This window comes from Viridibacillus sp. KH_047, from assembly GCF_057838945.1.
Genome location: NZ_CM174479.1, coordinates 2,825,905 through 2,883,575 on the forward strand (window position 1 = coordinate 2,825,905; position 57,671 = coordinate 2,883,575).

The window sequence follows — 57,671 nt, forward strand, 5'->3', positions numbered from 1 at the left end:
AACCTAGTAAGTTCTTCTAACAATATCTCTTTGTTTATTTTTGGAATAAGTAGTATTAATTTATCCAAACTCCAGCGGGCAATGCATAAATTTGGATGAATCGTTTGAGAGCTTATAATCCACTCGACATCCTTCACCCCGAAGTGTTTAACCGTTTGTACAATCGCAATTCGTTCATACATTTCTATATCAAAATTCAATATCTTGGCCCTAGTAATTAACGTTTCTTTAGTCATTTGAGTGTTCAATAAATCTAATAGAAAAAACTCTAATGCTCTCGCATCCTGTTCCTTCTCTTGCTTGGCTAAAAACTCTGTAATAAACATTTCTGCAATTCGTTGGACAAGTTTACCGTACTTTTCAATTTCTACTGGTTGCCCAGTTACACCAATAACACCAATGGGGGTTCCTGAAATAGTAATTGGCATTACCATACCTTCTCTTACGCCACTTAAAGACTTCGTTAATTCTTTAGTCATATGTAAGACTTGTCTTTTTTGCATAGCAATATAAGCACCTTCATGAAAAGTATTTATTCTAGTAGGATCTGAACTTGCAATTATAAAGCCGTTATGATCAATAACTACAACATCTTTATCTATTAAATTTTTGAGTTCTTTTACAATTTGACTACCTATAATCTCCAAATCAAACAATACTTTCACTCCATTCAATTACTCTATTTCACTTTAGAGACTTCAGTTATATGACTAAGACGTCACTTCAAATCCGCTAAAATGCAAATATTAGCAAACAAAACTGCTAGGCAACTTACGGCGAATGTATATTAAAGAAAGGGATTAAAGTGAAAAAGAATCACAATAATACCCTTCTGTAATATACAGAATATTCAATTTTATGTTATTGTTAGAATATCATAATAAATAGATGAATGAAGCAAAGTATAAAAAACTAGTAAAATAAATTCAAAACGCTTAAATAATATAAATAAAATAGATTCTCTATTAAAGCTGGTCCATATCGCCTAGCGATTCTACAACCTCGCCTTGATGCATCACTACTAAACAGTCTGCTATGTAATTGACTATTTGAACGAGCAACTTAAAGCTATATCAATTTTAAATCTTTTTATTTTTTACTTTTACGAATCAATTATTGTCATAGACCTTTCAGCATAAAAAAAGACCTTCTTATGTTGAAGGCCTCCTTTAACCAGAAAATTACTTTGATGCAAGCTGTAATTTTTCTGTGTTTTTTATGAATTCATTGTAGGTATTATTAATTCGAATAATTGTTTCTGAAGTATTAACGGCTTTGTTTGTTAGAAGTGCTTTTTTGTTAGCTTCATTTAGCTTATTATACGTAACATCGTATTGTGAGCCTGGACCACTGTTTTTCCAAGCCATAAACTGGATCGTTCTTCCTACTGATTCAAAAGTATTGTTTTTAAATGTTGGGTTGATTGCGCCACTAGCTAAAATCCCACGTGTACTAGCATTTCCATTTGCTACATTCCGGATTAGATTTTTTTCAATAACAGCATTCGTCCAATTCATGACACGAATAGCATCTAAGCGTGTTTTGTCAATTTGATTATTACGAATGATCACTTTATCATGATACATTTTACCTGAATATTTATGGGTACCAATAGCTCGATCAAGATTCTTAAATTTATTGTTTTCAATTGTTATATTTTGATTTGGTGTTTTATCATACTTGCTCCATTTTTGACTCCACCCGGCTGTTGTTTTATCCGGTGTATCAATATTAATGGCTTCTTTGTTCTTGTTTGCTGATGCTTTCGAATTTGTAAACGTATTATTTCGTATCACAACATTCTTAGAAGCATCTAGCTCGATAAAATGTCCAGAATACATATTCTTAAATTGGATATTTTCCACTTTTACATTTTGGTTATGCCCCATGATTAAGGCGATGCTATCTTTCTCGTATTTCATATCAATTGTTACTTTACCTTCGCCTATAAAGGAAATATTCTTTTCACCATTATATTTTCCATATACACCCGATTTATTGGCTTTTGATGGTTTTATGAATTGAAAAATTGATTTTGAAGATTTAAATTTACTTGTACCCGTTTTCTGACCTTTGACAATACTTACACCATCATTCATTTTGATAGTTACATTCGATGGAACGTATAGCGTATTACTAATTGTGTAAGTTCCTTTTTTTAATACGAGTGTTCCGCCACCTTTTTTCTCCAGTTTCTCTAAATAGGAACGTAGAACATAATAATGCTTGGTATTACTGTTATATGTAGTGTATTTCAACATCGTTTTATCCACCGGTACTGTATTTGGTGAAATTGTATAAACACTTTTTGTGGCAGCTTCTACAGAATTAGGTATACCCCCTACCCATACACTTAATATCAAAACAGTAGCAGCCAATAATGCGCCCATTCTCTTGAATTGCATAATCATGTTGTAAAATTCTCCTTCTCAAAAAACGATAATAATATTTTAGGATATTATGGACAGACAGATTTTCATAAACTTATTAACTAAATCTCGTTTCACCCTATCACAATACCTAATACTTATTAACTATACATTGTTTTTTAAACGAACTCTACATAGAATGTTACAACTTAATGTAGAATATTATATTCACATTAAGTTATTAGGTACATCTAATGCTGTTTCACAACTATGAGAGGAAATTGATAAAAAACTGAAATTTTTCTCATTAAAATTCAATATTACTAAAAAAATGAAAGAAAAATGAAATCTCCCAAAAGAAATTCTTTGTTAAAATAAAAAGCATTAACACAAAAAAGTGTTGATACATGGAGAAAATGTAATCTTCAAGATATAGTGGGGGAAAAGATGAGATTAGAAAAAAAATTAATAAAAAAGATATATTATGAAACATTCCTAATGGAGAATGAAACACATCCACCTCTTCAAGTACTTGGAGAAGCTTTTTTAAACGAACAAAAAAATGAGATTTCCGATGGATCTTATATTCGTTTTGCACAAGGTGAATTTTATTATCACCATCAAGATTTTGAATCAGCTATTTTTAAGTGGGAGAAAGTCAGTAATGAATTAGCACCCTGGGCACAAAAAAATATTGCGGATGCTTACTTCGAACTTAACCATTTATCAGCTGCTGAAAATGTTTATACAGCCATTTCTACTGATAACAAAATACTTATGACTGAAATTATTTTGCAATTACAGTCTCTTTACATTGAGCAAAATAAACTTGATTCAGCTTTCGCTGTTATTAAAGAAGCGGTTTCTTTAAATCCCGATTATCCAAACGTCACAACAATTGCACGTTCCTTTTATGAGGAACAGCAAGATTTTGACAGTGCAGTAGAGCTTGCTGTGAATGAGTTAATTCGAACAGAATCTTTACCCTGGTTTGAGGTACTAAAAGAATATATCGATAATGGATTTACTAAAAATATTTCACCAGACTATTTTTATCAAGTATTAGTTACATTAAATAATGTAGATCAAGCACAATTCACGCAATTTGTTTCATCACTTTGGCACAGCTATAAAAATGAACAAAATTACTTATTATGGCTTCAAACAATAAATGAATTTTTCTTACAGATCGAAATACATTCGTCCGATATATGGGACATAATTTCTTCTCATTACGAGGAAACGTACTTTGAATTAATCCAAGGTCAATATATGTTAAATCAATTACACGATATCATTCCTAATCTTTTAACAAATTGGTTAAAAGTAGTCAATCCGTCTCATTCGGTATTTCCATCATCAGCAGTATTGGCATGGGATGAAATTTTTCCTTCCAAAATAGATTCAGCACATCTAAAACATGCGGAAAACCTACTGTCATATTCTATTAATCATGTGAATGGCTTAGAGTATAGTTTACATCTGTTTGAATCTATTACAAAGTGGGCACAAAAACACGATTTAGAAATGAGTAATCGATTTAGATGGTTAGTTGGGGAGCTTGTAGATTTAAGAACAAATCGCATTTTAGTAACAGGAACTTCCGGAAACGGAAAAGCTTCATTTATTAACTCTATACTAGGAGAAAATATATTAGAAAACTCAACCTCAAATGTAGTTGTCTTTAAAAATGACGCTCATACAGAAATTAATGCTATAACAGATTCAACAATTACAACAACTGAGGATTTCTCTGATTACCAAACCATGATGTCTCTACAACGCCAAACATATGTAGATAGAGCATGTGTTGAATTTAAATTACCATGCAAATTTTTAAATAAAAATAAACTTACATTCGTTGTTACTCCTAGCTTTAATAGGAACAACGACAATCGAGATGAGACATTCGAATATTTAAATTCTGTAGACGAATTATTATTCGTATTGAATGCGGATTCACCTTTTACTGACAAAGAACGTGATATTCTATTAAGTATTCAAGAACATACACCAAATCTACAAATTCATTTCTTATTAAATAAAATCGATAACATTTACAGTGAAGCTGAAATAAAAAGGGTTTTACATGATACACAAATGAGAATAAACGCATATTTCCCTAATGCGAGCATTTTCCCTTACTCTTCGTTATATACAAATCGTCAACAACTAAACGATTTAACTGAGTTTATTCATTTTAACTTTAACCATAAAAATATCGATACAGAACGAACTAAAAAGCTATTGTATTTCATTCGAAAAACAATTAAATATCTTTTGGATAAACGCGTGGAGATGGAAAATAACATAGTGGACTCTATTAAGTGGAATGAAGATATGTTAGTTAAACTAAATGGTTTTATTAATAACCTTACTGCTCTTGAGAAGGAAAAAATTCATTTAATAACAGAATCATATCGTACAATGAAATACGAAATTGCTAATGATCTTACAGAACATATTCCGAAAATATTGCAGAGTTGTTCTGATTTAATTAGTGAAGAGAGCGATTTTGGACAAATTGAAATTGAACTAAATACAGCGATGAACGAAAGAGTTCAAAAATATCTAGAACAAACTGTGTTACCTAATCTGGCTCGCTCTATGCAAAATTGGATTGCAATTTCTAATAACGAGTTCCTTCAAAGTCAATCGTACTTAGAAGAAATCAGTGAAGGACTTAATTCTTTATTTGGAGAAAATCGAATACAGTTAGAATGTGACTTTAAAGTGCTTGATGACTGGCACAGAGATACTGATAGAATGACAACTAGAATACAAATGGAAGAAGTAAATATCTTGCGCAGATTTACTCCAGCACAATTTTTACTGAAAAGTGCAGGTAAGTTATTTGGAGTTCTTCCTAAAAATAATGCGATGCTATATAACAAATATAAACAGTATTTAGAAAATGAAGATTATACCGATGTAACAACTTCTATTATAAACAAATTTTTCTTGCAATTTGAGCTATTTGAAAACGCACAAGAGCGGGATATTAATATGTTCTTTAGAAATCCATATAGCGCGTTGGAACAAGCTGTAGAAAACATTCATATAGAAACACAAGAAAAACAAGATACACTGCATGAAATGAAATCAAATCCTGAAGTTTATCATGATTCTATAACACTCTTTGAATTGAGATTACGTCAATGTGAAGTAATCTTAAATATAGGTGAAGATAATTCCTATACGGATTTAACTTTAGAAACAAACAAAGATTAAAAGTAAAGTAACTCCAAAATAGTCGTTTTGGAGTTATTTTTTGTTTGCTTCACTTTTTTAGGTACTCCAACTAGATGGTAAATCCATTGACCACCGCAAGACTTTATCAATTCCCTCTTTTTTTATGAGGTAATCAGTTTAAAATCTGCAATAGCTTGTTTATCTGGAGGACTAATCCTCGGAGGTAATGAATCCAGTTTAAAGAATTTCAATTCCCAAACTTCCGATAGATCTTCTTATAATTCACCACTATATTCATCACAAATGTATGTACTAGTAACATTATAAACCTCGTCACCATGCGGATATTTATAGTAAAAATCTTCTCCTGAATATACATTAAGTAATTGAAGTTCTTTTGCAATTAATCCTGTTTCCTCTGCTAATTCACGTCTTGCTACATCTTCTAATTTTTCTCCTAATTCTAATGACCCACCAGGTAATCCCCAACATTGCTTATCTGTTCTTAGTTGAAGTAATAGTTGTTCCCCTTTATTTACCACCAGCACACTAGCCCCTACCATTAAAAGGAGTTTTAATTCCACCATTCAGATACGTATCGTACTTAAATTAGTTTATAAACCAGTGCAGCAACTTAGCTAATCAATAAATGGGGATATTTCGCAAGCGTTTCGGAGAAACGGATTCTTTTTTCATTTATTTCATGCAAAAATAATAAGCCACTTTGGCCGGTAAATCAGCTCTGGTGGCTTATTTTCAAAAATCCATGAAGAGTTTAGGTGAATAAAAGAAATTATCAAATTATCAAGTACAGATTACATCGCTGTAGATATAAACTCTTTATATCTTTTATTCACTTCACTAATTCTTTCATGTGAGCCTTTGCACACAATTTCTCCATCTTCAATGAATAATATATTGTCACCCGGTTTTACTTCTTCTAAATTATGAGTTACTTTAATTACTGTCTTATCTTTTGTAAGTGCCTTTATTGACTCTAAGACTAAATTTCTAGATTCTATATCTAGATTAGATGTAGGTTCGTCTAACAAAATTATATCTGGGTTTTTCAAGAATAACCTAGCTATATTTAATCTTTGTTTTTCACCTCCTGATAATTTATCACCACTCTCCCCTATGTTCGTATCAAGTTTATCTTTTTGCTTATCAACAAATTCTTCTAAATTTGCATATCTTAAAGCCTCTCTTATACTAGCTTTATCAATATGCTCTTCATCAAGACCATACAGCAAATTATCTAAAATAGTACCACTAATTAAGGAGGAACCTTGACTTACTATACCGATGTTTTTTCGAAGTTCATAAGTGTCCAATTCGTTGATTCTGATATTGTCTATTGTTATTTCACCACTTACTGGAAAATAGAACTTCTCCAATAGGTTGATTAAAGTTGTTTTTCCTGAGCCTGACGGACCAACAATAGTTAAAGAATCCCCGCGTTTTATATTGAAAGTGATATTACTTAGAATCGGTTTATCTTTGTACCCAAAGTTGACTTGATTAAAGGATAATTCGTTTTGTAATTCATATTTAGTATTACCATTATGTTCAATTTCATTATTATTCATTATATTATTCAAGCTCTTAATAGCACCATTTGCTTTATGGTACTCTCCAATAAACCCACTAATTGAACTCATAGGGGTCATCATTTGAAATGCATAAATAACGAACGCAATTAATGTACTTATAGATAAAGTCCCTACTGATATTCTATAAGCCCCATACCCTACCACTATTAATAAACCTAGAATAAGTAAAAAGTTCACTAAAGGTGCTACCATGGCGAAAATTTTACTTTCATATAAGTTTGCATTATACAGCCTGTCAATACACTTATACATTAATGATTTTTCATGCTTTTCTGCCGTAGAAGCTTTAACCATTTTTATATTTTTAAAAGTCTCTTGAGTTTTTGAAATAAAAACAGAAATTTCCTTTTGTTGTATATCTCCTGTTTTTTCCATTTTTCTCATGAGAGGAAATATGATACCAAATATAAATGGAGAAATTATTAGTATAACAATCGTTAATTTCCAATCCAAGATAATTGTTAATGTTAATCCACCAAGTATCATAATAACACCCGTAACTAATTTAGGGATGTGATACGTTATTAGATCCTTTATAATTTCTGTATCATTAACAATTCTACTGGATAATTCTCCACTATGGTAATCATCAAAAAAATCAACTTTAAAATGGATTAGCTTATTATATACATTTTTTTGTAAATCACGGATTATCATGTTACCAAATTTAGATATTATGTACTGATGTACGGATTCAATTATGGACTTTATTATTAGGAATAAGACCAAACCTCCAACCATCCATAGACTTACCTTATTGACTGAAAATTTATCGATAATATCTTTCACTAAAAGTGGAAATACTAGGGCGGCTGCTGTAAATAGAATTGATACAATTATTATTGTACTTAGAAGTAATTTTTTCCTTTTATCGTTAATTGCTAGAAGGAGCACTTTATATGCGTTCATTTATATTCACCTCATTAAATTAAGACAATAAAGTTTGACTGATCAAACTCTATTGTCTTTGTACAGAAATAATTATTTAATAGTCTTAACAAAGGAACCAGCTTGCATTGCTACTTGTTTTACATTGAATACTTCTAGATGATTTCGCTTTCAGTTGAACATCTTTAGAAATAGATTCTTTTTGTAAAGATAGCACCTTGTTCATCTAATACACCTCCGGTTTGTTCAAATTTAATGTTTTAATGCTTAGCAAAAGAACCAGCTTGCATTGCTACTTGTTTTACATTGAATACTTCCAGATGATTTCGCTTTCAGTTGAACATCTTTAGAAATAGATTCTTTTTGTAAAGATAGTACCTTGTTCATCTAATACACCTCCGATTTATCCAAATTTAATGTTTTAATGCTTAGCAAAAGAACCAGCTTGCATTGCTACTTGTTTTACATTGAATACTTCCAGATGATTTCGCTTTCAGTTGAACATCTTTAGAAATAGATTCTTTTTGTAAAGATAGTACCTTGTTCATCTAATACACCTCCGATTTATCCAAATTTAATGTTTTAATGCTTAGCAAAAGAACCAGCTTGCATTGCTACTTGTTTTACATTGAATACTTCCAGATGATTTCGCTTTCAGTTGAACATCTTTAGAAATAGATTCTTTTTGTAAAGATAGTACCTTGTTCATCTAATACACCTCCGATTTATCCAAATTTAATGTTTTAATGCTTAGCAAAAGAACCAGCTAGTATTACTTGATGGGGAACAACCAAGACTTACGCTTGATTTTACTGGGTCCGGTTTACCTACTTTATTCATTTTCTGTAATGCTAGAACAGATTTCATTTTTATCACCTCCCTTCTATATAAGGTCATTTCCTTACGATCCTCACGTATATTAATAGTTTCAAAAGCAAATCTGATGCTTTTCTTTGGACTATAGTACTCTCAAATTTCAGTATCCTTACGGTTAAAAGGTCACCTTACACATGAGAGGGCAATTCTGTCGTACTTTGTAAACTTTCTTCTTTAAAGCTTGAGGAACTAAATACTTTTTCTAAATTGAGTATAGGAATCCACGAGTGATTTTTACTTTCTAAAATATCATTTACTGTTAACAATAAACCTGAAGAACCAGACATGATATCACCAGAAAGTCTAAAACAAGAATCACCAGGAACAAATATACAATCATCATCCTCGAATAAGTGCAAATTTAGCGTGAATAATGCCGAGCTAACTAAACTATTTTTTTTGGTATATAACTCTAATAGATTTGCAACAGCTAAAATACCCGTAGTTCCTTGGAATAATCCAGCATTGTAAAAGCATTTGCTTTTTGATATTTTACTAATACCATCAATTTCTTTATTCCATTTCTTCATTTTTGCATTTAGCTCTAACTCAACAATAGGTAAAGACAAACCACTGCTTCCACCAGCAAGATACGGTAATATCCTAAACTCATCATCAATTTGATACAAGCCTGTGTCATCGAACATTCCTAGTTTTAGGTCCTTTTCCAATGCCTGTTCCGATAATAATAGCCATTTATTATCTCTTGTTTTTTTATACAGTGCAGTAAAATACAAAGAAACCCCAGCCCAACTGGTCATGATTCCTTTATCAACAACATCGTAATCAAAAGTAATAATTGGTGCATCAGAATTTAATTTATCTATTAATAATTCTCCGATATAGAGACAAATATCTAAGTATTTAGGATCGTCTACTTCGTAACTAAATCCCAAATGTGCGAATCCGATACCACTTAAACCTGTCGCAAAAGAAATATCTTCAATGTGTTTAAAATCAATAAACGAGTCGAATATAGTCTTTGCTTTCTCATGATAACCAAGCTCCCATAAAACTGATGCTATGCCCATTTTACCGGTGAATAAACCATTTTCTAAATGAAGGAGTTTATTGATATCTTGATTTTCAATCCAATCCTTTACTATTTGATTTATCCCTCCGGTTCTATGTAATGCCATGGCAATACCAAAACCACCAGTTAACACATTTATCATTCCTGTTTCCATTTCATATTGCCGAATATCTCCAGGCAAAAGTCTATCTTCATTTTTAATGTCTTTTAAAATTGAATTGCGTAGTTTTAATTTCATTACTGATAGGTCAAATTCTTGTTTCATGTGTCCATTTGTAGTCAGTAACTCTTCCATAGGACGTGATTGGTGAATTTTACACAATGATTCAATACGTTCAATTATTGTATTTGCCTTTTCTCCATATACAACTTGAACCCAATTACTATGAATAGTGTCCATATTCCAAGAAATATCTTGAACACAGCCAATTGGTACAAATAGCTGTTTAGCTATCCTTAGTAATGCAAACCAATCACTTTGTTCTTTATTCATTTCTTGATTTCCTATGAAACCGGGGGTCATTAATCCAGAAAGAGACTCCTCTGTTGAACCTGCTGTTTCAAAATCAATTAATCTCACTTGCTCTTCTTTGGTGATTATGACATTTGCAGGTTGTAAGTCGCCCATACCAATATTATTTCTGTGGATTTCGTCTATAGCTTCAATTAGTTGATTAATGATATTTACACATGATTCCGTATAAGACTCATTTTTAAAATCAGAACTAAAAGGATAGTTCCTAACTAGCCATTCAGATAACGAATCACCTTCGATATACTCTTCTTCTATAAAATAGTGTTCCCAAGCACGGAAAGAACTTATTTTTTTTACTGGGTATTTTGCCTTTTCTAATTTATCAAGTATCTCACTTTCATTAACAATCCTAGAAAATGCATCACGCCCTTGAGCGTCTACTGCAGTATGAGGCCTTCCTTCTTTTAGAATGACTTTCATATTACTACTTTTATTTTCACTGATATAAACGCCACCTCCATTACTAAAATGCAAAGCCTCATTTATATCAAAATTATCCAGAGGAGATGAAGTATCGAACTGATCCAATGCTTCATCCATTTTTCTAATTTCTAGTGGCTCTTCTACAAAATCAGGTAGGTAATAATAAGGAACCCTTTTATCTTCAATAAGTTCGCCTTCTAAATTTTCTATAGCTTCAACTTTTTCACCATCTATATATAGAGACCTGGACATGAAGGCACCATATCTAAAATATATATTGGAGTTATACCATCTTTTATCATTTAATATATAAGGGCCAGGTTTTAAATGAGCCAAATTAGTCTCTAATAAACTCAATAAGTCGATGAATTGATCAGTATTTTCAGGATATATAGTTATAAACTTCCCTGAAGAACCTCTATCTCCATATTTAGAATCCTTCAGCATTAGCTCCCTATTACCTTTAACATATTTAAACGATATGTTTCTTTCTATCATTAACTTGGAAACAATATCTAAAGTTTTTTGCGATTCTTCTCTATCCGTACTAACATGAATTTTCCATCCTTGATTAGGGAGTTTTGCACTTTTTGCCATTATGTTTGTCCAATGCTCACCATCAATTAATACATAATTATCAAGTGGATAGTCTATATTTAATAACCCTTGATTAACTTCACTAGCAATACTATAGTAAAGGTTTTTATTTATGTACTTTATATATCTATTATCCATTAGAACACCCCCATATAAGCACAAATTAACTAAGTTGATTTGTGCTTATGTATTTTAATTATTATTTAGGACTAACACAGAAGAAAAGGCTTATACTACTTTGTGTTTTACAATTAACGCTAACATTTGAACCAATTGGCTCATTGCCACTCGTATATGTTTTTAAACTTTGCAAAGATAAAACAGCAGATCTAGACATAGATAACACCTCCTTTCTATTTTATAAATAATTATATTTTATAAATAATTATATTTTCTAAGTCACTACCTTTTTTATTTGCATGTAGATATAAATTTTCTATATGTTCTCCCCAATAGGGTCCCCAAATTATATCTTTAACACTATTAAACGATAAACTAGTGTTTGAAAATTGAAAATATTCACGATCCATTTCCAGTATCCAAGGGCTCCCCGAACTACCCACTCCCAATTTACCTTTTAAACCTAACAATGATGAATTGTTAATATGATCTTCAAAAGTTATGCTTCTGATTATTTCGACTTTTTTCCTTCCTAGGAATTTTTTACCAATTGAAAGTACTATTGTATTCTGTTTTTTTGATAAGTTATTAAATAAAGGTTTGATTATATTGTCCATTTCTAAAGGTGGTTCCCTTAAGGTCAAAAAAGCAGTATCATAATCTACTATCCCATTATTAACCCACTCATTACTAATGTAGATTTCTTCAATTTCATATTCTTTATTATCATCAGTTATAAAGGTTACTTCATTTGCAAATAATTGCTTATACCAATCAAAGACACAATGTGCAGCAGTACAAACTAATGGATAGTTCAAACCCTCAATTAATGAAGCGTTGCTTATAAACTTGGTTTTATTTTGTTTTATTTTCAATAATCCTGTATTCATTGTTGTTTTTTTATTTATTTCCTTCATAGGTAATTTAATCATTATTCCTCATTCCTTAGATTGATAATTGGTATAAATAAACAATACTACCAAAAAACGAACGCTTCAATATTTTGTTTGTAAAGTAATGTTTTATGTATAATATAACGCTATGCATAGTACTATGTTTGGCAATTATGGCCGAAAATGCTTGAAAGGATAAGAATCGATTATTATTATAAAGATTGACACTTAAAAAGGGGCAGTTAATAAAACCCCATAATAAAAGTTCCAAAGAAAAACGTACTGTTTTTCTTTGGAACTTTTATTGTTTTTCTATATTTTCAGTAAATTGCGGGCCATTGTTGTTTCCCTTGGGCCATTAAAGAGTCAAAAAATCATAATTTTACACTTCAAATGGTAAATCTAGTAGGGGTATTGTTGTAAAATCACCTATAATAGTAATTGTTAATAGGAAAATAATGAATAATAAGAATTTTTTCATAGGATAAAACTCTCCTTTATAAATAATAGAATAGGGTGAAAAGATGAAAAATAATCAATTTGGGAAAGAGATTACTCGACTAAGAAAACTTTTAAATCTAACACAAAAAGAATTATGTGAGAGCATATGTACACAACCAACGATAAGTATGATTGAAAAAGGAGAAATAATCCCTGGCGTAGAAATACTTGATGCTCTTTCTTCAAAATTAAAAGTACAAACCACATACTTAATTGATATATTAATTACAGACGATTATGCATATACTCATAAGTTCATGTATGAAATTGAAGAACTCACATTAAAGCAAAAGTTTAATACTGTTTATGAAGTTACACGTAATGAGTTAAAAAAATCTCCCGGAGATCCTTGGTTTCAGATCTTTTTAAAATGGCAATATTATCTAAGTTCTTTTCATGTTAAAAAAATGGATCTTAATGAAGCTATAGCAAGTATAAAGACGCTTTTAACTACTGTTCCATCAAAAATACTAAATGTAAATTACCTAATCGATCGGATACATAACACGATAGCCTTTTTATACTCTACGAAAGATGACCATACTAATGCTTTGTTTTATTACAATAAAATAAACATAAATAGCACTTTACCGGATTCACCTAGATTAGATCCAAAGATTTATCATTTAAGAGTTATTTATAATAAAACAAAAACTCTTTATGATATGAGGAACTATCAAGAAGCTATACTTTCTTGTAAAAACGGTATAGATAAATCTATTGAACATGAAAATATGTCGCTTATAGGAAATTTTTATTATTACCTTGGACAGTGCTACGAACAACAAAATATAGAGATAGAACAAGTGAAAATTTGCTATAAAAATGCACTATTCTTTTTTAAATTATTAAATAGACACTTATATACACAAATAATTCGATCTGAAAAATCTTACTTTTTGACTTAGAAGAATATACCCAAATTATATTTTATATATAAAATTATACACTTTTACCATTTTATTGTAACAAGATATAAGTATTCTAATATTTTTCTATAATATGAAAAACAAAAAGGCCGTCCTAAAATGGATGGCCTTTTTTATTAAATTTTTTCATTTCATCTATCCTCATTCTGATCTTACCAAATTAACCAGTTCTAATTACTTATAGATCTTTTATGACTCAATACCCCATTTTGAAAGTTTGAAAGGCTTTGTTGTGGCAATCTCGCAAGAATATTAACCATTCTATAGCCTTGACCTAGTCGGTCACAATCATTAATACTAAAGGCTGCCCTCAAAACCCAGGAAACCAGTTTGGATTTTTGGGACAGCCTTTTTTAGCTTCAATCTTATAAAGCTCAATGAATTACTCTGTTACTTTTCTTAATGTTGTCGTCCAAATGCTTTAGTATCAATATGTTTCTTATCAAGGAAGTCTTCTATTTTTTTCTGTTCTCTTCCATTCACCACATCACGCTTACCAATTATTGATCCAATGTTTACTTTTGGAAGAACTTCATTATTTACTTCATCTAGCATTTCACCTACTCCATAAAGAGTCTCATTTACAGCTGTAATGTACTGGCTAATTCTTTCAGATTCTTCTTGATAACCTTCAGGCAATGTATTATTTAAAATATAGTCAGAAAAATTCTTATCATTTTCTTTTGTAAGCTTGTTAATTTTGTCGAATTTCTCTAATTCACTTTTATTAAATTCCTTATCTTCATATATAATCTCTTGAAATGGTTCACTAGCATTAGATAATTCTTCATAGCTATCTAGATATGTTTTTATGCTTAGTTTTATTTCATCTTCGGCTATTATACTATCTTGTTTTTCAGAGGTGAAAATGATACTAGGAATCACTACGTCCTGAGTAGTAAGAAGAATTTCATCTTCTGTAACGTCAATATATTTTTCCTGCGAACACGCGCTTAGTATCAAAAGAATTAGAAAGCTGTAAAAAATCCTTCTCATAATAAATGCTCTCCCCTTGCAATTGAAGTGTTCCATCTCAAGTATTTAATAAATAGTCTAACAAAAGATTTCCCTATATAATATCCTAGGAATGCTAAAAAAGAGCCTATAATAAACCCTTTTACGGACTCGAAAACTTCTCCAAATCCAATTGTACTAAATCCATTAACAAATCCCATTACAATTAAAATCAGTGGTGATAGAATCATGATAGGTACACCAATGATATAAGCTAATATAAATGGTGAGAGTATTAGTAGCACAAATAAACTCATAATAATAATAATAGAATTCATTACACCTAATCCCATAATTGACAACAGAGCTGTAAACATACTTCTAATGCTCTTATTCTCTTCAACCTTCTTAATAGAATAAACAGCGTTTAATTCTTTAGCAATCTCTACAGGATTCCCCAATTCTTTAGAGATTTCCTCTTCACTTTTATTTTCATGTTTTCCCTCAGCAAAGTGCATAATATATTCATCTATTATTTCTTTTTTTTCTTTTTCAGACATAAACTTCAAACTATTTTTGAGTAATTTCAAAAAATTATTCTTGTTCAAGTTTATCATTCTCCTCGATAAAGCGATTAATAATTAGGAAAAACTCTTTCCATTCAAACTTCAACGTTTCAAGTTTATCCATTCCATCCTTTGTAATTTTGTAGTATTTTCTAAATGGTCCTTCTGTTGATTCTTGATGATAAGTAGTTAAATGTTTTTCTTTTACCAATCTTCCTAATATAGGATAAACAGTGCCTTCAGATATGGTAATTTTACTAGATATTTTTTTTACTAGTGAATAGCCGTATTCATCCTCTTTGTTTATTATCAATAAGACTATTAAATCAAGTACACCTTTTTTAAACTGAGCGTTCATAATTTATCACCAACATTTGAATGACTTAAGTTAGTATAGATGTATGGACACATTAAAGTTAAGTCCCTATCCTAGAAATTAAGAAAGGACGTGTCCGTAATGAAACAAAAACGTTACAACAAAGAATTCAAAGAAACATTCGTAGAACTTTATCGCACCGGTACACCCATCAATCAACTTGCCAGTGAATATGGTGTCACTGAAGTAACTATCTATAAATGATTTAAAGTACATTCACCAATTGAAGTTGAAGAATCACTTACACCAGCTGATATATCAGCCACACAGAAAGAAAACTTACGCTTAAAACAAGAGGTAGAATTTTTAAAATAGCTATGACCATATTCGCGAAAAAGTGACGGATCAAGAAATTATCGAAAATATTAATGAAGAGAAGGCACACTATCCTGTTCAATTGATGTGTCGCGTTTTAAAGTTGCCTAAAAGTACGTATTACCAGTTTGCTCATGAAAAACTGAAAATTCGCACTTTTTAACTTATAAGAATACACCCAACTTTTATAAGTTATATATAAAACTATACACCTTTTACATTTTATTGTAACGAAATATAAGGATTCTAATATTTTTCTACAATATAAAAAACTAGGTGAATTAACTCTTCATTTATTCAAGACATACGATTAACTAAACCGGTTTTATATGAATGTGCTGTGGTGACGTGGACGCATCTTATGTAATACTTCCTACTTGGATTTGCTTAGGTAAAATTCCAAAAAACAGCCTAGTCTCAAAAATCTTTTTCATTCTATCTATCCCCTTTTCTTGGTGTACTGAAGACTGAATCATCTTCCAATCTTGTCCAAAAGCTGTCACCAAGTACACCAACTATTCATTCAACCAAAATAGTTCTCCTTACATTAGCTCTGAAATCATTTTAAGCGTACATGGATAGGTAAACTAAAAGTTGTTTGCTTTTGAGAGCTTTTCACAAGCAACAATTTTTACGTTTTTCAAGAACTATAGCCATAAGTCACTTTATTTTATCGATTTAATAGCTTTTCTATTAATCTCAGAATTACATTCATTAGTTTCACAGTTTCAGTAGTATCTTTTATCTTTATCTCTAAATGTTGATTTTTATGTAATAGTTTGTTGTTTTCCATTTTAAGTTGTAAAATCTCACTCTCTAAATCTTTTATTATTAGTTGTAACTTATCATTTTTTTGGCCATCAATAACTTGCAATAGAACTCTATTTTCAAGACTTAATTCCTGTTCCAATAGTTTCTCCTCGTCTTTTAGATACATTTTCAAAAATAAGGAGGTATTTATATTGGTACCGATTATTTTATCCATCGTTTTGCTTATCACTCTTATCTTTTCAATTTCTATTATGATTCGAAAAAGAAAAAATGCAGGTATAACTGGGATTAAAAGTGCACTAACTCCAATTTTTCTTTATCTTATAGCGATCACTAACCTTTTTGCTTACTGGTTTGATTTTATGGGGTTATTGAATTGGTCTATTACAGTTGTCCTGTTGATTTTTGGTGCTTATTTCACAAAATTCATGCCAATATCTAAAATGTAAGTTATTAGAAAACCGAGAGTTAATAGAAGAAGAAATATAGAATAAAAACTTATAATGAACTACAGCCCAACTGTTATGTTCTTCTTAACAATTGGGCTGTAGTATTTTTATTATTAAACATCACATTATTTTTACTTTTTACATGAATACCATTTAACCGCATTTTCATAAAGAATTCGATTAGCGTTTTTTGTATCAAATTTCTCAAGTATTACATGAATATCTTTAATATCAAATGGACGTTTTGCACGAGTTGAAGGTAAATCAGTTCCGAACATCAACGCTTCATGATTTACTTCATGAATAGCTTTCAACGCTTTGACCACATCTAACTCAACTCTTCCAAAACCAGTCGCTTTTACGTGTACACCACTTTCTACAAGGTCGAGTAAAATCGGTAACCCTTCCTCTGATAAACCTAAGTGATCTATTGAAATCGCTGGTAATTTACGAATAACTTCTTTAATCTCAATCAAATCTTTAGCATCAATATATAATTCACTGTGCCATCCGACTAAATCATATACGCGTCTTGCAAAATAATCTAGCTGAGATAAGTCCTCAGAACCACCACGTTTGACGTTAAAGCGAAGAGCTCTGACACCATGGTCATTTAATTGAAGGATATTTTGATCCGTTGTATTAAATGGCAACTGTGTTACTCCATAAAAAGAAGGACCCATCTCCTTAAGAGCTTTGATTAAATAACCTTGATCATATCCTTGAAATGAACCTGAAACAATGGCACCACCAATAATTTCGAATTCCTTTGTCACATGTTGATAGTCTTCAACTAAGAATGATGGTGGTATATATCCTTGATTTTCTTGAATTGGAAATCCAAAATCGATAATGTGCAAATGTGCATCAAATATTTTCATTCCCTCTCCCCCTTTATTATTATTGTAAAGAAGGAGAGGAATAAATTAAATTTATAAAAAACTAATGTTACTCATCGGTTTTTCTTATGACACTTGAATAATTTGTAATTAGTTAACCAAGATCATATTCATTATTATTCAAAGATTTATTTTCAATGACATTCTTTATTTTAGAAATAAAATCATCAAGCTGAACTTCCAATGAATTCTCCTGACCATATTGTCTTAAGTTAACAGATTGATTTTCCAGCTCATTATCCCCGACAATAAGAATAAATGGAATTTTCTTCATTTGAGCTTCACGTATTTTATATCCTAATTTCTCTTCTCGTATATCAAGTTGAACTCTAATTCCCTCTTGTTTTAAGCGTCTAATAACTTCTTCAGCATACTCTTTATGAATTGAGTTTGATACGGGAATCACTTGAACTTGAATAGGTGATAGCCAAATGGGGAATGCACCACCAAAGTGTTCAATCAATATTCCAAGGAAACGATCAATTGATCCAAAAACCGCACGGTGTATCACGACAGGTCTTACCTTTTGATTTTGTTCATCAATATATGTTAAGTCAAACTTCTCTGGTAGTTGGAAATCAAGTTGAACTGTTGCACATTGATGGCTACGTTTAATTGCATCTTTTATATGAATATCAATCTTAGGTCCATAAAATGCACCGTCTCCCTCATTAATTCTGTATGGATAGCCAAGGTTTTTTAATACTCTTTCAAGAGATGCTTCTGCCTGTTCCCATAACTGCACACTTCCCATAAAATCTTCTGGACGTGTGGATAATTCAATGTCATATTCAAAACCAAAAGTTTTGTATACACGGTCAATTAAACGTAAGGCTAGTAAAATTTCATTTTCAATTTGATCTGTTCTGACAAAGATATGTGCATCATCTTGGCAGAATGTGCGAACACGTAATAAACCATTTAATGCTCCACTAAATTCATGTCGATGCACTTGACCAAATTCAGCCATTCGAATCGGAAGCTCTCGATATGACCGACGTTTATCTTTGAAAATTAGCATATGACCTGGACAATTCATTGGTTTCAATGCAAATTCTTGATCATCTACTTCTGTGAAATACATATTTTCTTTGTAATGATCCCAATGTCCGGATTGCTCCCACAATCTTTTATTCATCATAAATGGTGTACGTACTTCTTGATAATCATATTGATGCTGAAGCTTACGTAAAAACACTTCTAATTCATTTCGAATAATTTGCCCATTAGCAAGGTAAAATGGCATACCTGGTGCTTCTTCTGAGAACATAAATAACTCTAATTCATTCCCTAGTTTACGATGATTTCTTTTTTGCGCTTCCTCTACAAAATGAAAATATTCTTCCATCTCTTCTTTTGTAGCAAAAGCCACACCATATATACGTTGTATTACTTTATTGTTACTATCCCCTCTCCAATATGCCCCTGAAATATGTGTTAATTTAAATGCTTTTATAAATCGAGTTGCTGGTAAATGCGGACCTCGACACAAATCCACAAAATCTCCTTGGCGATATACTGTTACCATTTCATCTTGAGGAATGTCTTCTAATAGCTCTAGCTTTAATGGATCTTTTTGAAAAAGTTCTTTCGCCTCTTCACGTGACAATTCAACACGTACAATCTCTATATTTTCAGCTATTATTTTAGACATTTCTTTCTCTATTATCGCTAAATCCTGGACAGTAATTGTATTTTCCATGTCAACATCATAATAGAAACCATTGTCGATCACTGGCCCTACCCCTAAGTTCACATCACCATATAATCGTCTTATTGCTTGAGCCAATACATGAGCTGAAGTATGTCTCATAATCTCTATACCAGCTGTAGACTCTAAATCATATAACTCCACTTCTGCATCATGTGTAATATTACGATTCAAATCATATCGTATGCCATTGACTTCTCCCGCCACCGACTTCTTTTTCAGACTAGAACTAATAGAACTCGCGATTTCACCTAATGAAATGCCCAGCTTATACTGCTTTTCATTTCCATCTGGAAACTTAATCAAAACTTCCTTTTGACTCATGACACTTCACTCCTATTTTTTTATAAAATAAAAACACGCACACATCCCTGTATAAAGGGACGAGTGCGTGTCATGTACCCGTGGTTCCACCCAAATTTCAATCTCATAACTCAATGAGCTACCTATTGATGGCTTTGTGTAAGCTTTATCGTTGCTTCTACGGTATTGATTACTCGTATTTCACCAATACTGCTCCAAGGTGGTAAATAATTCAGCCGCATTAGGAAGTTTTCAACCTTGCCTTCCCTCTCTGTAAAGCGGTTAGAATTACTCGTGTCCTTATCATTGCATTCTATATTTATTTAAAAAACAAAAAACACACTCATCCCTCATGAAGGGACGAGTGTGTATAATACCCGTGGTTCCACCCAAATTTCCATCTCATAACTAATATGTTACCTATTGATGGCTTTGTGTAAGCTTTATCGTTGCTTCTACGGTACTGATTACTCGTATTTCACCAATACTGCTCCAAGGTGGTAAATAATTCAGCCGCATTAGGAAGTTTTCAGCCTTGCCTTCCCTCTCTGTAAACCGTTATGAACTACTCATATCCTTGTCATTGCATTCATTATTCTGATTTTTACCACTATATAGGATTATTTTCCATTAGTCAATAAAAAGTTTTTTCAAGATTTTAGCATAAAAATCAATTGGTTACTCAATCAAATAGTGGTAGTTCTGCTAAGAAAATAATATCCTTGCGTTTATCAGCACGCCTAATGCTGCTAGAATATCCTACAAAAAATCCACTTTTCTACCTTTTTCTATAAAAATTTCCAGCAAAAAAGGTATTCAGTAAGCATTCCACTTACTAAATACCTGCCCAGACGTACGACGAATTTCTATATGCTCCCTCATGGTAATCCATGCTACGCCAGTTACATTCATTCATCTATATTATGGATATTAACCGTATTTTTCATTATCACTAATCATTCAATCCATTATTCTCTAAGTAACCCTCTTTACTACCATACACTTTGACAATATGCTCCTCTCCCCAATTACAAAGTGAAGTCAGTATAGGTTCTAAACTCTTACCGTAATCGCTTAGCTCATATTCTACTTTTGGTGGTAGTTCATGATATAGAATACGGTTAATGACACCATCATTTTCTAATTCACGTAATTGCTGAGTTAACATTTTTTGCGAAATATTTGGCATCAGTCGTTTCAATTCGCTTGTACGTTTTTTTCCATGAGTGAGATGACATAAAATTACACATTTCCATTTTCCTCCGATAACTTCCAGTGTTGCTTCTACCGATATATTGTATTTTTTCTTCGTTTCCATCATTTATAACCTCTTTCTATTTATGAGAACGTTCGTTTGTAGATACTAAAAGGTTCCTATATAACAAAAAAGTACGTACTTCCCTTTCTGTTTTACATGCTCCATAATAACATTTGTTCCGGAACATTTGGCAAGTAATTGCACACTGATTAAAAGAAGGAGATTCTATGAAAGAACCGAAACAAAATAATACAAAGGCTCTGCTTGCACTGGCAGTGACTGCTTTTGCCATTGGGACAACTGAATTTATAAGCATTGGTTTACTACCAATGATTGCGGCCGATTTACAAACTTCACTTCAAGTAACGGGTTTGACCGTGTCTATTTATGCGATTGGTGTAATGATCGGGGCGCCTGTACTGACATCTCTACTAGCCCATATTCCTCGAAAGAAACTATTACTAGGGATTATGCTGATTTTCATCATTGGCAATAGTATAGCTATGTTCTCTACAACTATCGGCATATTACTTGTAGCGAGACTAGTTTCTGCTTTAGCTCATGGTGTATTTATGTCAATTGGCTCTACAATTGCTGCTAGTCTTGTACCAGCAAATCGTCGAGCGAGTGCGATAGCGATTATGTTCACTGGATTAACTGTCGCTACAATAACAGGTGTACCTTTCGGGACATTAATTGGACAACAATTCGGATGGCGCATGGCATTTGCATTTATAGTCGTGATTGGAATTCTAGCTTTAATTGCCAATATTGTTTTAGTACCTTCTTCTATCCAAAAAGGTACCAAAACAGGGTTTGCTGAACAGCTTAAGTTAGTAAAAAACGGACGATTGTTGCTAGTGTTCATCATTACTGCATTAGGTTATGGTGGTACATTTGTCGTCTTTACGTATCTATCACCTTTATTGCAAGAAGTGAGTGGTTTTTCGGCAAAAACAGTAACTCTAATTATCTTATTCTATGGCGTTACAGTTGCCATTGGTAATACTATTGGTGGTAAACTAGCAAATAACAATCCAATTCGTGCATTATTTTATATGTTCGTGATTCAAGCGATTGTGTTATTTGTTCTTTACTTCACCGTACCATTCAAAGTAGCTGGTCTAATTACGATTTTATTCATGGGGCTCTTTGCATTTATGAATGTCCCAGGGCTTCAAACTTATGTCGTGATATTAGCTGAACGTTTTGTCCCTAGCGCTGTAGATGTCGCTTCTGCTATTAACATTGCTGCTTTCAATGCTGGAATTGCGATTGGGTCATATGCTGGAGGCGTTATCGCCAAGTCAATGGGATTAATCCATACAACCTGGATTGCAGGAATTATGGTTACAGGAGCTGTTCTATTAGCAGCAATCTGTGTCAAACAAGAAAAAAATGAGGAGAGTGTTCAAAATGAACTTACAAACAACAACATTAAATAATGGGATCAAAATGCCCGTCTTAGGCTACGGTGTTTTCCGTGTAGAAAATGGGGCGGAACTTGCAAAAGCTGTTAAAACTGCAATAAAAAAAGGCTACCGTAGTATTGATACTGCACAAATTTATGGCAATGAAGAAATGGTAGGACAAGGTATTAAAGAGGCAATTGCTGAGGGTTTAGTTACTCGTGAGGAATTATTTATCACATCAAAAGTTTGGAATGCCGGCTTAAATTATGAAGCTGCACTTGCCGCATACGATGACAGTTTATCAAAAATGGGATTAGATTATTTAGATTTATACTTAATCCACTGGCCTGGTCATGATCAATATTTGGATGCATATAAAGCACTTGAAACGATCTATAAAGAGGGTCGAGTTCGTTCAATCGGCGTAAGTAACTTCCAAGTTCACCACTTAGAAAATTTACTTAAAGAAACAGAAATCAAACCAGTTATCAATCAAATTGAATTCCACCCACGCCTTACACAGGAAGAGGTGCGTAACTATTGTGCGGAGCATGACATCCAAGTTGAAGCATGGTCTCCACTAATGAACGGCGAACTGTTAAAAGATGAAACTCTACAAAGTATTGCTGCTAAACATAACAAAACAGCTGCTCAAATCGTCTTAAAATGGGATTTACTACATCAAGTTGTAACAATTCCAAAAACAATGACTGAGTCACGCATGGAAGAAAATATTAATGTCTTTGACTTTGAACTAACTACTGAAGAAATGACTCAAATTGATGCATTAAATGAGAACTTCCGCTGTGGTCCAAACCCAGATGAATTTAATTTTTAATATAGGTTAATCATATAAAACCCCAGACGAGTATTTATGCTCATCTGGGGTTATTTTATTTAAAAACAATATGGCTATTGATTTTATTATTATTTATTACTAATCAATTTATTTTACAAGATTATTTTCTTCCACTATTCCCTATTCAATCTAACTAGAAATCCCCCTATATACTAGTACTGAAATTTGACTCTTAATGATGCACTAATTGTAATTTGCCCTTGTTCAATTGGGGTAGAGACATTCTGCTCAGTCATGGCAACAGTTTTATATAGTGCATGGCCCGCATTACTCTCTTCTACAATCTCTATCGGTTGTGGAAGCATTGGTAATCTCATGTTCTCGGCTATTGTATTTGCTTTCATTTGGGCATCATGGAGAGCTATACTAAGCGCTTGTTGATAATAAAATTCTCCATTTTCAATTTTAAATTGAATTCCTGAAACGCGATTTGCTCCGTTTTTTACTGCTGTATCAATTACAGTACCCACTTGACTTGTATCTTTTACTTTAACAGTAAGGGCATTAGTCACTTCATAACCTCTAAAAACCTGTTTACCTTCGACGTAATCATAGTTTGGCACAATATTATAGGCAGCAGTTTGAATATTCTCTCTTGGAATATTGAGTGACAAAATAGATTGTATTACACGATTCATGATAATCGCATTTTCCTGTTGCGCTTTGCTTACATCTTTTCCTTCTGTGATTACTTCTAATTGAAGTTCCACATAACTTGGTTGAACGGCAACTTTCCCGTTACCCGTGACTGTTATAACGCGAAATGAGTTACATGATAGTTGATGAGCATTTTGATTAAACACAGAATTCCACCTTCCGTATAGTGCATATTATTAATCTTATGCATTGTACATTGAAAACTTGTTAATCGATTTCAAATAGATAACTTGAAGTAAGTTCTATGATAATTTTTAATATGACAGTAAAAGGTAGACATAAATAACAGTCACTTCACTCAAGAAATCTTAATTCTAACCACTTAAGAAGTAGACAAAAGACCATTTGAATAGTCCCTATCAAATAGTCAATTAGAATTCATCATATTCTATACTAAATCTCTCAACATTATGATTTTCTAGTTTAAAGAATGTATCTTGAGATACTTCTAATTTTAAAGCTTGGTTTTTCACTAAATCGTTGTATACTCCTCTTAATATTCTACCTGTTAACCCATGTGATACAGCGATAACTTTCTCACGACCTTCTACACTATTTAGCCAATCTGTTACTCGTTCCTCAACAGAAGCATAACTTTCTCCATTAGGTGAATTAAAATACCAATTATAGGGATCTGTATGCTTTAGAAGATCTGGCCATTCTTCTTCAATTTCTTTCATTGTTAACCCAGCCCAAGAACCTACAGATACTTCACTTAAGCGATCATCCATCTCTACTTTTGATACATCTAATCCTAATGTATTACAGATAATCTCAGTACTTTGCATAGCTCTTCCTAATGGACTTGAAATAATTGCCCACTCTTCTGGGTCTTGAATATACATCTTTAACAATCTAGCAATACTTTTCACTTGTGCAATTCCATCATCTGTTAATGGTGAATCCAGTTCTCCTTGATACCTGCCTTGCGAATTAAAGACCGTTTCTCCATGTCGGAGTAATTAAATCGTTTGATTCAATGTATGACCACCCCTTAGCATTAATAATTGTCATTTTAATTAATATACTACTAGATAGTTCTATTATTTGGAAGAACCCTTCTCTTTTCAGTATTCCATAAACATACTTCTCTATAAATTTTGACTATTTTTAAATCAGTTTGCTAATGAATTTAACAACTTAAATTGAAATTAACCTTATTAACTGAGTCCAACCTATTGACAATATATTAGACAATTCGTATTATTTAGCAAACTAATGGGATCACTGTTTTTATATAGCATTTCATATTTTTTAATATGAAACTGGTAATTCAATGGTTAGTAACTAGAAACGAGTTGAAGTGCTTAATGAAAAAGGTTCACTATAGCTGGATTATTCTAGCGGTTACATTCTTCTCTATTATTGTTGCAGGCATCATTAGGTCCTCATCAGGCGTTTTTATTGATCCTTTTGAGCTTGAGTTTGGCTGGAGTCGTCCTGCTATTTCCTTTGCCTTTGCAGTGAGCTTATTTTTATATGGCTTCTCGGGGCCTTTTATGGCAGCGTTTGTAGAGGTTTTTGGTTTAAAACGAATGATGCTTTATTCAATGCTAACATTGTCTACTGGTCTTGCATTGACATTCGTTATGCAAACACAATGGCAATTAATACTGATTTGGGGCGTTATGATCGGGGTTGGTTCTGGATTATTCTTAACCGTATTAAGTACACAAATTGCGAATCGCTGGTTTGTAAAGCAGCGAGGTCTCGCAGTTGGGATTTTAACGGCAAGTACAGCAACTGGGCAATTAATATTATTGCCAGTATTAGCTACAATAATCGATCAATATTCTTGGCGTTATGCAACCGGACTTATCTTCATTCTTAGTCTATTAATCTTATTATTAATCCTTCTTTTTATGAAGGACTTTCCTCAAGACAAGGGGCTTCTACCATATGGGCAGGAGTATAATGATCAATCTGCTGAACAACCTATTCTTCAGCAAAATCCATTTAAATTAGCACTAGGTACGCTTATGGAAGGCTTGAGACTAAAAGAATTTTGGCTTCTTGCAGGAAGTTTCTTCATCTGTGGTTTATCTACAAGCGGCCTAATCGGAACTCATTTCATCTCCTATTGCATAGGTTTTGGAATTCCTGTTATAACAGCAGCTGCCATGCTCTCATTTATGGGGGTATTTGACTTAGTGGGAACAACATTATCAGGCTGGTTATCTGATCGAATTGATAATCGTTGGTTGCTATTTTGGTATTACGCGCTGCGAGGAATATCCTTACTGTTTTTACCGTTTGCATTAGCTCAAGGTTCTTATGTATGGCTAGTCATTTTTTCTATTTTCTATGGTTTAGATTGGATTGCCACTGTCCCACCTACTATTGGACTGGCAAGAAGGGAATTTGGGCTTAAGAAAAGCACCTTGATGTACGGCTGGATCATGGCTGCTCATCAGGTTGGAGCTGGAGTTGCAGCGTTTGGTGGTGGAGTTATTTTCAAAGTATTTGGCTCCTATCAATGGGCTTTCATTTTAGCTGGCAGCATGTGTGTATTAGCTAGTTTATTTGTCATCATGTTGAAAAAACATCAACCGAAGTTAGAAGTTAATTAATTTGTCTTTTTTCTTATTTCTTATTTAACATAAAAAAAGCAGTTACCTTTCATCATTTACAAATGATAGAGGTAACTGCTTTTTTTATTTTAATATCTTATCCACGGTGGAACATCCCTATAACTTCTTTTGTCTCTGTTATGTTCACAAACGCATTTGGATCGACTTCATTAATCATTTCTTTAACTTCTGATAATTGATAACGAGTGATAACGGTAATAAGAACTTTTCTACCTTCACCAGTATAAGCTCCCTCACCATCCATAATTGTCACTCCGCGATATAGATTCGAGAGTAACTTCTCCTTCACTTCGTCACCTTTACCGGTAATGATCATGAGAGTGAGTTTAATGTGATTCGTATGAATCGTATCAATAACTTTCCCCATCGCATAGATTGTTACAAGCGTATATAAAGCTGCATCCCAGCTAAATACAAAGCCTGAAATTATTACAACGATTGCGTTCATCGCCGAAATCATTGCTCCAAGTGGAAAATCTCTTTTCTTATTTAGAAGCATCGCAATAATATCAAAGCCACCTGATGACCCTGATGCTTTGAAAATTATTCCAATACCAATACCCGTTATAACTCCACCAAACAGTGATGCTAGGAGTGGCTCATGTGTTACTTGATAAACTGGAATCACATACAAACTGACTGAAAGTACTAGTACGGAAAGAATCGTATATCCAATAAACCGTTTGCCTAATTTCATTATACCTATAATAAGTAAAGGAAGATTTAATAAAAAGTTTAACAGACCTGTATTTAAAGGCGTTACAATACCAAGCATGATTGCAATACCACTTAATCCACTGCTAAGAATTTCATGAGGAATTAACAAAAAGTTATATGCAAAGCCAACTAAAATAGAACCAATTGTAATGATAAAAACATTGCGCATAGCTACTCTCCCTATCGAATAATCCTGTGCTACCATTTTTTTATTCATTATAAAAAAATCACACAACATTTCAAACTAGCGCTTCCGAATATTAACTCGGTGACCAAATCATAAGCGCAATTGAATAATATTATAGTTGAGTTTTAACGAATAAAAAATTTAATAGTTTTTTCTGAAAAATAAGAATAACTACAATCCTGCAGTAACAACACGAATTGTTCGCAATTATAGATATATGAACAATTCATGAACAGCCATCATTACTCTTCTACACTTGTTTGATCGGCAACTTTATAAATTCTTTCTAACATTGGTGGATGCGTATATCGGAACCATTTTACAAGCATTGGCGGATTTACTTCACTTAATCCAGATTTCGTGAGTTTTTGAAACGCCGTCACGGCTGCTTCTTTATCCCCCGTTAACTCTATTGCATACTGATCAGCTCTTGATTCCTGATATCTAGAAAAATAATTTGAGAGCGGACTTGATGCGAATAATAAAACCGATGTAATCAGTAAAAACAATGGAAGCGAACTAATATCATTTATTTTCTTTATTTTTAACACCTTTCCATATCTTCTAATAATCCAAGTCATGATCCTCGACGTGAGCCAAAGTCCAATAAGCGTCATGAAGATATAACCAACCATGCCAAAATAAATATGTTTCTCTACATAATGTCCCATCTCATGTGCCATTATGAATAAAATTTCTTTATCTGTTAAACGATTTAATGTAGTATCCCATAGCACAATCCTCGAATTACTACCAACCCCAGTAACATAAGCATTTAAAGCATTTGTCTTTTCCGCCATGTTCACTTCAAATACATGCTCAGCTGGAATATTTGCCTGTTCGGCTAACGACAAAATCTTTGTCTCTAATTCTTTATTTTTCAACGGGTAAAAATCATTATATAACGGGGCAATTACTACCGGTTGGATAAACATGATAAAAATAGAAAAAGGGATTGTTAATAGCCAGGCATATAGCCACCATCTCTTGGTACTTTTTTTTATGAGCCAATAAAGAACCAATACAACTATTACCGTCATGCCAAAGTTAACCCAAAAGTCTATCACACCATCCCTCATCCAAGAAGAAAAGCTTTGGTTACTAATTCCATACTTTTTACTTAAGGAAAAGCTATAATAGTCCATTGGAAATAATACAATATACGTAAGAATTGATAACAAAAATAGATAGATTACATTTTTTACGATTGTCCATTTAGAAAGTGCTGCTGACCATTTTTCTAACATAAAAGATAGCCCTACAAGCAATATTAAGAAGTAGACGAGCCATTCAAACGGGGTCGCTACAAAAAAGAGGAAATTCCTAATTTTCGAGTACTCTCCACTTAATAGCAATTCATGTTCAGACATAAATTCCGCTGGATCAGCGACAGTCCCCTTTAAAGCGGCTGGTATAGTGCCGCCACCACTATGAAAAATATAAAAATACATCGCTAAAGCATACACACCAAATAACAATAGAGCTGATATTCCCCACTTTTTTGCTATGTCGTTCACTCCCTTGTTCAGTTCGTCCTACAATAAGTGTAATCTAAAATGACAAAGATAGAACAGATTTCTATGTTAAAGCTTTATTAACTTTAGCTAAACCGAGATACAAATAAAATTTGGCAGTAAACTTTGTCCTTTTGAAAAAATTTATAAGGATATTCTTCCCCAATTTGAACAAATTCATAATTTCTTTATTTGTTTATGTATACGAAAATTCAAATTAATAATTAGTTAACGCATTAGCATTATGTTGTGTTTTATAAACCAACATAATGCCAATACATAACACTTTATATTAGAACTACTCTCTTCATTACAATCCTTCCAAAAGAGCGTTTATAACATACTTATGACTAAAAACAGAGCGATTAATGTTTTACTATCAATCGCGTTGTTTTTTTATGAACTTTTTATTTTTTAAATATTAAAATTATTTTGATTTATATTAATATTAGAGGTTATTATTAAGTTACAAATTAGAATATAGGGAGAGGTGTTGCTGAATGACAGTTAATTACGTCTTTTTATTACATCATCAACAGACTATTAAGGAAGATCTTTTAAATCTCGTACAAGCAGAGTCACCCAGTCATGAAAAGAACCTCGTTGATAAAACAGGTAATCTGATTAAGGCAATTATCCAAAAACGTCTTGATAAAGATTACATCTGCACAGAATATATTAATAACCAATATGGAAATCACCTCCTGTTCCAGAAAGAACATTCTCCAAAACCTCGAATTTTATTTCTTTGTCACTTTGACACGGTTTGGCCAAAAGGTGAATTACCAATTCATCTTGAAGGTGAATTGTTTTATGGGCCAGGAGTGTTTGATATGAAAGCAGGATTATTGTCATCTATTTGGGCGATTTCTTCATTAGAAAACACTTTAGAAGCGTTACCGATATCTCCTGTATTTTTACTTTCTTCAGATGAAGAAATCGGTAGTTTATCTTCGAGAGATTTGATTGAAGAGGTGGCAAAAACATGTGAAGCGGTTTTTGTTATGGAGCCCCCTGAAGCCGAAACGAGTAACCTAAAAACAGCTAGAAAAGGCATGGGAATGTATCAATTAGAAGTACAAGGAATAAGTACACACGCAGGAAATAACCATGAAGATGGTGTCAACGCTATATTAGAGATATCTTACCTAGTACAACAACTTCAAGAGCTAACAGATTATGCTAAAGGGACAACTGTGAACGTAGGTGTTATTCGTGGTGGAACAACTATTAATGTAGTGCCAGAATACGCTTCCATTGACGTAGACTTTCGAATTTCCACATTATTTGAAGCGGAAAGAATTATGCAAGCAATCGAACAACTCACTCCAAAAAACCCACTTGCTAAACTAAGTATAACTGGTGAGTTGAACCGTCCACCACTTGAGAGAAACGAAGCCAATCAACAATTATTTAAACTTGCGCAAGAAGCAGGAAGAAAACTGAACATTGTGGTTAATGAATCTAGTGTAGGAGGAGCAAGTGATGGGAACTTCACTTCTGCTTTAGGTATTCCAACTATTGATGGACTAGGTATTCCAGGAGACGGTGCCCATGCTAGAAATGAGCATATTCAATTCGATATGTTTGCAAAACGTTGTGCTCTAGTTGCAGAACTATGTATTGCCTTTGGAGAAAAATTTGTAAATGACTATAATATTATTAACAATAAAGAAGAACCTATAACAAAATAACAAAAACGCAAAATTTATTAATGAGAAATGATAGGTATCGAGCTATGAAAAAATTCATAGACTGATACCTTTTTTGTTCCTCTAACTAAAAGTGAAACTTTGCATTAACATATACGTATTACTAGTATTCAAAGAAAGAGGCGGTTAAACGAGTGGATGATTCAAAGGAATGGTTAATAGAAGAATTGAAAAAGGTAGAAGCTTGGGAAAAAGATCAAAATGATTTATGGTTTTTCGAGAAAATTGGGCGGTTACCATTTAAGATTATTGATAAATGGACACCTAAGTTCATTCAAGATAAAATTGGAATTCTACTGGACGAGCTTGGACAATACGTTCAAACAGGTGGAAACTACCTTAGTTCAGTATCTAAAATCCCTTCGTATTATCCTAAACTAGAGATACAAACGATTGAGGATGTAAAAACGCTTCCTATCTCTAAAATGGATCAGGCAGTAGACGGGCTGACTAAAAACAGAAAAAACTTAGCCACCCTGCAAGGAGCTGGAACCGGTATTGGAGGTATTTTCACATTATCGATTGATATCCCTCTCCTTTTAGGTTTACAGTTAAAAACTATACAGGACATTGCAATTTGCTATGGCTATGATCCAAATGATAAAAAAGAACGTTTATTTATTGTAAAATGTCTTCAATTTATCTCCTCTGACATTGTTGGTAAGGAAGCAATCCTTTCCCAATTATCCATGTTTGATAACCAAGATGAATCAGCAAAACGAGAGGTTCTATCAGAAATGCAAGGTTGGCGTGAAGTCGTGTATTCTTACCGAGATCAATTTGGTTGGAAGAAGCTGTTTCAAATGATTCCGATTGCCGGTCTCATATTCGGTGCATTCATTAATCGTTCAGCAGTGCATGATATAGCGGAAGCGAGCAAAATGCTATATAGAAAGAGAAGGATACTTGAAGAGTTGGAGTATGACTAAATCATCATTGAAAAAACATAAGACCTTACCCATCAATAGGTAAGGTCTAGCATACAATTATTTACACTCTTTTTAAAATTCTTGGTTACTTTTTAAAACAGTATTATTAATTATAAGAACATGCCTGCTATGGCAGCGCTTAATAATGAAGCCAACATTCCTGCGGCGACAGCTCTAAATCCTAAGCGTGCAACATCATCGCGACGACTCGGTGCCATAGAACCTAAACCACCTAACAACATCGCCATCGAACTTAAGTTTGCAAATCCACATAATGCAAAGCTTATTACAATTACTGTTTTCGGAGACAATGATGCAATTTCAGGTGCAAAAGCAGAATATGCAACGAATTCGTTTAACACTAGTTTTTGCCCTATAAAAGATCCTGCTTGTACTGCTTCTGACCAAGGAACACCTATAATAAATGCAAGTGGTGAAAAAACGAATCCTAAAATCCCCTCAAGTGTTAACTCCTTAAATCCAAAAATACTTCCTAATCCACCTAGTAGTCCATTAAGAAGTGCGATTATTGCGATAAAAGCAAGTAACATTGCACCGACGTTTAACGCCAATTTTAATCCATCACTAGCACCTCGAGCAGCTGCATCAACTACGTTGACAGATGAATCATCTTTTTCCATTGTAAAGTTTTCTTCATTCACAACTTCCGTTTCGGGAATCATGATTTTCGCTAAAATTAATCCTGCTGGTGCAGCCATAAAGCTGGCAGCAACCAAATATTCTAGTGGAACCCCTAATAATGCATATCCTACTAAAACTGCCCCTGAAACCGAAGCAAGTCCACCGGTCATAATAGCAAAAAGCTCTGATTTTGTCATATTCGCTATAAACGGTCGGATAACAAGAGGTGCCTCCGTCTGCCCTACAAAAATATTAGCAGCAGCCGAAACAGATTCTGCCCTACTAGTTCCCAAAAGCCTTGAAAGAGCTCCACCGAGAATTCGGATAAAGAACTGCATAATGCCTAAATAATATAAAACGGAAATTAGAGACGAGAAGAAAATGATAACAGTCAATACTTGAAAAGCAAAGACAAAACCGAAATTTTCTGTATCTGCTGCAGGACCAAATACGAAGGAAATTCCTTCACTTGCATAAGAAATTAAATTTTGTATACCATTTGAAAAAGCTAGGAGACCTTCACGCCCTGTTTCCCATTTTAAAACAATAAAAGCAAACAAAATTTGGATTACTAATCCTCCTAAAACCGTTCGCAAATTGATTGATTTTTTTGAACTTGACAATAAAAAAGCTATACCAAGAATAGCAATTATACCGCAAATTCCCCATAATACGTTCATATTAGACACCTTCTTTGTATGTAGTAGAAAACAATCCCTTTATAAAATCCCTTAATTAGACATCTTACAACAGACAACCATTATCAATCATATCAAATAATACAAAGGATTTAATGTGTAACATCATCCTACGTTTCCAAAATTTATAAATACCTAAAACCATCTGTCTATCAGGAACTGACTTGAATAGTAATTCCCTAAATCAAAAAAATTATCACATTCTATTTTTTAATATTTGCTCTTTATCTAATTCAATTAAAAAAGTTCTAATGCCAAACTTAGCACTAGAACTTTTCCTAAATCAATATTGAAATTTATACTTAAATGTTTTACTGAGTTTGACCGAGCTACTAATAACTAAGAAAAATAATTTATATAATTATCAATATAAAATTAATTACATTGAGATTGATAAATTCGTTCAATTGTTTCTAACCACGTGTTTAGAATGATTGGAAATACCGCTTCATCAATATCAAATTTTTCATGATGATGACCAGCAGCTAATGTTGTACCAAAAATAGCATATGTTGCAACTCCACCTTGTTGCTGAACTTGATCCATCATATAAGTTGCATCCTCTGAACCACCTGCAAACTTACTTCGCAACAAAACCTCCTCTACACCATCAATACCTTTAGCTGCAAGGCCAACTAAATCAATTAATTCTTCGGAAGATGCACACGTTTTAGCTTCGCCAACTATTTCGTAAGAAAGCTCAGTTCCATACATTTTAGAGGCACCTTCTAAAACTGATAGTGCTTGCTCATGTACATAAGTATGAACCGAGTTATTTTCACCACGTGTTTCTAATTTTAATGAGGCATGAGCTGGTACAATATTACGACCATCTCCTGATATACAAGTTCCAACATTGATACGTGATGCACCATCACTATGTTGTGTAATTGTATGAAGACCCAGTATTGCCGAAGCTGCAGCAAGTAAAGCATTTTTCCCCTTTTCAGGTTCAGCCCCCGCATGTGCAGCTTTCCCAGTAAATTTTGCATCTATTTTAGTTGTAGCTAAAAAACCATCTGCACCAGCTATTACTGTACCCAATGGTACATTTATTCCTACATGCATACTTAAAAAATAATCCACATCATCTACAACTCCAGCAGCCACCATCGACTTTGCTCCGCGTACACCTTCTTCAGCTGGTTGAAAAATGATTTTAATAGTACCTTTAATTTGATCCATATTATTTGCAAGGGCTTTTGCTAAGCCTAAACCAATTGCGCTATGAGCATCATGTCCACAAGCATGCATTTTCCCTGCATATTTTGAGCGAAAATCAAATTGTTTCGGAAGATGTGTAATTTCATCATTTTCCAGTATATCTAACGCATCCATATCAAATCGGAAAGCAATCGTTGGACCTGCTTTCTTTCCTTTAAGTGTACCAACAACCCCTGTATATCCCCCAACCATCTTTTCCATATATCCTAAGTAACCGCCATTACTTTTGGCAGTTTCATAGTAACCTGCTAACTCGTCATCAGAAGGTACACCCATTCTTTCTTCTGATACAACCTCTTTGCCTACCTGTACTTGAAATCCTAATATACTCAATTCATGTGCGATTATTGAAGCTGTTCGAAATTCCGTCCAGCCTGTCTCAGGGTACTGATGGAAATCCCTTCTCCACGCAACCATTTGCTCGATTAAATTGGAAGTAGTTGTAAATATTTTCATCATCCACACTCCTTAGACTAATAGTTAGATATATGTCCTACTAAAACAAAAATAGTTAAATTAGGAAAAGAACAAGAAAGCTTACCTGCAACACAACTTGCTCATATTTGTGCTACAAAGACTTAAAATTGACTTCCTGTACCTTTAGAAACTTTTGCATAAATTGAACAATTTCAGTATTCATTTTAATATGATTTTCAATTTTTTCCGTTTGGTGACCTTCATCCTCAAAAATAATAAGTTCTACTTGCTTTCCTTGCTCTATTAAATCTGCCGTAAGCTGTTCGGCTTCACTAACAGGAACTCGGGTATCGTTTCTGCCGTGGAAAATAAGTAATGGTACTTTTATTTTTTCGGAATGATTTAATGGTGCGATTTCTTCAAAGAAATCAACATCATCTTTTAATGAACCATATTCATATTCACGTAATTTTCTGCGCCAATCCCCTGTATTTTCTAAGAATGATTTGAAATGGGATATCCCTACAATATCGACTCCTGCCGCCCATATATCAGCATAATGTGTTAGGGCAGCTAAAACCATAAATCCACCATAGCTACGTCCCATAATACCGATTCGTTCGGAGTCCACACCATGATTATTTACTAAATCATTTGCTAGCCATTTTAAATCGGCTACTGGATCCATACGCTTTCGTACATCATCCAATTTCACATATTTTCGTCCGTATCCCATACTTCCTCGCACATTCGGTGCTGCTACTGCAAAGCCATTAGCTGCTAGGTACTGAATCACAGGGTTATACTCAGCACGTATTTGATACTCAGGTCCACCGTGAACATACACTACTACCGGCTGAGCTTCTTCTTTTTTACCATATAAAAAGTAAGGTACTTCCAAACCATCAAAAGAAGAGAATGTACAAAGCTCAGGTTGCTGCCACAAGTGTTGTACTTCCTTAGCCTCGCCAATGAATGTGACACGTTCTATTTGGTTGTCATTCAAAGATACTCTCCAAATATCACCAGGAAGTATTGGGCTTTTTAGTCCAAAGTAAAGTTCATTATCATTTAGCCAAGTTAGAGATTCCACTACTCCGCTTGGAACGCCTTCTATATAATGATGCTTTTGTTTTGTTAAATCATAAATTCCAAGAAGTGAGACTCCACCTTCGTTTGTAGTAAACGCTAGGATAGAATTATTTGGGGATAATTTAATTTCTTCAATATCCCATTTGTCGAATGTTAGAAGTTCCTGCAATTGAGAAGATTCCTTAAAATTAAATTGGTGAATGCCTAAAGTATCTTGACCAACATCAGTCAGGATGAATCCACTCTCCCCATTATTACTCTGCTGAAGCGATTGATATCTAGCTAAAGGATTTCCTTCAAAGAGTTTACAAAGCTCTTTCTTTTTTAAGTTTAGTATGTAATAAGATTGATCAATATTTGTTTCAGGCATGCTAATGATTAAATGCTCTCCATCCTTTGTCCAAGCAATAGGAGTACAATTACCATCTACCTGATAAACGACTTCCTCTGTTTTGGTCTCCATATCCAGGATAAATACATCAAAGTAACCTGGATGACGACGATTACTTGTGAAAGCAATTTTACTTTCGTCAGGAGACCAACCACCAAATTGGTGGAAATGTTCTTTTGATACTACAAGTTCCTCTGCGTACAGGTCTTTTTCTCTCAATAAGTGAAATTGCTGTTTTTCATTTCCTTTTTCGTCTATACCAACAATCATTTGCTTTCCTGACGGAGAATGGTATGCCGCTAAAACTCTGTCTGGTAGGTCTGAGTATTGTTGAATTTCTGCTGTTGTCACATCCCACTTCCAAACTTGTGGAATACCAGTTTCTTTAGAAATAAAGGTAATAGCTTGCTGATTTGTGAGCACTTGAGGCTGGAATCCTCCACGGACATTTAAGTACTCAGATAAAATTTGATCCGAATTTATCATTATTTTCAGTCTCCTTTTTATAGATAGATTCTATATTTATGTATTTCAGCTAATAGTAAATAATTAATCCAATAATGCTTACAAAAATTGAAGACGCAGCTAAACTAGCAACCGAGAAAAACAATACTTGGGCTATTTTTTGTTTAAATTGATTTAAATTTGCATCATTTGCAAGCTGCTGATTTGCACGTTCTAGTGATCTAGACTTGTTCATAGGAATTATAAAATGCCCTAGTGATCGAAATCCCCTAGTAAACATATTAAAGAATCTAGTTTGCCAAATATTAATACAAGCTGATATTATTGCAGCCGCTAAACCGAAAAGAAATGTGTAGTTAATCCATTCAGTTAGTGTCCAATTTGAGAGCAACATGATTCCTCCCCAAAGCATGGACAGAACACTTGTAAGTATAAAAAATCTTTTCATCCTATCACCTCGTATTAATTTGAATCTGTTTTAGTTATAAGAAAAAAAGATAAAGCCCCTTACAATTCCATGTCTTCTTAGAAAAGCTTACGCTCTCTTCGGTAAACTGCTGGCGAAGGGACTCTATCAATTTACAACTCACAATTTATGAATAAACCGTTTTATTTCGTTTTTTCTGCCCATTTAAATTGAGGGTAACGATTCACATAATAGGCGATGTTTTCAAAGTCAGGATTTGTTAAGTAATTATATTTATAGAAATTTACAGGCATAAACGGCATATCCGTCATCAAAATTTTCTCCGCTTGATGCAAAAGTTCATAGCGTTTATTTACATCTTGTTCCACTTTGGATTTAGCAATAATAGAATCAAATTCTTTATTTACCCATCCTGTACGGTTGTTAGGGCTGTCACCTAGGTAATAATCAAGATTTACAACTGGATCAACGAAAATTCCAATCCATCCCATACGAGCCATTTGGAAATTCCCTTGTTTTGTTGTTTCCAAATAAGTACCCCACTCTTGGTTACTTAGTTTAAGTTTTACACCTAAGTTTTGATCAATCATTTCTTGTACTGCTTCTGCAATTTTTTTATGATTTTCAGCTGTGTTATAAAGTAAAGTTACTTCTGGGAGCTTACTCCAGCCTTCTTCAGCCATACCTTCTGCTAACAGCTTTTTAGCTTCCTTAGTATTTTCTTCAAAGTAATCTCCACCAACTTTACGGAAATCTCCTTCTGGTGTTTCTGCACCTTCAGGAACCATTGCAAACGCTGGTGTTTCTCCACCTAATGTTACATTTTCAGTCAAAGCTTTACGGTCGATTGACATTGCGAAAGCTTTACGAACTTTTTCATTTGTAAATGGTTCTTTTTTAACATTAAACATATACATATACGTTCCGTAGTAAGGTACTTCACTATACTCTTCATTATCTTTTTCAGTTGCAAGTACATCACTTGGTAATGTACTGATTAAATCCAATTCACCTGTTTTGAACATTTGATAATAAGTTGTAGCTTCATTTACTATTTTGAAAGTAACTTTGTCTAATTTAACTACATCTTTATCGTAGTATTCATTGTTCTTTTCAATCACTACATTACTTTCGTGCTTCCAATCAGTCATCTTAAATGGACCATTACTAATGTATGTTTTTGCATCTGCAGCCCAATTATCATTACTTTCAACTAGCTTTTGTTGAACTGGATAGAATGTCCATAATGTAAGTAAGCTATCAAAGTAACCTAATGGAGCATTCAATTGAACTTCAAGTGTTTTATCATCAACAGCAGTTATCCCAACATTCTCCACTTTACCTTTACCTTTGTTGTATTCTTCTGCACCTTTAATATAGTAAAGGTAAAATGAAAACGCACTACCAGTTTCGGGATTTAAAACCCTTTTCCAAGCATATTCGAAGTCACCTGCAGTAACTTGAGAACCATCTGACCATTTTGCGTCATCACGGAGAGTAAACGTATAAGTCTTTCCATCATCAGATGTCTTCACATCTTTAGCAGCTCCTAAAACTGGCTTTCCATCCTTATCACGAGTATATAGACCTTCAAGAATATGATCTAGTACCCAACCAGAAGTCGTATCTGTTGCCTTAGCAGGGTCAATTGCTGGAGGTTCACTCATCGCATTTACAACAATCTCTTGTTTAATGTTACCCTTTTCTGTTTTATCCCCTTTGGATGATTCATCTTCTCCTCCACCATAACATCCTGCTAAAGCAGAGCCTGCTACTAGTACTAAAAGTAATGACAATAACCATTTTTTCATTTTATTTCCCCCTTCTTTCTATTCATATTAATATAAGTGACAAGCCGTCCAATGCTCTTTCTCTACTTCTTTCCACTGAGGCTCTTGCAATGCGCATACCTCCATTGCATGTGGGCATCTTGTTCGGAATCGACAACCACTAGGTGGATTAGTCGGGCTTGGTGGATCACCTGCAAGGACAATTCGCTCTCTTTTTGCATCTCGTGGATTTGTTTTCGGTATAGCTGATAATAATGCCTGTGTATATGGGTGTAATGGGTTTGTGAACATATCGTCACTATTACTTAATTCCATCATCTTACCTAAGTACATGACACCGATTCGATCACTAATATGTTTAACCATGCCTAGGTCATGAGCAATAAATAGATATGTCAAATCTTCAGATATCTTCAAATCTTCCAATAGATTAATAACTTGTGCCTGAATAGAGACATCGAGTGCTGAAATAGGCTCATCCGCTACGATAAATTTTGGTTCTACTGCCAATGCGCGTGCTATGCCAATTCGTTGTCTTTGCCCACCGCTAAATTCATGAGGATAGCGTTTCGCATGTTGCGGACTCAAACCAACACGCTCTAATAATTCATAAATTCGATTTGTACGATCTTTTCCAGTAAAAAGCTTATAGGCATCGATTCCTTCAGCAATAATGTCGCCCACTCGCATTCTAGGGTTTAGAGATGCATGTGGATCTTGGAAAATAATCTGCATTTCTTTATTCACATTTCTTTTCATTTCTTTATTTAATTGTTTAATATTTTGACCGTTATAAATGATATCCCCATCTGATGCTGCCTGGAGTCCAACAAGTGTTTTCCCTAAAGTAGACTTACCACTCCCACTCTCTCCAACAAGACCAAATGTTTCACCTTTTCGGATGTAGAATGAGATATCATCAACTGATTTAACAGTAACATCTGATTTAATTTTAAAATATTTTTTCAAAGACTGAATTTCTACTAAATTCTTAGTCAATACTCTCACTCCCAACTGTAACTGTTTTATCCTTTTCTAGAGCAAAAGGCATTTCCACTTTGGGTGCTCGAGAATCATTTAGCCAGCATCGTGCAGAATGCGATTCATCAATTTGGTAGTCTCCTGGCATTTCTTCTAAACAGATATCCATTGCATACTTGCATCGTGGTGCAAATGGACATCCCTTAGGCGGAGAAAAAAGATCAGGTGGAGAACCTTCAATTGGTATTAATTGTTTCTTTTCTGTTCCTTCTAAGTTCGGAATCGAGTTCAACAATCCCCAAGTATACGGGTGTTTCGGGTTTTCGAATAAATCGAAAACAGTTGCACTCTCAACCATGATTCCTCCATACATTACCATTACACGCTGAGCAGTTTCTGCCACAACACCTAAATCATGAGTAATGAGAATAATCGCTGTTTGAGTATCCTTTTGCAATTTCTTCATTAACTCTAAAACTTGTGCTTGAATAGTTACATCAAGAGCTGTTGTTGGTTCATCCGCTATAAGTAATTCTGGATTACAAGCAAGTGCAATTGCAATCATTACACGTTGTCTCATGCCTCCACTAAACTCATGTGGGAATTGGTTGTAACGCTCCTCTGGATTTGGAATCCCTACTTGCTTAATCATTTCTATCGCTTTCTTTTTGGCTTCTTGTTTAGATAATTTTTGATGAGTAATGAGTCCTTCAGCTATTTGCTTACCAACAATCATTGTTGGATTCAATGATGTCATTGGATCTTGAAATATCATGCCGATTTTAGAACCTTTTACTTTTCTCATTTCTCTTTTAGATGCTCTTAGTAGTTCTTTTCCTTGGAATTTAATACTGCCGCCTTTAATAATGCCTGGAGGTGTTGGAATTAGTCCCATAATAGATTGGACAGTGACACTTTTTCCACTACCACTTTCACCAACAATGGCAACTACTTCCCCTTTATCAACATGGAAAGAGACGTCTCTTACTGCCTTTACTTCCCCGCCGTATGTTTTAAAATTGATTTCTAAATTATTAACTTCTAGTAAATGATTCATAGTTTTGTACCTCCTACTTACGAGCTCTTGGATCGAGTGCATCTTGTATTCCATCACCAAAGGCGTTAAATGCAAACATCGTCAGTGCGATCATGAATCCAGGGAAAAACAATCTCCACCAATGTCCACTTAATATAACCCCAAGCGAATCATTAGCCATTGTTCCCCAGCTAGCAAAAGGAGCTTGTACGCCAAGTCCTAAGAAGCTTAAAAAGGCCTCTGCGAAAATAGCTGTAGGAATCGTAAATGTTAAATTAATAATGATAATCCCCATTGTATTTGGTAATAAATGACGCATAATAATTTTGATATGAGAAGTACCTAGTTTTTCAGCAGCTAAAACATACTCCTGAGATTTTAGTAGTAAAATTTGTCCTCTTATAATTCTCGCCATTCCTACCCAACCAGTAATAGATAAAGCTATTATTATTGTAGTTATACCTGGCTCCATAATAACCATTAATAGAATTACTACTAGTAAATAAGGAATTCCGTATAGAATTTCTACAATTCTCATTAGCAGACTGTCAACGCGATCTCCTAATTTACCTCTTCCTGCCATGTATCCAGATACACCACCGACTACTACGCCTAAAACTAAATCTACAATCGCTGCTATAAAACCAATAGTTAAAGATACACGTGCACCTTGCCATGTACGACTCCACATATCACGACCTAAGTTATCTGTTCCAAACCAATGCTCTCCTGATGGCGCTTTGTTGACATTCGTTAGATTTTGTTGGGAGCCACTATATGGAACCATCGATGGTCCAAAAAGTGCTAAAAAGATAATTACGACTAAAAGAAAAAGTCCTATTATAGCTAATTTATTTTTAAGAATACTAAGGAGAGTTTCCTTAAAAACTCCTAAACTAGGACGTTGAATTTCATCTGTCTGCAGCTTACTTGGATCTACTGGACGAAACATAGAATCGTTCAATACTTTTACCATCTGCTAATCCCCCTTGCTAGTCAGCTTAATTCTTGGATCAATAAAACGGTAAGAAATATCGATTAAAAATAAAGTGACAACTAAGATTGTACTGAAGAATACGGTTGTCCCCATGATGACAGGATAATCACGATTAAATATACTATCCACGAAGTATTTACCTATACCTGGGACTGCGAATATTTTTTCGATAACAAATGTACCTGTAATTAGCGAAACAAATAGTGGACCAATGAAGGATACAACCGGTAAAATCGCATTTCGAACTCCGTGATTTAGCACAATTTTAAAGGTAGATAATCCTTTAGCATCCGCCGTTTTAATATAGTTTTGATTCATAACCTCCACCATGCTAGAACGCATATATCTAGCAACAACCGCTAACGGTGTAGTTGCAAGTGCTAAAGTAGGGAGGACAGAATGTTGCCATGTTCCCCAAGAAGCTACAGGAAGAATTCCAAATTTCACTGCAAAAATATTGATAAGCAATGGAGATAATATAAAACTAGGAACCGATATACCGATAATGGCAAAGATCATCGCGGCATTATCGAGTAATCTATTATGATTTAATGCTGCGACGATACCTAGTAAGAGCCCGAAGATGAGCGCAACAATTATCGCTTGAATTCCGAGCGTAGCAGAGGCTGGGAATCCTGATGCTATAATGTCATTTACGGTACGCGATTCGGATTTAATGGATGGTCCTAAATCCAACATAACTAAATTTTTTAAATACAGGACATATTGCACTGGTACCGGTTCGTCTAAGTTATATTTAGCTCTCATATTTTCTACTACCTCTTTAGGTAGTACATCTGCATCTGATGCAAATGGATCTCCAGGAATCATATTCATGATAAAAAATGTTAATGAAGCTATGACCCAGATGGTAAGAATCATTGTCATGAATCTTTTTACAATATACATACCTAACTACACCCCCGTTCTAATTACTTCAACTTACTATGTATTGACACTTCCTAAAACTCCGTTTGTTGCTGCCATGGCAATAATTACACAGCCCCACATATGTTTATAAGCTGTAATCATGTCCTCACACGTAAAGCGTATTTTCTTTGGCCCAATTAATTCTACACTAGGAATAGTTGTTGTCATTTTGGCTTGTTGTGACCCTTTAAATTCGATTTCAAATGTTATAGGTCCCGATAATACAACTGGTTTTTGATCAGCAGCATTTTTTACTGCCACTTCGACTTTTTGTCGAATATGCTCACGCGCTATCTCAGGATGAATTAACTCTGCAGCAAAGCGATCTACTGCACGCTTCGTAATAGCTGCTTCTACATTAGGCAATGTTTCTAACACCTCGTTTATATACGCATCATCACCACTAATAAACAAAGGTGGCACACCAAATGCGCCTGCTACATAAGTATTCATCTCAGTTTCACCGACTACCTGACCATTGATTGTCATTTCATTCACGCAAATCCCTGCTAGCGTATGACTAATAACTGCTACATCAGAGCCCCCTTCGCGTCCATGATGACCGACAAACAAAATACCTTCAAAAGAATCATCCAAACCTTCAAGCTGGCACATCACTCTATTGTTCCCAGAGATTAGTCTAGCCCGTATGTCTAAGTCTTCAATTAGGATATTAGACATATTACCGTGGCCATCTGCTACCACCACTTCTGTAGCACCTCCATTAATGGCTCCTTCAATCGCTGCATTTACATCTGCTGTCATAAGCTTACGAAAACGTTGATATTCAGAAGGAGTTTTCAATTGTTGGTTAGTCGCTACACCTGAAATTCCTTCCATATCAGCCGAAATAAAAATTTTCATTGTTGCCTACCCCCTTGCATTGTTCTATAAAAAAGCCGAAGCTTTATTATTCTCTAGACACAGAATATAGATTATTCTAAAAATTTTATTTGGATTTTTAGAAAATATATTCAAATGTATTTTTGTGTACCTCAAGCTGAATGATCGTATTGACTTCAGTAATACAATCGATTTTATTAACTTCACGTAGAATTTCCGTGATTCTTATTTGATCTTTCACCGTTATTTGAAAAAGAATAGGAAATTCCCCTGACGTCAAAGTGATAAAACGAATCTCTCTAATCTCCTTTAAATCTTCAATTACCTTAGAGATTGAATTTGCTTTCACCTTGACTTGAATAATCGCTCCTGCTTTGAGTCCTACTGCCAAAGGATTTACTACGCCAACTACTTCAAGGAACCCTTTGTCTAATAAACTCTTATAGCGTAGACGAATAGTTTTTTCTGTCACTTTCAGACGTAACGATAATTCAGTAAAGGATAAACGGCCGTCTTTAGATAGATGCTTAATAATGCCGTGATCTAACTCATCGACTTCATATTTCAAGTGATCCCTTCTCTCTTTCCATTTTCTCTTTACTACTGGAATCAGGAATATTTTATAGTTTTATACCGCTTTACAATATTCAGAAAAAATTATATTATCTGAAAAAGGAATATTAGAGATTAGTTTATATTAACTATATTTATATTGCAATCCTTTTTTTATAAAAAATGGAGGTTTTGGAATGATAGCAATTAAGAATGCAATAATTTGGAATGGTAGTGGCGATTCTCTAGAAAATCACGTTATTTTCGTGAAAAATGGAGTTTTTGAAAAAATTGAGTCTAAGGCGCAAATAACAGAGGACTATACAGTAATTGATGCAAAAGGAAAAACAATTACACCTGGTTTAATAGATGTACATACTCATCTTGGAGTCTCTGAAGAAGGTGTTGGTAATGAAGGAGCTGATTTCAATGAAACTAGTCATCCAGTAACGCCGCAAATACGTGCTATAGATGGTATTAATCCTATGGAAATTGGATTTGCAGATGCTCGTAAAGCTGGGGTAACAACAGTTCAAGTAATGCCTGGAAGTGCTAATGTAATCGGAGGAGAGATGGTTGTATTAAAAACAACCGGTACTATTGTCGATGAGATGGTTATTAAATCACCTTCTGGTATGAAAGCAGCAACTGGAGAAAATCCTAAAAGATTTCATGGAGCTAAGGGAAAAATGCCTGTTACTAGAATGGGGGTTGCTGCCTTAATACGTGAGAAATTAATTGAGGCACAAAATTATATCAACTCTGAGAAAAAGGACAGAAAGCTAGATTTAGAAAATTTGGCTAAAGTGTTAAATAAAGAGATTCCTTTGCGAGTTCATGCACATAGAGCAGATGATATTTTAACAGTACTTCGCATTAAACGTGAATTTGATATTAATGTAACGATCGAACACTGTACTGAAGGGCATCATATCGCTGATTATATTACAAAACACGATGTGCGAGTATCTGTAGGACCCACTATGTCAACACGTTCAAAAGTAGAATTAAAAGATAAGAAATGGTCTACAATCAAAACACTACTAGATGCAGGAGTTCCGTGTTCTATTACTACAGATCATCCAGTCGTAGGTATTGAATATCTAGTAACAAGCGCTATACATGCAATTAAGAATGGCATAACCGAACAACAAGCCTTGCAAGCCATTACATTAAACGCTGCTAAGCATCTTGGAGTTGACGATCGAGTAGGGTCGATTTTGCCGAATAAAGATGCTGACTTTGTTATCTGGAGTGGTAATCCATTCAACCTTAACAGTAAGGTTGAAAAAGTATTTATTAATGGTGAAGTTGTTAATTGACTATACTAATTCTGTGTTAAGAAGAATTAGTACACTTAGTCCCTCAAATTTCTATTCATTATCTTATTTGATAGTCTAAGGTTAATTGCAAAATAAAAATTGATATATTACTTAAGAACTTTAGTGTAAGAATAGATCAAGGTTCTACTTAATAAAACAAGTGAGCCTTACCTCGATAATAATTGAGGTAAGGCTCACTATTTTGATTATTGTATTAATTTCAGCTTTAATTAAAGAAGGGTTTCTAATAATATTGGTGCAATTTAGAGTACACATTGAAATTAAATCTTGTGCCGTGATTGATAGTCTAATATGACTTTCATCCATTTCTAGTGCTTCTGCTAAAAAGCCTCCGAAGCTTCCGAAATAAAAATTTTCATTGTTGCCTACCCCTTGTATTGTTCTATAAAAAAGCCAAAGCTTTATTATTCTCCTGACAAAATACAGATTATTCTAAATTTTTTTTGGATTTTTAGAATATATATTCAAATGTATTTTTGTGTACCTCAAGCTGAATGATCTTTTTGACTTTAGTAATACAATCGGTTTTATTAACTTCACGTAGAATTTCCGTGATTCTTATTTGATCTTTCACCGTTATTTGAAAAAGAATAGGAAATTCCCCTGACGTCCTCAATTACCTTAGAGATTGAATTTGCTTTCACCTTGATTGAATAATCGCTCCTACTTTGAGTCCTACTGCCAAAGGATTTACTACGCCAACTACTTCAAGGAACCCTTTGTCTAATAAACTCTTATATCGTAGACGAATAGTTTTTTCTGTCACTTGTAGACGTATCGATAATTCAGTAAAGGATAAACGACTGTCTTTAGATAGATGCATAATAATACCGTGATCTAACTTATCCACTTCATATTTCAAATGATCCCTTCTCTCTTTCTATTTTCTCTTCACTACTGGAATCAGTAATATATTAACATTTTGTTCCTCTTTACAATATTCAGAAAAAATTATATTATCTGAAAAAGGAATATTAGAGATTAGTTTGTATTAACTATTTTTATATTACTATCCTTTTTTATAAAAATTGGGGGTTTTGGAATGCTAGCAATCAAAAACGGAGTAATTTGGAATGGTACTGGATAGCTTCTGGAAAATCACGTCATTTTCGTAAAAATGGGGTTTTTTAAAAGAATTGAATCTGAGGCTAAAATAACAGAAAAAGGCTATACAGTAATTGATGCAAAAGGAAAAGTAATCACACAAGGTTTAATAGATGTACATACTCATCTTGGAGTCTCTGAAGAAGGTGTTGGTATTGAAGGCGCTGATTTTAATGAAACTAGTCTTCCATTAACACACCGCAGATACGTACTTTAGATAGTATCAATCCTATTGAAATTAGCTAGTACCTAAGTATTTACTGGTATTAGAGACAGTACTAAAGTACACATGGAATACGATACTTAGAAAACTAAATAGAAAAGAGGTAAACACATGGAACTACCACAACAGCAAGAGTTGAAAAGAAGTCTTACCATGCGAAATTTGGTTATATTTGGTATGATTACAATGTCGCCACTTGCACCATATCAGGTGTTTGGTTCTGTATCACAGGCAAGTTACGGCATGGTTCCTCTTGTATACTTAATCGGTGCAGTCTTAATGTTCTTCACAGCATTGAGTTACGCTCGATTCAGTAAAGATTTCCCATCTGCAGGTTCGGTTTACACTTATGTAGGAAAGGGTATCAATCCACATGTTGGTTTCTTAGCAGGTTGGATTATGTTATCTGATTACATTCTCGCACCCGCCTTGATGTGTTTATTCTCAGGCTTGTGGTTATCAGGTTTATTCCCTGACATAAACATTAAAGTCTTAGCAGTCGTCTTTATATGTATTACGGGTTTAATCAATATTAGGGGTATACAGTTAAACGCTAAAGTGAATACATTCTTATTCATCGTACAAATTATAGCGTTAATCGTATTTATAGGATTTGCGATTAAATTTGTATTCATTGACGGTTTAGGTTTCGGAGGGTTCTCTATTCAACCATTTTTCCAACCTGAGCATATCGACTGGAAATTCGTGGCAACAGCATCATCTATGATTCTATTAGGTTTCGTAGGTTTTGATGGTATCAGTACACTTTCAGAAGAGGTGGAAAACCCTCAAAAAGTAGTAGGTAAGGCAACTATTATAGCATTAGCAACAACAGCGGCGTTATTCCTAATTCAGTCATACATGGCTTCATTAGCTCATCAAGGGTATAAAGATTTAGATCCAGACATGGCAATGTTTGATATTGCAAAAGAAATAGGCGGACAATACTTCTATGTAGCAATGATCATAATTAACGTAATAGCGGTAGGTTTAGCGGTGACATTAAACGTACAGTCTGCTGTATCGCGTGTATTATACTCAATGGGTAGAGACAACATGATTCCAGGCTCAACTTTCTTGAGAAAAATACATCCAAAATATAAAACACCTATAAATGCTATAATCCTATCTGTAATAGTCTCAGTTATTATGATTCTAACTGTTGATATAATGACAATTTTAATGTTAGTAAACTTCGGTGCAGTAACAGCCTTTATGGTATTGAATCTATCAACGGTCATATACTTCTACTTCAAGAAGAAGGAGAGAGGTGTCCGAGGATTCTTCTTCCACTTCTTATTCCCATTCATAGGGTTCGCTATATGCGCATTCGTTTGGTCGGGTTTCGATAAGACAACATTAACTATAGGTTTCGTTTGGTTAATCTCAGGTGCTATTCTTGGTTTTATCAAAACAAAGGGGTATAAAGAAAGTGGTTTTGAGATTAAGAACATGTAAGACCAAAAAGTAAAAACAATACTAAATAGTACATTTTTATGGAGGAGGAGTAGAAATACGCACTTCTCCTGTAATCTATATTCTAAATATATCAAATTGAAAAGGGGTAGAACATCATGAGACTAGAAGGAAAAGTAGCAATCGTAACAGGCGGAGCGCGAGGTATCGGAGAAGCCATCGTTCGAGATTTCGTAGCCGAAGGTGCAAGCGTAGTAATAGCTGACCTACTAGAGACAGAAGGTAATGCACTTGCAACTGAACTACAAGAAAAGGGGTATGATGTATACTTCCATATAACAGATGTATCATCTGAGGAAAGTATTAAAGCACTTAGAAACTTTACACTTATGAAGTTTAGTAAACTAGATGTAGTATGTAACAATGCAGCTATTAACATTCCAGGTGCAGTAACTGAACTATCAGAAGACACATGGACACGTACAATGGATGTTAATGTTAAATCCCAATTCTTAATGGGTAAACATACTGTACCACTTATGCAGAAGCAAGGTAAAGGTTCAATCATCAACATGGGTTCAGCTAACAGTTTCGTAGCAGAACCGCGCTTATCTGCTTATGTAGCTTCAAAAGGTGCTATCTTAATGCTAACAAGAGCGATGGCTTTGGATTACGCAAAAGACAACATTCGAGTCAACTGTATTTGCCCAGGTTGGGTAGATACGACATTAAACGATGCACATGCTGAGTTATATGGTGGTCGAGATGTAGTATTACAAGACTTATCTTCTATTCAACCAATTGGTCGTGCAATCAACCCAAGTGAAATCGCTAAAGTAGCAACATTCTTAGCTTCAGATGATTCATCTTGTATGACTGGTTCTCCTGTAATTGCTGATGGTGGCATAACAGCAGGTGCATAGTACTAAAGGGGTAAAACTAATAAAAACACGCATACAATCCTAAAATAAGCAGGTAGGCAGTTACTTATACTAACGGTCAACCTGCTTTTATATTTAAAGGGTTGGAATTTAAGATGGTAAAAGAAGCCCTAATTAAATAGAGGTAATACAATGTCGGATATTGCCGAATAAAGATGCTGACTTTGTTATCTGGATTGGTAATCCATTCGACCTTAACAGTAAGGTTGAAAAAGTATTTATTAATGGTGAAGTTGTTAATTGACTATACTAATTTTGTGTTAAGAAGAATTAGTACACTTAGTCCCTCAAATTTCTATTTATGATCTTATTTGAATAGTCTAAGGTTAATTGCAATATAAAAATTGAGATATTTCTTAAGAACTTTAGTGTCAGAATAGCGCTACTTAATAAAACTAAGTGAGCCTTACCTCAATTATAATTGTGGTAAGGCTCACTATTTTGATTTTCGTATTAATTCCAGCTTAATCTAAAGGAGTTTCTAATAATGGTCCAATTCAGAATACACATTGCAGTTACCAATTCCCCCCTCTATCATTAGCTTAAATAATAGCATCAAACATGGTTAGAAATAATTTGTTTTAACTTCTCTTGTAAATTAGGTAAATCTTGTGTCGTGATTGATAGTCTAATATGACTTTCATCCATTTCCAATGCTTCTGCTAAAAACCCTCCGAAACCTCTTGCTTTTCGATCCACTTGCATGAGTATTTCTGCAGATTGTTCAGTTTGTGAAAGGAACAAAATTTCTAGTTCATCTAGCTTTCCTCTATAAACTCCGTTTGTTGGAATAAACTCGAATTCTTGCACAAACGGATAATTACTACGTATTTTAGACGAAGCTTGCTCACATTCCACTTTGCGTAGTTTGAAGCCGATTTGATCTATCGTCTCTAAAATTTGCGCCACAAGTCTAGTTGGACGAATAGCTATAAAATCTTTATCTGTAGGATCTACACTATTTTTAATATCTAATCCTGTACTAACCCAAACTTGTGTATTCCCATATGTAATTGGCGTATCAGCTGGGAGATTGATTTCAAACGGAATCACTTTTGTTTCATTAATTCCAATAGTAAACGGAGCAGTGATTTTATATTGTTTCACTGTCGCAGAATCTGTATACTTTTTATCATCTGACTCTCGGATATAAGTAGTATTCACAGTCAAATAAATGGAATCAATTTGTTGCTCGATATTCCCTCCATACACTTCAACTTCTCCTCGCATTGTTTCACCAGCGATATACTCTGCTTTTTCCAGTTTCGTATCAACCTTAGCTCCGCCTACTCCAAAACTCGCTAGTATTTTATTAAAGAATGACATCAATAAATCCCCCTACATCAAAATAATTACAAATACTATACGAATACTACAAATAATAAGTTTCAATTTTTTCATGCCGCATACAAAAGTTTGGATTTTATTTTTGTATGATTGAAATGGATTCAAAAAGGTGGACGGATATGTTAGGTCGATTTGACCACCAGGGAAACTAATATCACCTGGTTGTTTTCTCAAAGTGAATGAACGTACTTCAAAAAGCACATGCTTCTTCATCCACTTGAACTAATGGAATCAAAACCACTGAACAAAAAACTGTTTCCTCCCCCTATAAATAGGGATTGGGATTGCATTCCCGTCGGCATTACAGAATCCTCGCTGTTAAAACTCAAATTGTATACTTCTCATACTCAAAAACCACTCTTCCATTGAATGAGTTCTCCATTAATACTGATTACCGTTTACACTTTTTTCAAAGAGAAAGTCTGGTAAGGAACCAATCTTTTACTTTACCGGCGCGAAGTACTACTACAACTGGCAGATTCTTTTAAAAACTAATCCAGTTATCAAGTAAATATTCTCCTTTAATTCCATTATTCGAATTATCCCAAATTCAATCTACTCCATCTTCCTGCCCATTTATTCATTTAGATCAATTTTTTCTTTCATTACAGATACTAATTCCAACAAATATTCTCATTAAAACTCCATAATAAAAACCAGGGAATTCGTTTGTGATTCCCCACTTTTTTGATATTATTTCAACTGTTATTTTAATTTTGAATTTCTAAAGAAAACCGTCAGCATTTTATAGTGTACATCTTCATTTTAACTCGACGCTGATGTAGCAGCAGCATGGTCAGCCTTCACACAATCAATTGCGACAACGAGTGCAATAATGATGGCCTCCATCTCTTCATTCAATATTTGAACCTTATAGCTATCGCCCCAAGTGAACCACTCCTTGCTCACTTTACCGATGACTTCACCATACTGTAAGACCTGAAAGTCCATATCCCACCAGTTACCATGTACCTCAATGTCTGCGGCATCAATTGTATAGCGTGCTTTAAAGAAAGAAAACTCCTTCTTAATCGTTAACACTTCTCGACCATTGACCTCAACAAAAAACTTCGGTAAAAAACTGAATACCTTTTTCGTAATAAGTGCGACTTCATCTCTTGTTGTATTCATAATGGAGAAAGTCTTTGGAATTTGCATAAAACTGCCCTCCACATAATAGACATCCTTCTCCTGCTGATCCTTTACCGTAAATTTGCCACTTAGGCTGAATACCTTCTGCTTTATAAAAAGTTGCTTCATACTAGGCCCCCTTCGATATAGCATATTACTAAAACACCGATTTCATCATAGATATTAATAGTGATTGAAATCGTTTTTTGAATTTTGTTCAAGAAAATTTGCTTAAGAGAAAAAATATTTTCAACGCATTATATCGAAATACCTTCTTAACGAAAAAAGGTATACAAGTAAAAAAGTATGCATACCTTGCTCAACATATAAAAAACCGCACTTATTTATGGTACGGTTCAGTGTATCACTCTAACGACGAATTTTAAGGGGCAGCCTTTTAGGGGACCTGTCGAAACCAATGCTCTGAATCTCTTATTTACTTAAAATTGTAAGAGATGCCTGTTAAGCTTTCCGAAACACTCTAAAGCTTGTCTGAGATGTTAGCGTCGTATAATCCTTCGATGATAACGTCTCTCTTAGGATAGCCTTTCCTACCTCCATTACCATCTGGACCGATATATTCCCCTCCCTTTAATGTTAGTTCTGTCACGGCATACAAGGTGGGTAACGCCCCCATATCTGCCGGTTGACTTACTAGATTTTGAAGAAATGAACGAATATATTCGCCCCATGCTTGGCGGTCGGTTCTTGGAAATTGCGGTTACTGTCTTCGGACTTTATGCATTTAACTTCGGCAAGAAACGGCGGCACATATATAAAACTAAACTGGACAACTTTTAAAGAACTGCTGCTTGATCCCCACCGGTGTTAAGTAGCATAGTGTTCCGTGAATTCGAATATTGTTAAACCAATGAACGTAATCATAACTCATCGTCCTTGAATAAGGTGAGCCTATCTTATTCAATTAATTCATGACCAAGAACGCAAGAAAACTAACTGGCTCATAAAATGAGTCAATTAGTTTTATTAATACACGGTTATTTTTCAAAAATTTCGTGAAGCACTTCGTTAGCACTGCTGTTGTTAAGATTTTTGTGAATACAGCTAGTTGGTTTTTCACGTAAGGTTTCGGCAAAAGCCTTTGCCATTTCAATTTCTCCGGCCACATGTATCTCCTTCCAGCCACGCTCTTTCTTCAATCGTTCTACAATTTCGCCCATCCCTTTATAGAATCGACCCAAATTCTCTTTCAGCCGAGGCTCTAAAGCACCTGCTTTGCTGCTTCCAATGCCAGGATGATTGTCAGGAGTCACTTTTTTTCGATTTCCCCATTCTTCCAGATTCGGTTCGAAATCGTAAATAAGTTCATCATTTAAGAAGCCCATTGCTGTATCTAGAATACGTACCTCCCCAAAGCTTGGTAAGATAATGCCCGCATCTGGATAAGCCTTGTACATGTATTCCATTTCTTCAAGTACCGGATGATCCTCCCAGTGAAAACTCGTTTTCACCTGTACTTGGACATAGTGGACCGACCACAAACTTGGATTGTCCGAAGCAAAAATAACGACTCCTTTTCGCAATTCATTCGAATGGTCATCTATTTCTTTAACAACTTTATCTTTCACTGTTTTAAATGCTTTAAGTTCATCCTCATTTTTAGAAGCTGTTATATACTCTTCCATTCGCTTTAAACCACTTTTTAAATGAATTTTCCATGCACCTTTCAGCTGATCCGGATCAGCTGGATTAGTATTTAAATACACACTCAACACACAACGTTCGTTACACTTAAATTCTTTTAGGGTCTGTAGCTCTTTACTTATTGACATAAATTCAGTAACCTCCTTAAGTTTTACATCTATATAAGCTTACCCAATTAACATACCCAGACACGCTGATTCTAAAACGAATCAGAAACTACATTAAAGAAATTGCAAAATAAATTAGGATGAGAAAAATTAAATTCTTACTCTGATTAAATTGGAGACATATTAATTGTGCAGAAAAGGAAATATAGAGAAGGTATTAGCTGTAAATGAAAAATTTTCAAACTAATTACAAAAAGAAAAAAGTACTGCAAGATTGAGAAAATCTCTCCTTAGCAGTACCCCATTTCATCTAAAAATATTATGGTTATATAAATAATCGTAGGAAATATCAATAAATAGGTATTCATTCACATTTACCGGTATAGAGAAAGTACGTGTCAATTCTCCTGTGTCAATATCGCTATATAAGTCAGATAAAACACCACTTTGGTCATTTCGCATTTCAATGATTGTTTTTAAGAAGTATGGACGCCAGCTCCAATTTTTATTAACCGCTTCTTCTTGTATATGCCATTTCTTATCGATATACATGATATTAGGTGATGTTTGAAAGCCCTCACCATCACATATATAAAGTCGGAAAGAATATGCATCGAGTTCTTTGGCAAGCGCTAGAAGTTGGTCCGTATTGTCGCTCGAAGGCTTCATACGTTGTACGGATTTCTCTAATGTATTTTGCAAAGTTTTTAATGCATTGTAATTATCTTCTAACAAGCGCTTTTCTGTTGAGATAAACTGCTGACACCGCTCTTTAAAACTTTTCTTTAATTGATCCCGTGGAATTGTTCCTGTATGTACATCAGCTAGATATTTTCCTTGATAATAACGTCCTCCATTTTTCCACGCAAATTGAAGTTTGTATTCTTTATCAATACCCTCAAATAACATATTAGCACCAATTTTACGCGCTAATTTACCAAGTGATGTGAACAAATCATTTTGCTCACCCCAAGATTGATAACTCAATTGCTCTATATTTAACTTCAAAATATTAGGAGACAAGGTTTTAATATAGTCCCAATGACTTTCAGAACCAACCTGATTAATAGCAATTTTCATACCATAAGTTTGAAAATAACGAATGATATTATTTAGCTGTCTGAATTCACCATTAAAATTATGCTCTGAAATTACAAGAACAATTCGACTTAGCTCTTCCTCGGGTATGTATTTTTTTATAATTTCAAAAAAACTTTCCCCATAGTCAAGTATTAACAAGTTCGCATTGCACGGTAGATAAATATCGAAATTTTTTGATTCTACCGCTAATTGGGAAAGAGCCAAATGCAAAATTTTATGCTCTACTTCCACCCGGTACTCTTCAGGAATATCGTCATCGTAGGCAAATGTATTTAAATTTATAAGCTCTTCTTTATCTATAAGCTTGCCAGAGACTTCATATGCAATAACAACATGCTCGTCTGCACTAAAAATGGGCTGGTAGTATACCTTCAATTTCTCTAAGTTTGTTAATACATCAATTGCGTCCATCCCATAGACCTCCTTAACCGATTGACCATAAGACAATCTTGAAATCATGAAACAATTATCTTTTTTGAAAACAATTATCTCTATTTTCATGATATGCCGTCATACAGGAATATGCAAATGAACTCAATGAAACTTTTACCAAAATAAAATGGAACACAATTCAAAAAAACGTTTCACCAATAAAAGCTAGATCATGTGCTAAATACATTTAACTAACTCATATTTAAGTTAAATTCCGCATGAAGTAAAGCTTACACTACTTTCTTTCACTTGCATTATTTACAGTACATTTTGTACAAGTTACACCTGCATAAGTTTATCATACACTATAGAAAGATTTTAAATTCTAAAAGAGCATTCGTTGTGCACTTATGATGATGGGTCTTTATTTTTTTTGAGACATATTGATTAAAAAAATTAACATGTAAACTTTAAAAATTAATAAAACCATATGAACTTCTTTTTATTTCGTCATTACACATTATTAACATGTCACTCATACCTCAACTTCTGATAAATACATGAATAATTACTTAATTTAAGGCGAAAATATAATCAAACTAGTTGAAAGTGGTGTGTGCATGAATTTCCCTATTATCCATACAAATTTTTGGGATGCAGTTATTGCCATTCCGATAATAATAATTATTACTCAACTAATTAAAATCGTTTATCATACTCCTTCAAAATTTGTACCTACAATTGCGTTATTCTTTGGTTTAATAATTTCTATTTTCATTAGTCACAGACATGATTTACTAGCTGGTGTATTTATGGGGTGGTTTTACGGATATGCAGCTGTAGGAAATTATGCCGCTTTAAAAAGCGCTTTTATTAGTTACAGAAATTCAGGTAAATAACACAAAATTCATAAAAGAAGATGGCGTCACTTTACCATTAAATCGGCTTTTTCATTGAATTATCTTAAATGTAATTAATAGAAACTATTGTTTTTTATCTGAAGGAGGGTAATGCATTGAATGATAACTTTAATATAAATTTAGATGAAATAATAAGTTCTGCAATACCTGGAACAAAAAATTCCGACAAAATTGAGATTCTTGCGGCGACTGTTAGAGTAATATCCGATGCTTTATTCGCTCTGGCCCTTGTCGAGGAGGTAAATGAAGTTCAGGAAGAGGCACAGACAAATACAAAGAACCAATCAAATAATAATCGCCAATTGAAAAATATGCAAAAACAATTAGATTTTATAGTTGCGCAATTAGCTAGATTAGAGCGGAAGATTGATAGAAACTAAATATACCCTTACACATAATACATACTTCCCTAAAAATTTGAACAAAAAAACGCCAAGATTGACGTAAATCTCGGCCTAGTACATTTACTATTTTGTTCAAAAAACTAATGTGATTTTAATGTCTTAATGTTCACTGAATCATTTAAACCGAGGAAAATTTACTGTTTTACAGTTCGCCAACTAATCACAGGAACGCCAAAATGCCTTTTAATATTTCTCTCCAAATTCTTAAATGTTGCATCTAGTGGATCATTGTTTGTACCTTTAATGCAACGTGATGTGAACATATGGCAATTGTTTCTAATAAGATGGTAACCATTGTGCGTATTTCTTGCTGCTATCGCTCTTCTAGCAATTGCTGGGTCATGCAAGACATTACCGTTCATATCGCAAGCTACATATAATTCTGTTCCAGAACGTACAGATGAGCCATTTAAAAAATTATAGTAATCTACTTCGATAATTTTTTCGTTACCATTCAACTCTATAACTCTTTTATTACCAACATAAATACCAGTATGATCTGGTGTACCGATTATCGTATTTGGAAGTCCTAGTAATTTGCAATACACTATACTACCTGCAATAGGTTCTACACGCTTGAGTATGTGAGCACTTACGAACCTTCTCCATTTTGGATTATTAAATGCCATAAAATTTACCTCCCTCCGATTCAAAATGAGCCAAAATCAATTGACTTATCATTAGAGGGTTTAAAGCTTTTTAACATATTTGGAGTTTGCTGTTACATATGTTCCACTAATTGTTTTATACATTGCAGAACCACCTACAAGAACTTTTTTTTCAATTGTTAACTTTACTCCTTTTTTTACTGTACCAGTTGGATTTGACCATCTTGGACCGTCGTAGTAATTCAATACGTTTGCTAACACTTGGACTTGGAAAGTTTTGTTTGTTATAGGCTTTGAAACTGTAGTAATTTTTGTTTTTGAAACTAATTTACGAAATGTTACCCAAGTATAAGCC

General features: G+C 33.9%; 55 protein-coding genes, 3 pseudogenes, 1 riboswitch and 1 other annotated feature (2 of these 60 only partly in view). Of the genes and pseudogenes, 15 read left to right on the plus strand and 43 right to left on the minus strand.

The annotated features are described in order from the left end of the window. Window positions 1-665 carry the 5' portion of a CdaR family transcriptional regulator gene (locus tag AC3IS5_RS13960; protein WP_489427897.1) on the minus strand. 439 nt of this gene lie to the left of the window's left edge, so 665 of the gene's 1,104 nt are visible here — the first part of the coding sequence; its start codon is at window positions 663-665; the stop codon falls past the left edge of the window. A gap of 516 nt (window positions 666-1,181) precedes the next feature. Continuing rightward, window positions 1,182-2,411, minus strand: coding sequence for a glycoside hydrolase family protein (locus tag AC3IS5_RS13965; protein WP_489424969.1), 1,230 nt, complete (start codon window positions 2,409-2,411; stop codon window positions 1,182-1,184). Between the two features lie 405 nt (window positions 2,412-2,816). Here AC3IS5_RS13965 and AC3IS5_RS13970 point away from each other — a divergent pair, with 405 nt between their 5' ends. Then, window positions 2,817-5,600, plus strand: coding sequence for a dynamin family protein (locus tag AC3IS5_RS13970; protein ID WP_489424970.1), 2,784 nt, complete (start codon window positions 2,817-2,819; stop codon window positions 5,598-5,600). A 122-nt stretch (window positions 5,601-5,722) separates the two neighbouring features. On the opposite strand, the pseudogene AC3IS5_RS13975 reads toward AC3IS5_RS13970, so the two are convergent. The 10 genes and pseudogenes from AC3IS5_RS13975 to AC3IS5_RS14020 form a co-directional block, all read right to left on the minus strand. After that, window positions 5,723-6,148 (minus strand): annotated as a pseudogene (locus tag AC3IS5_RS13975) (NUDIX hydrolase). A gap of 228 nt (window positions 6,149-6,376) precedes the next feature. Further along, window positions 6,377-8,083 carry an ABC transporter ATP-binding protein gene (locus tag AC3IS5_RS13980; RefSeq protein WP_489424971.1) on the minus strand — a complete coding sequence of 569 codons (1,707 nt, stop codon included), beginning with the start codon at window positions 8,081-8,083 and terminating at the stop codon, window positions 6,377-6,379. An 85-nt stretch (window positions 8,084-8,168) separates the two neighbouring features. Continuing rightward, window positions 8,169-8,288, minus strand: coding sequence for a class III lanthipeptide (locus tag AC3IS5_RS13985; RefSeq protein ID WP_489424972.1), 120 nt, complete (start codon window positions 8,286-8,288; stop codon window positions 8,169-8,171). A gap of 41 nt (window positions 8,289-8,329) precedes the next feature. Beyond that, complete coding sequence (locus AC3IS5_RS13990; RefSeq protein ID WP_489424973.1) at window positions 8,330-8,449, minus strand: class III lanthipeptide; 120 nt, start codon at window positions 8,447-8,449, stop codon at window positions 8,330-8,332. A gap of 41 nt (window positions 8,450-8,490) precedes the next feature. After that, the gene (locus AC3IS5_RS13995) at window positions 8,491-8,610 is read right to left on the minus strand and encodes a class III lanthipeptide (protein ID WP_489424973.1); all 120 of its coding nucleotides are present in this window, start codon (window positions 8,608-8,610) and stop codon (window positions 8,491-8,493) included. 41 nt (window positions 8,611-8,651) lie between these two features. Next, window positions 8,652-8,771: a class III lanthipeptide gene (locus tag AC3IS5_RS14000; protein ID WP_489424973.1), complete on the minus strand. Its 120-nt coding sequence runs from the start codon at window positions 8,769-8,771 to the stop codon at window positions 8,652-8,654. Window positions 8,772-8,812: 41 nt separating this feature from the next. Then, window positions 8,813-8,929 carry a class III lanthipeptide gene (locus AC3IS5_RS14005; protein ID WP_368540147.1) on the minus strand — a complete coding sequence of 39 codons (117 nt, stop codon included), beginning with the start codon at window positions 8,927-8,929 and terminating at the stop codon, window positions 8,813-8,815. A gap of 137 nt (window positions 8,930-9,066) precedes the next feature. Next, window positions 9,067-11,664: a class III lanthionine synthetase LanKC gene (gene lanKC, locus AC3IS5_RS14010; protein WP_489424974.1), complete on the minus strand. Its 2,598-nt coding sequence runs from the start codon at window positions 11,662-11,664 to the stop codon at window positions 9,067-9,069. Between the two features lie 61 nt (window positions 11,665-11,725). Continuing rightward, complete coding sequence (locus AC3IS5_RS14015; RefSeq protein ID WP_489424975.1) at window positions 11,726-11,863, minus strand: class III lanthipeptide; 138 nt, start codon at window positions 11,861-11,863, stop codon at window positions 11,726-11,728. Between the two features lie 31 nt (window positions 11,864-11,894). Next, window positions 11,895-12,578, minus strand: coding sequence for a trypsin-like serine peptidase (locus tag AC3IS5_RS14020; RefSeq protein ID WP_489424976.1), 684 nt, complete (start codon window positions 12,576-12,578; stop codon window positions 11,895-11,897). A 485-nt stretch (window positions 12,579-13,063) separates the two neighbouring features. Between AC3IS5_RS14020 and AC3IS5_RS14025 the strand changes: the two genes are divergently transcribed. Then, window positions 13,064-13,948 (plus strand): helix-turn-helix domain-containing protein, encoded by an 885-nt coding sequence (locus AC3IS5_RS14025; protein WP_489424977.1) that lies wholly within the window; start codon window positions 13,064-13,066, stop codon window positions 13,946-13,948. 420 nt (window positions 13,949-14,368) lie between these two features. On the opposite strand, the gene AC3IS5_RS14030 is transcribed toward AC3IS5_RS14025, so the two are convergent. The 3 genes from AC3IS5_RS14030 to AC3IS5_RS14040 are packed head-to-tail and all read right to left on the minus strand — an operon-like array spanning window position 14,369 to window position 15,847. After that, window positions 14,369-14,965: an NDxxF motif lipoprotein gene (locus AC3IS5_RS14030; RefSeq protein WP_489424978.1), complete on the minus strand. Its 597-nt coding sequence runs from the start codon at window positions 14,963-14,965 to the stop codon at window positions 14,369-14,371. Beyond that, entirely contained in the window at window positions 14,962-15,540 is a 579-nt protein-coding gene (locus AC3IS5_RS14035) for an HAAS signaling domain-containing protein (protein WP_489424979.1), read from the minus strand. The genes AC3IS5_RS14030 and AC3IS5_RS14035 overlap by 4 nt, the downstream gene beginning before the upstream one ends. Next, on the minus strand, window positions 15,518-15,847 hold the full coding sequence (locus AC3IS5_RS14040; protein WP_489424980.1) for a PadR family transcriptional regulator: 330 nt from the start codon (window positions 15,845-15,847) through the stop codon (window positions 15,518-15,520). Before AC3IS5_RS14040 ends, AC3IS5_RS14035 begins: the two co-directional genes overlap by 23 nt. Before the next feature lie 99 nt (window positions 15,848-15,946). Between AC3IS5_RS14040 and AC3IS5_RS14045 the strand changes: the two genes are divergently transcribed. Continuing rightward, complete coding sequence (locus AC3IS5_RS14045) at window positions 15,947-16,069, plus strand: helix-turn-helix domain-containing protein (protein ID WP_489424981.1); 123 nt, start codon at window positions 15,947-15,949, stop codon at window positions 16,067-16,069. Window positions 16,070-16,850: 781 nt separating this feature from the next. Here the strand turns inward: AC3IS5_RS14045 and AC3IS5_RS14050 are convergent. Further along, entirely contained in the window at window positions 16,851-17,090 is a 240-nt protein-coding gene (locus AC3IS5_RS14050; protein WP_489424982.1) for a hypothetical protein, read from the minus strand. 52 nt (window positions 17,091-17,142) lie between these two features. On the opposite strand from AC3IS5_RS14050, the gene AC3IS5_RS14055 reads away from it, so the two are divergent. Further along, complete coding sequence (locus AC3IS5_RS14055; protein ID WP_390393269.1) at window positions 17,143-17,400, plus strand: hypothetical protein; 258 nt, start codon at window positions 17,143-17,145, stop codon at window positions 17,398-17,400. A 131-nt stretch (window positions 17,401-17,531) separates the two neighbouring features. On the opposite strand, the gene AC3IS5_RS14060 is transcribed toward AC3IS5_RS14055, so the two are convergent. The 3 genes from AC3IS5_RS14060 to AC3IS5_RS14070 form a co-directional block, all read right to left on the minus strand. After that, complete coding sequence (locus AC3IS5_RS14060; RefSeq protein WP_489424983.1) at window positions 17,532-18,281, minus strand: amidohydrolase family protein; 750 nt, start codon at window positions 18,279-18,281, stop codon at window positions 17,532-17,534. A gap of 112 nt (window positions 18,282-18,393) precedes the next feature. Then, on the minus strand, window positions 18,394-20,334 hold the full coding sequence (thrS, locus tag AC3IS5_RS14065; RefSeq protein WP_489424984.1) for a threonine--tRNA ligase: 1,941 nt from the start codon (window positions 20,332-20,334) through the stop codon (window positions 18,394-18,396). A gap of 332 nt (window positions 20,335-20,666) precedes the next feature. After that, window positions 20,667-20,906, minus strand: a binding site (T-box leader). Between the two features lie 245 nt (window positions 20,907-21,151). After that, window positions 21,152-21,229: riboswitch (ZMP/ZTP riboswitch) on the minus strand. Window positions 21,230-21,265: 36 nt separating this feature from the next. Then, complete coding sequence (locus tag AC3IS5_RS14070) at window positions 21,266-21,631, minus strand: winged helix-turn-helix transcriptional regulator (RefSeq protein WP_489427898.1); 366 nt, start codon at window positions 21,629-21,631, stop codon at window positions 21,266-21,268. Window positions 21,632-21,798: 167 nt separating this feature from the next. Here AC3IS5_RS14070 and AC3IS5_RS14075 point away from each other — a divergent pair, with 167 nt between their 5' ends. Further along, window positions 21,799-23,016, plus strand: a complete 1,218-nt coding sequence (locus AC3IS5_RS14075; protein ID WP_489424985.1) for an MFS transporter — start codon at window positions 21,799-21,801, stop codon at window positions 23,014-23,016. Further along, complete coding sequence (locus tag AC3IS5_RS14080) at window positions 22,988-23,821, plus strand: aldo/keto reductase (protein WP_489424986.1); 834 nt, start codon at window positions 22,988-22,990, stop codon at window positions 23,819-23,821. Before AC3IS5_RS14075 ends, AC3IS5_RS14080 begins: the two co-directional genes overlap by 29 nt. A gap of 173 nt (window positions 23,822-23,994) precedes the next feature. Here AC3IS5_RS14080 and AC3IS5_RS14085 read toward each other — a convergent pair whose 3' ends face one another. After that, window positions 23,995-24,645: an SIMPL domain-containing protein gene (locus AC3IS5_RS14085; protein ID WP_489424987.1), complete on the minus strand. Its 651-nt coding sequence runs from the start codon at window positions 24,643-24,645 to the stop codon at window positions 23,995-23,997. A gap of 225 nt (window positions 24,646-24,870) precedes the next feature. Continuing rightward, window positions 24,871-25,449, minus strand: a pseudogene (locus tag AC3IS5_RS14090) (histidine phosphatase family protein); the annotation flags it as partial. A 360-nt stretch (window positions 25,450-25,809) separates the two neighbouring features. On the opposite strand from AC3IS5_RS14090, the gene AC3IS5_RS14095 reads away from it, so the two are divergent. Next, entirely contained in the window at window positions 25,810-27,069 is a 1,260-nt protein-coding gene (locus AC3IS5_RS14095) for an MFS transporter (RefSeq protein WP_489424988.1), read from the plus strand. Between the two features lie 97 nt (window positions 27,070-27,166). On the opposite strand, the gene AC3IS5_RS14100 is transcribed toward AC3IS5_RS14095, so the two are convergent. After that, window positions 27,167-27,976 (minus strand): YitT family protein, encoded by an 810-nt coding sequence (locus tag AC3IS5_RS14100; protein WP_489424989.1) that lies wholly within the window; start codon window positions 27,974-27,976, stop codon window positions 27,167-27,169. A gap of 260 nt (window positions 27,977-28,236) precedes the next feature. Continuing rightward, window positions 28,237-29,502, minus strand: a complete 1,266-nt coding sequence (locus AC3IS5_RS14105; RefSeq protein WP_489427899.1) for a M48 family metallopeptidase — start codon at window positions 29,500-29,502, stop codon at window positions 28,237-28,239. 506 nt (window positions 29,503-30,008) lie between these two features. Here AC3IS5_RS14105 and AC3IS5_RS14110 point away from each other — a divergent pair. Together AC3IS5_RS14110 and AC3IS5_RS14115 are read left to right on the plus strand one after the other, a co-directional pair. Further along, window positions 30,009-31,202, plus strand: coding sequence for a M20 family metallopeptidase (locus AC3IS5_RS14110; RefSeq protein ID WP_489424990.1), 1,194 nt, complete (start codon window positions 30,009-30,011; stop codon window positions 31,200-31,202). Between the two features lie 152 nt (window positions 31,203-31,354). Next, window positions 31,355-32,149 carry an EcsC family protein gene (locus AC3IS5_RS14115; RefSeq protein ID WP_489424991.1) on the plus strand — a complete coding sequence of 265 codons (795 nt, stop codon included), beginning with the start codon at window positions 31,355-31,357 and terminating at the stop codon, window positions 32,147-32,149. Window positions 32,150-32,259: 110 nt separating this feature from the next. Here AC3IS5_RS14115 and AC3IS5_RS14120 read toward each other — a convergent pair whose 3' ends face one another. From AC3IS5_RS14120 to AC3IS5_RS14170, 11 genes are all read right to left on the minus strand, one after another. Continuing rightward, window positions 32,260-33,471: a NupC/NupG family nucleoside CNT transporter gene (locus tag AC3IS5_RS14120; RefSeq protein WP_489424992.1), complete on the minus strand. Its 1,212-nt coding sequence runs from the start codon at window positions 33,469-33,471 to the stop codon at window positions 32,260-32,262. 393 nt (window positions 33,472-33,864) lie between these two features. Continuing rightward, entirely contained in the window at window positions 33,865-35,169 is a 1,305-nt protein-coding gene (locus tag AC3IS5_RS14125; protein WP_489424993.1) for an amidohydrolase, read from the minus strand. A 112-nt stretch (window positions 35,170-35,281) separates the two neighbouring features. Next, on the minus strand, window positions 35,282-37,099 hold the full coding sequence (locus AC3IS5_RS14130) for a S9 family peptidase (protein ID WP_489424994.1): 1,818 nt from the start codon (window positions 37,097-37,099) through the stop codon (window positions 35,282-35,284). Window positions 37,100-37,148: 49 nt separating this feature from the next. After that, entirely contained in the window at window positions 37,149-37,526 is a 378-nt protein-coding gene (locus AC3IS5_RS14135; protein WP_489424995.1) for a DUF3899 domain-containing protein, read from the minus strand. Window positions 37,527-37,687: 161 nt separating this feature from the next. Further along, window positions 37,688-39,316, minus strand: coding sequence for a peptide ABC transporter substrate-binding protein (locus AC3IS5_RS14140; RefSeq protein ID WP_489424996.1), 1,629 nt, complete (start codon window positions 39,314-39,316; stop codon window positions 37,688-37,690). A 27-nt stretch (window positions 39,317-39,343) separates the two neighbouring features. Then, on the minus strand, window positions 39,344-40,294 hold the full coding sequence (locus AC3IS5_RS14145) for an ABC transporter ATP-binding protein (protein WP_489424997.1): 951 nt from the start codon (window positions 40,292-40,294) through the stop codon (window positions 39,344-39,346). Beyond that, entirely contained in the window at window positions 40,287-41,333 is a 1,047-nt protein-coding gene (locus AC3IS5_RS14150) for an ABC transporter ATP-binding protein (RefSeq protein ID WP_489424998.1), read from the minus strand. Before AC3IS5_RS14150 ends, AC3IS5_RS14145 begins: the two co-directional genes overlap by 8 nt. A gap of 13 nt (window positions 41,334-41,346) precedes the next feature. Further along, entirely contained in the window at window positions 41,347-42,288 is a 942-nt protein-coding gene (locus tag AC3IS5_RS14155) for an ABC transporter permease (RefSeq protein WP_489424999.1), read from the minus strand. Between the two features lie 3 nt (window positions 42,289-42,291). After that, window positions 42,292-43,218 carry an ABC transporter permease gene (locus AC3IS5_RS14160; protein ID WP_489425000.1) on the minus strand — a complete coding sequence of 309 codons (927 nt, stop codon included), beginning with the start codon at window positions 43,216-43,218 and terminating at the stop codon, window positions 42,292-42,294. A gap of 36 nt (window positions 43,219-43,254) precedes the next feature. Continuing rightward, window positions 43,255-44,103 (minus strand): M55 family metallopeptidase, encoded by an 849-nt coding sequence (locus AC3IS5_RS14165; RefSeq protein WP_489425001.1) that lies wholly within the window; start codon window positions 44,101-44,103, stop codon window positions 43,255-43,257. Between the two features lie 97 nt (window positions 44,104-44,200). Continuing rightward, the gene (locus AC3IS5_RS14170) at window positions 44,201-44,650 is read right to left on the minus strand and encodes an Lrp/AsnC family transcriptional regulator (protein WP_489425002.1); all 450 of its coding nucleotides are present in this window, start codon (window positions 44,648-44,650) and stop codon (window positions 44,201-44,203) included. A 181-nt stretch (window positions 44,651-44,831) separates the two neighbouring features. Between AC3IS5_RS14170 and AC3IS5_RS14175 the strand changes: the two genes are divergently transcribed. Continuing rightward, entirely contained in the window at window positions 44,832-45,956 is a 1,125-nt protein-coding gene (locus tag AC3IS5_RS14175) for an amidohydrolase (RefSeq protein ID WP_489425003.1), read from the plus strand. Between the two features lie 661 nt (window positions 45,957-46,617). On the opposite strand, the gene AC3IS5_RS14180 is transcribed toward AC3IS5_RS14175, so the two are convergent. Then, the gene (locus tag AC3IS5_RS14180) at window positions 46,618-46,839 is read right to left on the minus strand and encodes an Lrp/AsnC family transcriptional regulator (RefSeq protein WP_489425004.1); all 222 of its coding nucleotides are present in this window, start codon (window positions 46,837-46,839) and stop codon (window positions 46,618-46,620) included. Window positions 46,840-47,094: 255 nt separating this feature from the next. Here AC3IS5_RS14180 and AC3IS5_RS14185 point away from each other — a divergent pair, with 255 nt between their 5' ends. From AC3IS5_RS14185 to AC3IS5_RS14195, 3 genes are all read left to right on the plus strand, one after another. Continuing rightward, window positions 47,095-47,298, plus strand: coding sequence for a hypothetical protein (locus tag AC3IS5_RS14185; protein ID WP_489425005.1), 204 nt, complete (start codon window positions 47,095-47,097; stop codon window positions 47,296-47,298). 117 nt (window positions 47,299-47,415) lie between these two features. Continuing rightward, window positions 47,416-48,762 carry an APC family permease gene (locus AC3IS5_RS14190; RefSeq protein WP_489425006.1) on the plus strand — a complete coding sequence of 449 codons (1,347 nt, stop codon included), beginning with the start codon at window positions 47,416-47,418 and terminating at the stop codon, window positions 48,760-48,762. Window positions 48,763-48,878: 116 nt separating this feature from the next. After that, window positions 48,879-49,643 carry an SDR family NAD(P)-dependent oxidoreductase gene (locus AC3IS5_RS14195; protein ID WP_489425007.1) on the plus strand — a complete coding sequence of 255 codons (765 nt, stop codon included), beginning with the start codon at window positions 48,879-48,881 and terminating at the stop codon, window positions 49,641-49,643. Between the two features lie 573 nt (window positions 49,644-50,216). Here AC3IS5_RS14195 and AC3IS5_RS14200 read toward each other — a convergent pair. The 6 genes and pseudogenes from AC3IS5_RS14200 to AC3IS5_RS14225 all read right to left on the minus strand — a co-directional run bounded on the left by AC3IS5_RS14200 (window position 50,217) and on the right by AC3IS5_RS14225 (window position 55,423). Beyond that, entirely contained in the window at window positions 50,217-50,987 is a 771-nt protein-coding gene (locus AC3IS5_RS14200) for a sporulation protein (RefSeq protein WP_489425008.1), read from the minus strand. A 147-nt stretch (window positions 50,988-51,134) separates the two neighbouring features. Then, window positions 51,135-51,310, minus strand: a pseudogene (locus AC3IS5_RS14205) (NUDIX hydrolase); the annotation flags it as partial. 463 nt (window positions 51,311-51,773) lie between these two features. Next, entirely contained in the window at window positions 51,774-52,268 is a 495-nt protein-coding gene (locus AC3IS5_RS14210) for an LURP-one-related/scramblase family protein (protein ID WP_489425009.1), read from the minus strand. 652 nt (window positions 52,269-52,920) lie between these two features. Then, window positions 52,921-53,031, minus strand: a complete 111-nt coding sequence (locus tag AC3IS5_RS14215; protein WP_489425010.1) for an IS3 family transposase — start codon at window positions 53,029-53,031, stop codon at window positions 52,921-52,923. A 106-nt stretch (window positions 53,032-53,137) separates the two neighbouring features. After that, entirely contained in the window at window positions 53,138-53,932 is a 795-nt protein-coding gene (locus tag AC3IS5_RS14220; RefSeq protein WP_489425011.1) for a VLRF1 family aeRF1-type release factor, read from the minus strand. 285 nt (window positions 53,933-54,217) lie between these two features. After that, window positions 54,218-55,423 (minus strand): EAL-associated domain-containing protein, encoded by a 1,206-nt coding sequence (locus tag AC3IS5_RS14225; RefSeq protein WP_489425012.1) that lies wholly within the window; start codon window positions 55,421-55,423, stop codon window positions 54,218-54,220. A gap of 581 nt (window positions 55,424-56,004) precedes the next feature. Here AC3IS5_RS14225 and AC3IS5_RS14230 point away from each other — a divergent pair. Both AC3IS5_RS14230 and AC3IS5_RS14235 read left to right on the plus strand, forming a co-directional pair. Continuing rightward, complete coding sequence (locus tag AC3IS5_RS14230) at window positions 56,005-56,283, plus strand: hypothetical protein (RefSeq protein ID WP_489425013.1); 279 nt, start codon at window positions 56,005-56,007, stop codon at window positions 56,281-56,283. A gap of 116 nt (window positions 56,284-56,399) precedes the next feature. Further along, entirely contained in the window at window positions 56,400-56,684 is a 285-nt protein-coding gene (locus tag AC3IS5_RS14235) for a hypothetical protein (RefSeq protein WP_489425014.1), read from the plus strand. A gap of 158 nt (window positions 56,685-56,842) precedes the next feature. On the opposite strand, the gene AC3IS5_RS14240 is transcribed toward AC3IS5_RS14235, so the two are convergent. Further along, entirely contained in the window at window positions 56,843-57,337 is a 495-nt protein-coding gene (locus tag AC3IS5_RS14240; protein WP_489425015.1) for a hypothetical protein, read from the minus strand. Between the two features lie 60 nt (window positions 57,338-57,397). Beyond that, window positions 57,398-57,671: the final stretch of an N-acetylmuramoyl-L-alanine amidase gene (locus tag AC3IS5_RS14245; protein WP_489425016.1), read on the minus strand. 449 nt of this gene lie beyond the right edge of the window; the window shows 274 of its 723 coding nt (coding positions 450-723); its start codon lies off the right edge, out of view — the gene reads right to left on this strand; it ends in the stop codon at window positions 57,398-57,400.

Coding starts and splice junctions, on each gene's coding strand:
- AC3IS5_RS13965 (WP_489424969.1), bottom strand. CDS start 2,411: ATGATTATGCAATTCAAGAGAATGGGCGCATTATTGGCTGCTACTGTT.
- AC3IS5_RS13970 (WP_489424970.1), top strand. CDS start 2,817: ATGAGATTAGAAAAAAAATTAATAAAAAAGATATATTATGAAACATTC.
- AC3IS5_RS13980 (WP_489424971.1), bottom strand. CDS start 8,083: ATGAACGCATATAAAGTGCTCCTTCTAGCAATTAACGATAAAAGGAAA.
- AC3IS5_RS13985 (WP_489424972.1), bottom strand. CDS start 8,288: ATGAACAAGGTGCTATCTTTACAAAAAGAATCTATTTCTAAAGATGTT.
- AC3IS5_RS13990 (WP_489424973.1), bottom strand. CDS start 8,449: ATGAACAAGGTACTATCTTTACAAAAAGAATCTATTTCTAAAGATGTT.
- AC3IS5_RS13995 (WP_489424973.1), bottom strand. CDS start 8,610: ATGAACAAGGTACTATCTTTACAAAAAGAATCTATTTCTAAAGATGTT.
- AC3IS5_RS14000 (WP_489424973.1), bottom strand. CDS start 8,771: ATGAACAAGGTACTATCTTTACAAAAAGAATCTATTTCTAAAGATGTT.
- AC3IS5_RS14005 (WP_368540147.1), bottom strand. CDS start 8,929: ATGAAATCTGTTCTAGCATTACAGAAAATGAATAAAGTAGGTAAACCG.
- lanKC (WP_489424974.1), bottom strand. CDS start 11,664: ATGGATAATAGATATATAAAGTACATAAATAAAAACCTTTACTATAGT.
- AC3IS5_RS14015 (WP_489424975.1), bottom strand. CDS start 11,863: ATGTCTAGATCTGCTGTTTTATCTTTGCAAAGTTTAAAAACATATACG.
- AC3IS5_RS14020 (WP_489424976.1), bottom strand. CDS start 12,578: ATGATTAAATTACCTATGAAGGAAATAAATAAAAAAACAACAATGAAT.
- AC3IS5_RS14025 (WP_489424977.1), top strand. CDS start 13,064: ATGAAAAATAATCAATTTGGGAAAGAGATTACTCGACTAAGAAAACTT.
- AC3IS5_RS14030 (WP_489424978.1), bottom strand. CDS start 14,965: ATGAGAAGGATTTTTTACAGCTTTCTAATTCTTTTGATACTAAGCGCG.
- AC3IS5_RS14035 (WP_489424979.1), bottom strand. CDS start 15,540: ATGATAAACTTGAACAAGAATAATTTTTTGAAATTACTCAAAAATAGT.
- AC3IS5_RS14040 (WP_489424980.1), bottom strand. CDS start 15,847: ATGAACGCTCAGTTTAAAAAAGGTGTACTTGATTTAATAGTCTTATTG.
- AC3IS5_RS14045 (WP_489424981.1), top strand. CDS start 15,947: ATGAAACAAAAACGTTACAACAAAGAATTCAAAGAAACATTCGTAGAA.
- AC3IS5_RS14060 (WP_489424983.1), bottom strand. CDS start 18,281: ATGAAAATATTTGATGCACATTTGCACATTATCGATTTTGGATTTCCA.
- thrS (WP_489424984.1), bottom strand. CDS start 20,334: ATGAGTCAAAAGGAAGTTTTGATTAAGTTTCCAGATGGAAATGAAAAG.
- AC3IS5_RS14070 (WP_489427898.1), bottom strand. CDS start 21,631: ATGGAAACGAAGAAAAAATACAATATATCGGTAGAAGCAACACTGGAA.
- AC3IS5_RS14075 (WP_489424985.1), top strand. CDS start 21,799: ATGAAAGAACCGAAACAAAATAATACAAAGGCTCTGCTTGCACTGGCA.
- AC3IS5_RS14080 (WP_489424986.1), top strand. CDS start 22,988: ATGAACTTACAAACAACAACATTAAATAATGGGATCAAAATGCCCGTC.
- AC3IS5_RS14095 (WP_489424988.1), top strand. CDS start 25,810: ATGAAAAAGGTTCACTATAGCTGGATTATTCTAGCGGTTACATTCTTC.
- AC3IS5_RS14100 (WP_489424989.1), bottom strand. CDS start 27,976: ATGCGCAATGTTTTTATCATTACAATTGGTTCTATTTTAGTTGGCTTT.
- AC3IS5_RS14110 (WP_489424990.1), top strand. CDS start 30,009: ATGACAGTTAATTACGTCTTTTTATTACATCATCAACAGACTATTAAG.
- AC3IS5_RS14120 (WP_489424992.1), bottom strand. CDS start 33,471: ATGAACGTATTATGGGGAATTTGCGGTATAATTGCTATTCTTGGTATA.
- AC3IS5_RS14125 (WP_489424993.1), bottom strand. CDS start 35,169: ATGAAAATATTTACAACTACTTCCAATTTAATCGAGCAAATGGTTGCG.
- AC3IS5_RS14130 (WP_489424994.1), bottom strand. CDS start 37,099: ATGATAAATTCGGATCAAATTTTATCTGAGTACTTAAATGTCCGTGGA.
- AC3IS5_RS14135 (WP_489424995.1), bottom strand. CDS start 37,526: ATGAAAAGATTTTTTATACTTACAAGTGTTCTGTCCATGCTTTGGGGA.
- AC3IS5_RS14140 (WP_489424996.1), bottom strand. CDS start 39,316: ATGAAAAAATGGTTATTGTCATTACTTTTAGTACTAGTAGCAGGCTCT.
- AC3IS5_RS14150 (WP_489424998.1), bottom strand. CDS start 41,333: ATGAATCATTTACTAGAAGTTAATAATTTAGAAATCAATTTTAAAACA.
- AC3IS5_RS14155 (WP_489424999.1), bottom strand. CDS start 42,288: ATGGTAAAAGTATTGAACGATTCTATGTTTCGTCCAGTAGATCCAAGT.
- AC3IS5_RS14160 (WP_489425000.1), bottom strand. CDS start 43,218: ATGTATATTGTAAAAAGATTCATGACAATGATTCTTACCATCTGGGTC.
- AC3IS5_RS14165 (WP_489425001.1), bottom strand. CDS start 44,103: ATGAAAATTTTTATTTCGGCTGATATGGAAGGAATTTCAGGTGTAGCG.
- AC3IS5_RS14175 (WP_489425003.1), top strand. CDS start 44,832: ATGATAGCAATTAAGAATGCAATAATTTGGAATGGTAGTGGCGATTCT.
- AC3IS5_RS14185 (WP_489425005.1), top strand. CDS start 47,095: ATGGGGTTTTTTAAAAGAATTGAATCTGAGGCTAAAATAACAGAAAAA.
- AC3IS5_RS14190 (WP_489425006.1), top strand. CDS start 47,416: ATGGAACTACCACAACAGCAAGAGTTGAAAAGAAGTCTTACCATGCGA.
- AC3IS5_RS14195 (WP_489425007.1), top strand. CDS start 48,879: ATGAGACTAGAAGGAAAAGTAGCAATCGTAACAGGCGGAGCGCGAGGT.
- AC3IS5_RS14200 (WP_489425008.1), bottom strand. CDS start 50,987: ATGTCATTCTTTAATAAAATACTAGCGAGTTTTGGAGTAGGCGGAGCT.
- AC3IS5_RS14210 (WP_489425009.1), bottom strand. CDS start 52,268: ATGAAGCAACTTTTTATAAAGCAGAAGGTATTCAGCCTAAGTGGCAAA.
- AC3IS5_RS14215 (WP_489425010.1), bottom strand. CDS start 53,031: ATGAGTTATGATTACGTTCATTGGTTTAACAATATTCGAATTCACGGA.
- AC3IS5_RS14220 (WP_489425011.1), bottom strand. CDS start 53,932: ATGTCAATAAGTAAAGAGCTACAGACCCTAAAAGAATTTAAGTGTAAC.
- AC3IS5_RS14225 (WP_489425012.1), bottom strand. CDS start 55,423: ATGGACGCAATTGATGTATTAACAAACTTAGAGAAATTGAAGGTATAC.
- AC3IS5_RS14230 (WP_489425013.1), top strand. CDS start 56,005: ATGAATTTCCCTATTATCCATACAAATTTTTGGGATGCAGTTATTGCC.
- AC3IS5_RS14240 (WP_489425015.1), bottom strand. CDS start 57,337: ATGGCATTTAATAATCCAAAATGGAGAAGGTTCGTAAGTGCTCACATA.